This window comes from Sphingomonas sp. AC411 (genome assembly GCF_979253035.1).
Genome location: NZ_CEEDAQ010000002.1, coordinates 1 through 54,372, shown reverse-complemented (window position 1 = coordinate 54,372; position 54,372 = coordinate 1). Strand labels below are relative to the sequence as shown.

The 54,372-nt window shown below is 62.0% G+C and carries 66 protein-coding genes and 7 pseudogenes (1 of these 73 only partly in view); 38 read left to right on the top strand and 35 right to left on the bottom strand.

From position 1 onward, the window contains the following. Window positions 1–759: the 5' portion of a glycosyltransferase family 2 protein gene (locus tag AC0IX7_RS20715; protein ID WP_471814114.1), read on the bottom strand. It extends 204 nt beyond the left edge of the window; the window shows 759 of its 963 coding nt (coding positions 1–759); the start codon lies at window positions 757–759; its stop codon lies beyond the left edge, outside the window. A gap of 99 nt (window positions 760–858) precedes the next feature. After that, window positions 859–1,707, bottom strand: a complete 849-nt coding sequence (locus AC0IX7_RS20710) for a hypothetical protein (RefSeq protein WP_471814112.1) — start codon at window positions 1,705–1,707, stop codon at window positions 859–861. Window positions 1,708–1,886: 179 nt separating this feature from the next. Between AC0IX7_RS20710 and AC0IX7_RS20705 the strand changes: the two genes are divergently transcribed. Then, window positions 1,887–2,375, top strand: a complete 489-nt coding sequence (locus AC0IX7_RS20705) for a hypothetical protein (RefSeq protein ID WP_471814110.1) — start codon at window positions 1,887–1,889, stop codon at window positions 2,373–2,375. Between the two features lie 41 nt (window positions 2,376–2,416). Here the strand turns inward: AC0IX7_RS20705 and AC0IX7_RS20700 are convergent, their stop codons facing one another. Further along, a complete protein-coding gene (locus AC0IX7_RS20700; RefSeq protein WP_471814108.1) occupies window positions 2,417–2,983 on the bottom strand; it encodes a right-handed parallel beta-helix repeat-containing protein in 567 nt (188 codons plus the stop codon). Between the two features lie 58 nt (window positions 2,984–3,041). Between AC0IX7_RS20700 and AC0IX7_RS20695 the strand changes: the two genes are divergently transcribed. Continuing rightward, window positions 3,042–3,458: a hypothetical protein gene (locus AC0IX7_RS20695; protein WP_471814106.1), complete on the top strand. Its 417-nt coding sequence runs from the start codon at window positions 3,042–3,044 to the stop codon at window positions 3,456–3,458. A 54-nt stretch (window positions 3,459–3,512) separates the two neighbouring features. On the opposite strand, the pseudogene AC0IX7_RS20690 reads toward AC0IX7_RS20695, so the two are convergent. Continuing rightward, window positions 3,513–3,653 (bottom strand): annotated as a pseudogene (locus AC0IX7_RS20690) (hypothetical protein); the annotation flags it as partial. A gap of 463 nt (window positions 3,654–4,116) precedes the next feature. Between AC0IX7_RS20690 and AC0IX7_RS20685 the strand changes: the two are divergent. The 7 genes and pseudogenes from AC0IX7_RS20685 (at window position 4,117) to AC0IX7_RS20655 (ending at window position 10,025) form a co-directional block, all read left to right on the top strand. Next, window positions 4,117–4,692, top strand: a complete 576-nt coding sequence (locus tag AC0IX7_RS20685) for a class I SAM-dependent methyltransferase (protein ID WP_471814105.1) — start codon at window positions 4,117–4,119, stop codon at window positions 4,690–4,692. A 148-nt stretch (window positions 4,693–4,840) separates the two neighbouring features. Then, window positions 4,841–5,416: a dTDP-4-dehydrorhamnose 3,5-epimerase gene (rfbC, locus tag AC0IX7_RS20680; RefSeq protein ID WP_471814103.1), complete on the top strand. Its 576-nt coding sequence runs from the start codon at window positions 4,841–4,843 to the stop codon at window positions 5,414–5,416. 11 nt (window positions 5,417–5,427) lie between these two features. Continuing rightward, window positions 5,428–6,480: pseudogene (gene rfbB / locus AC0IX7_RS20675) on the top strand (dTDP-glucose 4,6-dehydratase). Between the two features lie 96 nt (window positions 6,481–6,576). Then, on the top strand, window positions 6,577–7,389 hold the full coding sequence (rfbD, locus tag AC0IX7_RS20670; RefSeq protein ID WP_471814239.1) for a dTDP-4-dehydrorhamnose reductase: 813 nt from the start codon (window positions 6,577–6,579) through the stop codon (window positions 7,387–7,389). Then, window positions 7,386–8,252, top strand: coding sequence for a glucose-1-phosphate thymidylyltransferase RfbA (gene rfbA / locus AC0IX7_RS20665; protein WP_471814101.1), 867 nt, complete (start codon window positions 7,386–7,388; stop codon window positions 8,250–8,252). The genes rfbD and rfbA overlap by 4 nt, the downstream gene beginning before the upstream one ends. A gap of 536 nt (window positions 8,253–8,788) precedes the next feature. Continuing rightward, window positions 8,789–9,166: a hypothetical protein gene (locus tag AC0IX7_RS20660; protein ID WP_471814099.1), complete on the top strand. Its 378-nt coding sequence runs from the start codon at window positions 8,789–8,791 to the stop codon at window positions 9,164–9,166. After that, complete coding sequence (locus tag AC0IX7_RS20655) at window positions 9,153–10,025, top strand: sugar transferase (protein WP_471814098.1); 873 nt, start codon at window positions 9,153–9,155, stop codon at window positions 10,023–10,025. The genes AC0IX7_RS20660 and AC0IX7_RS20655 overlap by 14 nt, the downstream gene beginning before the upstream one ends. Here the strand turns inward: AC0IX7_RS20655 and AC0IX7_RS20650 are convergent, their stop codons facing one another. The 5 genes and pseudogenes from AC0IX7_RS20650 to AC0IX7_RS20630 all read right to left on the bottom strand — a co-directional run bounded on the left by AC0IX7_RS20650 (window position 10,026) and on the right by AC0IX7_RS20630 (window position 13,984). Next, complete coding sequence (locus AC0IX7_RS20650; RefSeq protein WP_471814096.1) at window positions 10,026–10,424, bottom strand: J domain-containing protein; 399 nt, start codon at window positions 10,422–10,424, stop codon at window positions 10,026–10,028. After that, window positions 10,421–10,897 (bottom strand): M48 family metalloprotease, encoded by a 477-nt coding sequence (locus tag AC0IX7_RS20645; protein ID WP_471814095.1) that lies wholly within the window; start codon window positions 10,895–10,897, stop codon window positions 10,421–10,423. The genes AC0IX7_RS20650 and AC0IX7_RS20645 overlap by 4 nt, the downstream gene beginning before the upstream one ends. Next, on the bottom strand, window positions 10,864–11,133 hold the full coding sequence (locus AC0IX7_RS20640; protein ID WP_471814237.1) for a PDZ domain-containing protein: 270 nt from the start codon (window positions 11,131–11,133) through the stop codon (window positions 10,864–10,866). The genes AC0IX7_RS20645 and AC0IX7_RS20640 overlap by 34 nt, the downstream gene beginning before the upstream one ends. An 852-nt stretch (window positions 11,134–11,985) precedes the next feature. Next, a pseudogene (locus AC0IX7_RS20635) lies at window positions 11,986–12,982 on the bottom strand (GDP-mannose 4,6-dehydratase). Window positions 12,983–13,111: 129 nt separating this feature from the next. Next, window positions 13,112–13,984 (bottom strand): EpsG family protein, encoded by an 873-nt coding sequence (locus AC0IX7_RS20630; RefSeq protein WP_471814093.1) that lies wholly within the window; start codon window positions 13,982–13,984, stop codon window positions 13,112–13,114. Between the two features lie 606 nt (window positions 13,985–14,590). On the opposite strand from AC0IX7_RS20630, the gene AC0IX7_RS20625 reads away from it, so the two are divergent. From AC0IX7_RS20625 to AC0IX7_RS20565, 13 genes and pseudogenes are all read left to right on the top strand, one after another. Next, entirely contained in the window at window positions 14,591–15,709 is a 1,119-nt protein-coding gene (locus tag AC0IX7_RS20625; protein WP_471814091.1) for a glycosyltransferase, read from the top strand. Then, entirely contained in the window at window positions 15,709–16,401 is a 693-nt protein-coding gene (locus AC0IX7_RS20620) for a glycosyltransferase (protein WP_471814089.1), read from the top strand. The genes AC0IX7_RS20625 and AC0IX7_RS20620 overlap by 1 nt, the downstream gene beginning before the upstream one ends. Before the next feature lie 8 nt (window positions 16,402–16,409). Continuing rightward, window positions 16,410–16,718, top strand: a complete 309-nt coding sequence (locus AC0IX7_RS20615) for a glycosyltransferase (protein ID WP_471814088.1) — start codon at window positions 16,410–16,412, stop codon at window positions 16,716–16,718. A gap of 78 nt (window positions 16,719–16,796) precedes the next feature. Beyond that, window positions 16,797–17,873: a glycosyltransferase gene (locus AC0IX7_RS20610; protein ID WP_471814086.1), complete on the top strand. Its 1,077-nt coding sequence runs from the start codon at window positions 16,797–16,799 to the stop codon at window positions 17,871–17,873. A gap of 279 nt (window positions 17,874–18,152) precedes the next feature. Continuing rightward, window positions 18,153–18,890 (top strand): FkbM family methyltransferase, encoded by a 738-nt coding sequence (locus AC0IX7_RS20605; RefSeq protein WP_471814085.1) that lies wholly within the window; start codon window positions 18,153–18,155, stop codon window positions 18,888–18,890. 264 nt (window positions 18,891–19,154) lie between these two features. Beyond that, window positions 19,155–19,388 (top strand): hypothetical protein, encoded by a 234-nt coding sequence (locus tag AC0IX7_RS20600; protein ID WP_471814083.1) that lies wholly within the window; start codon window positions 19,155–19,157, stop codon window positions 19,386–19,388. Between the two features lie 36 nt (window positions 19,389–19,424). Continuing rightward, complete coding sequence (locus AC0IX7_RS20595; RefSeq protein WP_471814081.1) at window positions 19,425–19,727, top strand: hypothetical protein; 303 nt, start codon at window positions 19,425–19,427, stop codon at window positions 19,725–19,727. Between the two features lie 41 nt (window positions 19,728–19,768). After that, a complete protein-coding gene (locus tag AC0IX7_RS20590) occupies window positions 19,769–20,380 on the top strand; it encodes an MATE family efflux transporter (RefSeq protein WP_471814080.1) in 612 nt (203 codons plus the stop codon). Window positions 20,381–20,581: 201 nt separating this feature from the next. Next, window positions 20,582–20,764, top strand: coding sequence for a hypothetical protein (locus AC0IX7_RS20585; protein ID WP_471814079.1), 183 nt, complete (start codon window positions 20,582–20,584; stop codon window positions 20,762–20,764). 138 nt (window positions 20,765–20,902) lie between these two features. Then, window positions 20,903–21,300, top strand: a pseudogene (locus AC0IX7_RS20580) (hypothetical protein); the annotation flags it as partial. 95 nt (window positions 21,301–21,395) lie between these two features. Next, entirely contained in the window at window positions 21,396–22,388 is a 993-nt protein-coding gene (locus AC0IX7_RS20575) for an asparagine synthetase B family protein (protein ID WP_471814078.1), read from the top strand. Next, window positions 22,307–23,536: an asparagine synthase-related protein gene (locus AC0IX7_RS20570; RefSeq protein WP_471814076.1), complete on the top strand. Its 1,230-nt coding sequence runs from the start codon at window positions 22,307–22,309 to the stop codon at window positions 23,534–23,536. The genes AC0IX7_RS20575 and AC0IX7_RS20570 overlap by 82 nt, the downstream gene beginning before the upstream one ends. Continuing rightward, on the top strand, window positions 23,430–24,023 hold the full coding sequence (locus AC0IX7_RS20565) for a glycosyltransferase (protein WP_471814235.1): 594 nt from the start codon (window positions 23,430–23,432) through the stop codon (window positions 24,021–24,023). The genes AC0IX7_RS20570 and AC0IX7_RS20565 overlap by 107 nt, the downstream gene beginning before the upstream one ends. A gap of 21 nt (window positions 24,024–24,044) precedes the next feature. Here the strand turns inward: AC0IX7_RS20565 and AC0IX7_RS20560 are convergent, their stop codons facing one another. From AC0IX7_RS20560 to AC0IX7_RS20510, 11 genes are all read right to left on the bottom strand, one after another. After that, window positions 24,045–25,382, bottom strand: a complete 1,338-nt coding sequence (locus tag AC0IX7_RS20560; RefSeq protein ID WP_471814075.1) for an O-antigen ligase family protein — start codon at window positions 25,380–25,382, stop codon at window positions 24,045–24,047. Further along, the gene (locus tag AC0IX7_RS20555; RefSeq protein WP_471814074.1) at window positions 25,379–26,656 is read right to left on the bottom strand and encodes a tetratricopeptide repeat protein; all 1,278 of its coding nucleotides are present in this window, start codon (window positions 26,654–26,656) and stop codon (window positions 25,379–25,381) included. Before AC0IX7_RS20555 ends, AC0IX7_RS20560 begins: the two co-directional genes overlap by 4 nt. 40 nt (window positions 26,657–26,696) lie before the next feature. Beyond that, a complete protein-coding gene (locus tag AC0IX7_RS20550) occupies window positions 26,697–27,032 on the bottom strand; it encodes a P-loop NTPase family protein (RefSeq protein ID WP_471814072.1) in 336 nt (111 codons plus the stop codon). Next, window positions 27,004–27,231, bottom strand: coding sequence for a hypothetical protein (locus tag AC0IX7_RS20545; RefSeq protein WP_471814071.1), 228 nt, complete (start codon window positions 27,229–27,231; stop codon window positions 27,004–27,006). The genes AC0IX7_RS20550 and AC0IX7_RS20545 overlap by 29 nt, the downstream gene beginning before the upstream one ends. Continuing rightward, window positions 27,222–27,557, bottom strand: coding sequence for a hypothetical protein (locus tag AC0IX7_RS20540; RefSeq protein WP_471814069.1), 336 nt, complete (start codon window positions 27,555–27,557; stop codon window positions 27,222–27,224). The genes AC0IX7_RS20545 and AC0IX7_RS20540 overlap by 10 nt, the downstream gene beginning before the upstream one ends. Before the next feature lie 16 nt (window positions 27,558–27,573). After that, complete coding sequence (locus AC0IX7_RS20535; protein WP_471814068.1) at window positions 27,574–28,851, bottom strand: GumC family protein; 1,278 nt, start codon at window positions 28,849–28,851, stop codon at window positions 27,574–27,576. Window positions 28,852–28,950: 99 nt separating this feature from the next. Beyond that, window positions 28,951–29,112, bottom strand: a complete 162-nt coding sequence (locus AC0IX7_RS20530) for a hypothetical protein (RefSeq protein ID WP_471814066.1) — start codon at window positions 29,110–29,112, stop codon at window positions 28,951–28,953. Next, entirely contained in the window at window positions 29,091–29,798 is a 708-nt protein-coding gene (locus AC0IX7_RS20525) for a polysaccharide biosynthesis/export family protein (RefSeq protein ID WP_471814064.1), read from the bottom strand. Before AC0IX7_RS20525 ends, AC0IX7_RS20530 begins: the two co-directional genes overlap by 22 nt. Window positions 29,799–30,592: 794 nt before the next feature. After that, window positions 30,593–31,378 carry a metallophosphoesterase family protein gene (locus tag AC0IX7_RS20520; RefSeq protein ID WP_471814063.1) on the bottom strand — a complete coding sequence of 262 codons (786 nt, stop codon included), beginning with the start codon at window positions 31,376–31,378 and terminating at the stop codon, window positions 30,593–30,595. Between the two features lie 125 nt (window positions 31,379–31,503). Next, window positions 31,504–32,541: a nucleotide sugar dehydrogenase gene (locus AC0IX7_RS20515; RefSeq protein WP_471814233.1), complete on the bottom strand. Its 1,038-nt coding sequence runs from the start codon at window positions 32,539–32,541 to the stop codon at window positions 31,504–31,506. Continuing rightward, window positions 32,538–32,729, bottom strand: coding sequence for a hypothetical protein (locus AC0IX7_RS20510; protein ID WP_471814061.1), 192 nt, complete (start codon window positions 32,727–32,729; stop codon window positions 32,538–32,540). Before AC0IX7_RS20510 ends, AC0IX7_RS20515 begins: the two co-directional genes overlap by 4 nt. Window positions 32,730–33,113: 384 nt before the next feature. On the opposite strand from AC0IX7_RS20510, the gene AC0IX7_RS20505 reads away from it, so the two are divergent. From AC0IX7_RS20505 to AC0IX7_RS20490, 4 genes are all read left to right on the top strand, one after another. After that, window positions 33,114–34,106 (top strand): site-specific integrase, encoded by a 993-nt coding sequence (locus tag AC0IX7_RS20505; RefSeq protein ID WP_471814059.1) that lies wholly within the window; start codon window positions 33,114–33,116, stop codon window positions 34,104–34,106. A 122-nt stretch (window positions 34,107–34,228) separates the two neighbouring features. Beyond that, window positions 34,229–34,531 (top strand): type II toxin-antitoxin system HigB family toxin, encoded by a 303-nt coding sequence (locus AC0IX7_RS20500; RefSeq protein WP_471814058.1) that lies wholly within the window; start codon window positions 34,229–34,231, stop codon window positions 34,529–34,531. Between the two features lie 23 nt (window positions 34,532–34,554). Then, window positions 34,555–34,923, top strand: a complete 369-nt coding sequence (locus AC0IX7_RS20495) for a helix-turn-helix domain-containing protein (protein ID WP_187503095.1) — start codon at window positions 34,555–34,557, stop codon at window positions 34,921–34,923. Between the two features lie 9 nt (window positions 34,924–34,932). Then, entirely contained in the window at window positions 34,933–35,511 is a 579-nt protein-coding gene (locus AC0IX7_RS20490) for a hypothetical protein (protein ID WP_471814057.1), read from the top strand. On the opposite strand, the gene AC0IX7_RS20485 is transcribed toward AC0IX7_RS20490, so the two are convergent. The 8 genes from AC0IX7_RS20485 to AC0IX7_RS20450 form a co-directional block, all read right to left on the bottom strand. Continuing rightward, the gene (locus AC0IX7_RS20485) at window positions 35,471–35,728 is read right to left on the bottom strand and encodes a hypothetical protein (RefSeq protein ID WP_471814055.1); all 258 of its coding nucleotides are present in this window, start codon (window positions 35,726–35,728) and stop codon (window positions 35,471–35,473) included. The genes AC0IX7_RS20490 and AC0IX7_RS20485 overlap by 41 nt on opposite strands. A gap of 149 nt (window positions 35,729–35,877) precedes the next feature. Beyond that, the gene (locus tag AC0IX7_RS20480; RefSeq protein ID WP_471814054.1) at window positions 35,878–36,354 is read right to left on the bottom strand and encodes a hypothetical protein; all 477 of its coding nucleotides are present in this window, start codon (window positions 36,352–36,354) and stop codon (window positions 35,878–35,880) included. Then, a complete protein-coding gene (locus AC0IX7_RS20475; RefSeq protein WP_471814052.1) occupies window positions 36,351–36,896 on the bottom strand; it encodes a hypothetical protein in 546 nt (181 codons plus the stop codon). The genes AC0IX7_RS20480 and AC0IX7_RS20475 overlap by 4 nt, the downstream gene beginning before the upstream one ends. A gap of 330 nt (window positions 36,897–37,226) precedes the next feature. Continuing rightward, window positions 37,227–37,502, bottom strand: coding sequence for a hypothetical protein (locus AC0IX7_RS20470; RefSeq protein WP_471814051.1), 276 nt, complete (start codon window positions 37,500–37,502; stop codon window positions 37,227–37,229). Then, window positions 37,493–37,918 carry an SGNH/GDSL hydrolase family protein gene (locus AC0IX7_RS20465; RefSeq protein ID WP_471814050.1) on the bottom strand — a complete coding sequence of 142 codons (426 nt, stop codon included), beginning with the start codon at window positions 37,916–37,918 and terminating at the stop codon, window positions 37,493–37,495. The genes AC0IX7_RS20470 and AC0IX7_RS20465 overlap by 10 nt, the downstream gene beginning before the upstream one ends. A gap of 186 nt (window positions 37,919–38,104) precedes the next feature. Continuing rightward, complete coding sequence (locus tag AC0IX7_RS20460) at window positions 38,105–38,383, bottom strand: hypothetical protein (protein ID WP_471814048.1); 279 nt, start codon at window positions 38,381–38,383, stop codon at window positions 38,105–38,107. 88 nt (window positions 38,384–38,471) lie between these two features. Beyond that, window positions 38,472–39,380, bottom strand: coding sequence for a nucleotidyltransferase domain-containing protein (locus AC0IX7_RS20455; RefSeq protein WP_471814046.1), 909 nt, complete (start codon window positions 39,378–39,380; stop codon window positions 38,472–38,474). Continuing rightward, a complete protein-coding gene (locus AC0IX7_RS20450) occupies window positions 39,364–40,521 on the bottom strand; it encodes a hypothetical protein (protein ID WP_471814044.1) in 1,158 nt (385 codons plus the stop codon). Before AC0IX7_RS20450 ends, AC0IX7_RS20455 begins: the two co-directional genes overlap by 17 nt. Window positions 40,522–40,678: 157 nt before the next feature. On the opposite strand from AC0IX7_RS20450, the gene AC0IX7_RS20445 reads away from it, so the two are divergent. From AC0IX7_RS20445 to AC0IX7_RS20425, 5 genes and pseudogenes are all read left to right on the top strand, one after another. After that, entirely contained in the window at window positions 40,679–41,176 is a 498-nt protein-coding gene (locus AC0IX7_RS20445) for a hypothetical protein (protein WP_471814042.1), read from the top strand. 150 nt (window positions 41,177–41,326) lie between these two features. Further along, window positions 41,327–41,551 (top strand): annotated as a pseudogene (locus AC0IX7_RS20440) (hypothetical protein); the annotation flags it as partial. 59 nt (window positions 41,552–41,610) lie between these two features. Next, window positions 41,611–41,913, top strand: a complete 303-nt coding sequence (locus tag AC0IX7_RS20435; RefSeq protein ID WP_471814250.1) for a hypothetical protein — start codon at window positions 41,611–41,613, stop codon at window positions 41,911–41,913. Between the two features lie 163 nt (window positions 41,914–42,076). Next, a complete protein-coding gene (locus AC0IX7_RS20430) occupies window positions 42,077–42,847 on the top strand; it encodes a 2OG-Fe(II) oxygenase (protein WP_471814040.1) in 771 nt (256 codons plus the stop codon). Between the two features lie 174 nt (window positions 42,848–43,021). Beyond that, window positions 43,022–43,276, top strand: a complete 255-nt coding sequence (locus AC0IX7_RS20425; protein WP_471814038.1) for a hypothetical protein — start codon at window positions 43,022–43,024, stop codon at window positions 43,274–43,276. 40 nt (window positions 43,277–43,316) lie between these two features. On the opposite strand, the gene AC0IX7_RS20420 is transcribed toward AC0IX7_RS20425, so the two are convergent. The 3 genes and pseudogenes from AC0IX7_RS20420 to AC0IX7_RS20410 form a co-directional block, all read right to left on the bottom strand. Continuing rightward, the gene (locus tag AC0IX7_RS20420) at window positions 43,317–43,958 is read right to left on the bottom strand and encodes an SGNH hydrolase domain-containing protein (RefSeq protein ID WP_471814036.1); all 642 of its coding nucleotides are present in this window, start codon (window positions 43,956–43,958) and stop codon (window positions 43,317–43,319) included. A gap of 203 nt (window positions 43,959–44,161) precedes the next feature. Then, window positions 44,162–44,962 (bottom strand): annotated as a pseudogene (locus AC0IX7_RS20415) (acyltransferase family protein); the annotation flags it as partial. 490 nt (window positions 44,963–45,452) lie between these two features. Then, window positions 45,453–45,788, bottom strand: coding sequence for an acyltransferase (locus tag AC0IX7_RS20410; RefSeq protein ID WP_471814035.1), 336 nt, complete (start codon window positions 45,786–45,788; stop codon window positions 45,453–45,455). Window positions 45,789–46,135: 347 nt separating this feature from the next. On the opposite strand from AC0IX7_RS20410, the gene AC0IX7_RS20405 reads away from it, so the two are divergent. Next, entirely contained in the window at window positions 46,136–46,636 is a 501-nt protein-coding gene (locus tag AC0IX7_RS20405) for a hypothetical protein (RefSeq protein ID WP_471814034.1), read from the top strand. Window positions 46,637–46,680: 44 nt separating this feature from the next. Here AC0IX7_RS20405 and AC0IX7_RS20400 read toward each other — a convergent pair whose 3' ends face one another. Continuing rightward, the gene (locus tag AC0IX7_RS20400) at window positions 46,681–47,358 is read right to left on the bottom strand and encodes an acyltransferase family protein (protein ID WP_471814032.1); all 678 of its coding nucleotides are present in this window, start codon (window positions 47,356–47,358) and stop codon (window positions 46,681–46,683) included. 545 nt (window positions 47,359–47,903) lie between these two features. Between AC0IX7_RS20400 and AC0IX7_RS20395 the strand changes: the two genes are divergently transcribed. From AC0IX7_RS20395 to AC0IX7_RS20370, 6 genes and pseudogenes are all read left to right on the top strand, one after another. Then, window positions 47,904–48,440, top strand: a complete 537-nt coding sequence (locus tag AC0IX7_RS20395) for a hypothetical protein (protein ID WP_471814030.1) — start codon at window positions 47,904–47,906, stop codon at window positions 48,438–48,440. Between the two features lie 78 nt (window positions 48,441–48,518). Further along, a complete protein-coding gene (locus tag AC0IX7_RS20390; RefSeq protein WP_471814028.1) occupies window positions 48,519–48,815 on the top strand; it encodes a hypothetical protein in 297 nt (98 codons plus the stop codon). 66 nt (window positions 48,816–48,881) lie between these two features. Continuing rightward, window positions 48,882–49,091 (top strand): annotated as a pseudogene (locus tag AC0IX7_RS20385) (glycosyl hydrolase 108 family protein); the annotation flags it as partial. Between the two features lie 76 nt (window positions 49,092–49,167). Continuing rightward, window positions 49,168–49,437 carry a putative peptidoglycan-binding domain-containing protein gene (locus tag AC0IX7_RS20380; protein ID WP_471814026.1) on the top strand — a complete coding sequence of 90 codons (270 nt, stop codon included), beginning with the start codon at window positions 49,168–49,170 and terminating at the stop codon, window positions 49,435–49,437. Window positions 49,438–49,489: 52 nt separating this feature from the next. Then, on the top strand, window positions 49,490–49,819 hold the full coding sequence (locus tag AC0IX7_RS20375) for a hypothetical protein (protein WP_471814024.1): 330 nt from the start codon (window positions 49,490–49,492) through the stop codon (window positions 49,817–49,819). A 511-nt stretch (window positions 49,820–50,330) separates the two neighbouring features. Next, window positions 50,331–50,633 carry a hypothetical protein gene (locus AC0IX7_RS20370; RefSeq protein ID WP_471814023.1) on the top strand — a complete coding sequence of 101 codons (303 nt, stop codon included), beginning with the start codon at window positions 50,331–50,333 and terminating at the stop codon, window positions 50,631–50,633. 578 nt (window positions 50,634–51,211) lie between these two features. Here the strand turns inward: AC0IX7_RS20370 and AC0IX7_RS20365 are convergent. The 3 genes from AC0IX7_RS20365 to AC0IX7_RS20355 form a co-directional block, all read right to left on the bottom strand. Next, window positions 51,212–51,742, bottom strand: a complete 531-nt coding sequence (locus AC0IX7_RS20365; protein ID WP_471814022.1) for a hypothetical protein — start codon at window positions 51,740–51,742, stop codon at window positions 51,212–51,214. Window positions 51,743–51,851: 109 nt separating this feature from the next. Continuing rightward, a complete protein-coding gene (locus tag AC0IX7_RS20360; RefSeq protein ID WP_471814020.1) occupies window positions 51,852–53,756 on the bottom strand; it encodes a S9 family peptidase in 1,905 nt (634 codons plus the stop codon). A gap of 189 nt (window positions 53,757–53,945) precedes the next feature. Then, the coding region (locus AC0IX7_RS20355; protein ID WP_471814019.1) for an ATP-binding cassette domain-containing protein at window positions 53,946–54,372 on the bottom strand (427 nt) is incomplete at its 5' end.

Sequence of the window (54,372 nt, the reverse complement as noted above, 5' to 3'; positions counted from 1 at the left end):
CTGCAGCCGGGCCTGGCAGCGCAGGAAGCCCAGTTGGGTCTCCGGGCGCGAGGAGACGTTGGTATCGACGCGCGAGATCGCGAGCGGTGCACGAAGCTGGACGAAGCGATGATAGCGCGCGAGCCTGGTCATGAAGAAATAGTCCGCCGACGGGCAATCCGCGGCGCGGTACCCGCCGAGCGCACGGATTACCTCGGTCCGGACGATGAGCCCCAGGCCACTTCCAGCGAGGCTCCCGAAGAACATCTGCGCAGGACGCAGGCGGCGCGTCTTGCTAAGTCCGAAGCGGAACAGGTTGCGCAGCTTTTCCGCGCGGGACAGCGGCGCAGTGGGGTCGCCCACGCCTGCACGCTGGTCGAGAAACCGCAGCGAGCACGCGACCGCGTCGATTGCCGGATCGGCGGACAGCGTCCGGCGTATGGTCGCAACGAAGACAGGGTCGAGCAGGTCGTCGTCGTTGAGGATCGTGACCCATTCGCCGCGTGCGAGCGACAGGCTCCTGTTCCAGTTGCCGAACAGCCCGGCGTTGATGGCATTGCCGTAATAGCGAAAGGCGATGTCGCGGAGCCCGGGCAGCGCGGCGAGCAGCCGGTCCGCATCGGCCGAGCCGGGATCGTCCTCGACGATGACCAGTTCGACGCCGTCGAGATCGGTCTGGGCCAGCACGCTCGCCACGGTCTCTTCGAGCAAGCCGGGGCGTCGATATGTCGGGATGGCGATCGTGAGCGTCGGTTTCGTGCCCCGAGGATCGATGCGCACCGTGCTTTCGGAACATGCATTCGCTGGTCAGTCCCGCGATCGGCGCATCGGGTTCGGGGCGCCAAACGAAACGGCTTTCGTCGTTCGGAGTGTCCCGGGTCATGTCCGTGCGATCTCCCGCCAGGCCATCAATGGCCAGCGCCAGTTGTTGTAAGCCAGCTGCACGATGCCTTGGCACAGGATGATCCACGCGACTCCTGCACCACCCCAGCTCAGCAGGATCACACCGGTCGCGACGGCGATACCCGACAGGATCGATGACCGCAGAAAGGGAACATTGTTCGCGGTAGTGATGAAGAAGGCGGCGTTCGAGTGGAATCCTTCGAGCAGCAGGATCACCGCAAGCAACGCCAGAACCGGCCGATCGAGCAACGCGATATGGCTGCCGATCAGCGTCAACAGCGGCGGTATGGCAAACAGCACGAACGCGGCGCCGGTGAGATAGATCGCGCCGTAAAGCATCATCGCGCCACCGAATATGCGGCGGAGTTCGACACCGTCTTGTGCGACGCGCGCGGCGACCAGCCGCGGCATGGCCACCTGCATCGGCAGCTGTGCGGCTGCACACAGCGCCATCAACAGCTGCAGCGACAACGCATAGGTGCCACCGACCGCGACGCCTGCGACGCTTGAGATCACGAAGAGGCTGAAGCGCGTGATGAGAAAGCCGCTGATCGCGACGGCACCCATGCGACCGGCGTTGGGCGATACGATCTTGAGCACATCGCGCACTGCATCGCGGTCGGCATTGCGGGCGTCGTGATCGCCCAGCGTTCCCCGCATGAAGCGTTGCGCCACCAGCCTGGCAAAGATCTGCGCCCCGATCAGCGTCATCGCAAGCGCGACCAGTCCACCTCCCGACAGCAGAACGATGATCCCCAGGATCGAAAAGGTCGAGCGGTTGGCGATGATGTAGAGATAGTTCTGCTCGACCCGACCGGACCCCATCAGTAGGGGCTGATCCACAGGAAGGACAGCGTCAGTCCGATGCTGCCGCACAACAGCAACCAGGCGGTCTGGACCGATCCGGTAGGGATGCCGCCTTCGCGCGCCAGCATCGTGATATAGGGCAGGCCGCAGACGACCAGGATCACCACTACGCCGAGTGCCAGCAGGCGATAGAAGCGATGCGCGGCAGCGAGGGCTTCGGCCGCCAGACGATAGTTCGGCTGCTCGTCCTGCGGCACGGCCTCGCCAAGCCCGGTGCGTTCGAGCTTCCTGGCGCCCGACAAGGCGAGGGCGATCGCCCGCGTGAAGCTGGGCTGGAAACCGAAATCGCACACCATGGCAAGCGACTGGACGGTCACGAAAATATACCAGATTCCGATCGTCGGAGCGGACAGCCGCGTTACCATGAACGGGATCAGCAGCAACGCGGATCCGTATTGGACGATCTGGGCGGTGAGCCCCACCGCCAAAGCACGATGGCGAGACGCCTGTCCTATCAACCACTTCATTCGGCCGCCTACCATCGTCAAGGACGGGATCGCAAGGTAAGCGCGCTTCGCCATCCAAGGCAGGTCCATGCCGATCGCCGGCCTGACGAGGCCGCGCGCGCGACGAAGCCTGATGCCAGTTTCGATCACCAGCGTGGCACAGGCGTCTTCGCGTGGTAGCGGGACCTGCGGGACAAAGGCACGGGTCCTGCCTGGATGTGCTACTGGCGGACGAACTGGCCGACCTCGACATCGGCAACACGCCGGTACCGGTTCACGAACAGGCTTTCCTGGTCGTGCCCGCGCGGGACTCGATTGTTCTGGATGTTGACATGCGCGAGCTGCTCTTCGGGCGTCGAACCCAGCGTGGTCGGCTGGCCGAGTACGATCGGTGTCGTCCGGGTGGCGGGTACGAAGCGGTTCGCGGTCGCTGTCACGCGGCTGACGTTGTAGCTGAATTCGATACCGGCCTTGGTGAAACCGCGAATGGCATTGTCCCGGATGACGACGCCGCCCGTATCCCCGCCCATCGCGACGCCGATCGGCGTGCCGCTGATCGTGTTGCGCTCGATCGTCAGGTTGCGCGGTTCGCCGTGAATGCGATTGATGCGTACGCCCGCAATCTTGCAGTCGGCGATCACGTTGCGGGCGGCGACGCAGTCGGCAACGGTTTCCAGGAACACGCCGATGCTGCATCCGCGGATCTGGTTGTCGGTGATCGTCGCGCGATGCGACGTGGCGACCGTGGAATGGCCGGCGGTATCGTCGCCATAGCACGTCGATCGCATTGTCGTAGCAGTCGTTGATCCGGTTGCCGACAATCTCGACGCCGTCGAACTGCGAGCATTGGATGCCGATGAAGCTGGTCCGCTCGACCAGGTTGTTGGCGATGCGCAGGTTGCGCGATACGGACTCGATCGATCCCTGCAGCATGATGCCCTGGCCGACGGCATCGTGAACGGTCAGATCTTCAACCGTCACGTCGACGCAGCGTCCCTTCCAGCCCAGCAGCACAGCGGCACCGCCGAACCCGTCGCGGAACTGTCCCTGGCCTTGGCGGCTGCCATCGATCGTAAAGCCTCGGAGCACGGCGCGGCTGATCTCGCCCTTGCTGGCGATGATCCGCGCGTAGCTGCCCGGGCCCAACTGCGCATTGGCAAGCTTCAGGATGCACCGTGCGCGATCGGTCCCTTCGAGCGTCACGCCCGAGCGCAGCGTCAAGGCGCTGCCGCCATCGCCGTCGTCGGAGGGACGATAGCGTAACAGATAGGTGCCGGGGTCGAGCGTCACCACGCCTCCGCCGGCCTGTGCGGCCGCATCGATGGCACGCTGGATCGCTGGCGCGTCGTCGGTGACGCCGTCACCCCGCGCACCGAACGCACGGACGGTTCCGGCGCCACTCGAACGCGCAGCCTGGCCGCATGCTGTCGACGCGATTGCCAGCAAAGTGCTGCCCATCATCCATCGCCGATCGATACCGGTGCGATTCCGCATAGTCGTTCCCTTCTAAAAGCCGGCATCACGACAGGGTGCTACCGACCGGGTCGGAAAAGCGCCGCTTCGAGCTGGCCAGTTGATCTACGGCAGATCCGTGCTGTCGATCTGCGCAAGGCGTGGCGTCACGCCATCTCTGGCCTGCGGGTGCCTCGGGTGCAAGTCCGATGCTCCGATCGGGTTTCGGAGAGATTGCCCGTTATTTCCTTCCCACGGCGATGGCGAAGGTTCGTTCGGAAATCCCCGTGACAATGAAGGCATGGCGAGCTGTCATAAATTAAATAGGAGAATTATTCGCGGAAAGCAGTGATTTATAAATCAAAAAATCATGGTGAGATAGGTAAGGCATTTAATTATACAATTGAATATGGACAATGGTGAATACCGGCCTGGTTGATGATTATGTATCAAGCTTGGAAAAACAATTATGATCGAAGCTATAGATAAATATCATAATCATGTCCGTAGTGATGTTTTTGATATCATTGCCGATTGTGCGGGACGCGTGCTCGATCTCGGTGGTGGCGTCGGGGCAACAGGTGCTGCACTGAAATCCACGCATGGGGCCACATTTGTGGTCGTGGCGGATCAGGTCGCTGGAGATACCGCAGATGGCATCGACGTCGCGGTCAGCGGAAATCTTGAAGACCCGGTCTTCTTCTTGCGCACGCTTCTCGAAGACCATGGGCCGTTCGACACGATCCTATGCCTCGACGTGCTCGAGCATCTGCGGGATCCGTGGTCGACGGTCGAGGAACTCCACAAGGGCCTGGCGCTCAACGGGATCGTCGTCGCGAGCATTCCGAACGTCAATCATCATAGCCTGGTGCTGCCGTTGGTTCTTTGCGGTCGGTATGAATTGCAGGATGCAGGGCTGCTCGATCGGACGCATCTGCGCTGGTTCACCAAGGCCAGTGCGGTCGAGATGATGACGAAATCGGGGCTGAAGCTCGAAACCGTCGGTGGGTATCTCGGCAGGAAAAAGGCCTGCTCAATGCGCTGAGCTTCGGCATGCTGGGCCGGTTCATGATCATGCAATATCTGGTGCGGGTGCGTCGGGTCGCATAGTCGTCGAGGGCGAACGGCGCGCTGCGAACCCGAGCCGCTCGCCCGATTGCTCCTTGCCGAGTGCAGGGCTATGTCGCCTGCCCATGTCTTGCGTTCAATTGATCCGCCCCAGGCGCCACGGTGACACCCGCGGCTGGTTTACCGAAACCTACAACGTCGAGGCGTTCGCCAAGCTGGGCATCACCTGCACCTTCGTGCAGGACAATCACTCGCTGTCCGTCCCCGCCTTCACCTTGCGCGGGCTGCATTTCCAGACTCCCCGGCGCGGGCAGGACAAGCTGGTGCGCTGCATCCGTGGCCGGATCTTCGATGTCGCGGTCGATATCCGCAACGGCTCGCCGACCTATGGGCAGTGGGTCGGCGCCGAATTGTCCGCCGAGAATGGCCACCAGCTCTTCATTCCGATCGGCTTCGCGCACGGCTTCGTGACGCTCGAGCCCGATTGCGAAGTGACGTATAAATGCTCCGACACCTACGCGCCCGATGCCGATGGTGGCATTCGCTGGGATGACCCCGCGATCGGCACGGGCGGCATCGACTGGCCGATGCCAGCCGGCACCACTCCCGAACTGAGCGCGAAAGACCAGGTTCAGCCGCTGCTCGCCAATTTCGACAGCCCATTCCCCTATGACGGCCGCCCGCTCGGCCCGCTCGTCTGAAGGACAGACCCATGCGTATCTTCGTCACCGGCGGGGCCGGCTTCATCGGTTCGGCCCTTGTCCGCCACCTGATCGAGAACACCGACCATGAGGTCCTCAACTTCGACAAGCTGACCTATGCCGGCATTGTCGACCGTCGAGCGCGTCGCGAGTTCGAACCGCTACCGCTTCGTCCAGGGCGATATCTGCGACGCGGACGCCGTCAAGGCGGCGATCGCCGAGTTCAAGCCCGAGATCGTCACGCATCTCGCGGCCGAAAGCCATGTCGATCGCTCGATCGACGGGCCCGGCGCGTTCGTCCAGACCAACGTCGTCGGCACCTTCACGATGCTGAGCGAAGCGCGCGCCTATTGGCTCGGGCTCGACGACGAGGCGAAGGCAGCGTTCCGTTTCCACCATATCTCGACCGACGAGGTGTACGGGTCGCTCGGCGATACCGGGCTGTTCACCGAGGACACGCCGTACGACCCGCGCTCACCCTATTCGGCGTCGAAGGCGGGCTCGGACCATCTCGTCAGCGCTTGGGGTCACACCTTCGGGCTGCCGGTGCTGATCACCAACTGCTCGAATAATTACGGGCCGTATCACTTCCCCGAAAAGCTCATCCCGTTGATGATCGTCAAGGCGCTCGCGGGTGCCGACCTGCCGGTCTACGGCAAGGGGACCAGGTCCGCGACTGGCTGTTCGTCGAGGATCACGTCCGCGCGCTGCATGCGGTGTTCGAAAAGGGCGAGCCCGGCCGGACCTATAATGTCGGCGGGAACAACGAGAAGCAGAACCTCGAGGTCGTAAAGACCGTCTGCACGATCCTCGACCGGTTGCGCCCGCGCGCCGATGGCCAGTCCTACGCGACGCAGATCACCTACGTCGCCGACCGTCCGGGTCACGATAAGCGCTATGCGATCGACGCGAGCCGAATCAAGGACGAGCTCGGCTGGGAACCGGCCGAGACGTTCGAAACCGGCATCCAGAAGACCGTCGCCTGGTATCTCGACAATCAGGGCTGGTGGGAAGCGATCGTCGCCGAGCACCAGGCCGACCAGCGCCGCGGGCTTTCGGTATGAGCGACGCAAAACAGATCCTCGTCACCGGCGGGAACGGCCAGCTCGGCACCGAGCTGAAGCGCCTATGCCTGGCCGGCAGGCTGGGCGGTCACCGCGATCGACATCGACGAACTCGACCTGCGCGATACCGCAGCGATTGCCGCGATGGTCGCGTCTCAGCCTTGGGCTGCGGTGATCTCGGCCGGCGCCTATACCGCGGTCGACAAGGCCGAGAGCGACATCGTCACCGCCTGGGCGGTCAATGCGATGGCACCCGCAGCGTTTGCGGAGGCGTGCGCGAAGGCCGGTATCCCGATCGTCCAGGTTTCGACCGACTATGTCTTCGACGGCGCGCGCGATGGCGCCTGGGACGTAAACGATCCGGTCGCACCGCTCGGCGTCTATGGCGCGTCCAAGCTCGAGGGCGAGCTCGCCGTCCGCACCTCGGGCGCACGTCACGCGATCGTCCGCACCGCCTGGGTGGTCAGCGCGCACGGCAACAACTTTATCAAGACGATGTTGCGCGTCGGGGCGACCAACCCGAGCTTGCGCGTGGTCGACGACCAGCAGGGCAGCCCGACGTCCGCGACCGATCTCGCAGCTGCATTGGCGAAGATCACGATGCGCCTCGTCGAGGATCCCGCCGCCCCCACCGGCACCTATCATTTCAGCAACGCAGGCGCAGTCACCTGGGCAGGCTTTGCCCGCGAGATCTTCGCGCAGAGCGCTGCACGTGGTGGTGCCAGCGCTGAAGTGCAGGGCATCACCACCGCCGACTATCCAACGCCGGCGACGCGCCCCGCCAATTCGCTGCTCAGCCACGACGCGATCACCCGCGACTACGGCATTCATCCACCAGCGTGGCAGACCGCGCTCGGCAACATCCTCGACGAGCTGCTCGGGGCCTCCAAGAAGGACATTTCCCAATGAAGGGCATCATTCTCGCAGGCGGCTCGGGCACGCGGCTCCATCCGGCGACGCTCGCCGTGAACAAGCAGCTGCTGCCGGTCTACGACAAACCGATGATCTATTACCCGCTGTCGGTGCTGATGCTCGCGGGCATCCGCGACATCCTGATCATCTCGAGCCCCGAATATATCGACAATTACCGTCGGCTGTTCGAGGATGGGTCGGCGTTCGGCCTCGCCATCTCCTATGCCGAACAGCCCAAGCCCGAGGGCCTAGCCCAGGCCTTCACGATCGGCGCGGACTTCATCGGCGACGACGACGTCGCGCTGGTGCTCGGCGACAACATCTTCTTCGGCGCACACCTGACCGACCTGCTCGCGAGCGCGGTCGCACGCAAGGGCGGCGCCACGGTGTTCAGCTACCGCGTCGAGGATCCCGAGCGCTACGGCGTGGTCGAGTTCGGTGAAGGCGGCAAGGCGGTCAGCCTCGAGGAAAAGCCAGCAAAGCCCAAGTCGCACCATGCAGTTACGGGCCTGTATTTTTACGACAATCGCGTCGTGCAATTTGCCCGCGACCTTAAGCCGTCGCCGCGTGGCGAGCTCGAAATCACCGATCTCAACCGTCTCTACATGGACGTTGGCGACCTGTTCGTCGAACAGATGGGCCGTGGTTATGCTTGGCTCGACACCGGCACCCACGACAGCTTGCTGGAGGCCAGCGAATTCGTCCGCACCATCCAGCATCGCCAGGGCATCCAAGTCGCCTGCCTAGAGGAAATCGCCTACCAGCAGGGCTTCATTACGATCGACCAGGCCCGCGCGGCTGGCCAGCGCTTCAGCAAGACCGCCTATGGCCGTGCGATTCTGAACGCCATTGCCGAGTAAAGATAAACCAGGCGATCCTGCAAAATTGGCTGATTGCCTGGTCTTGACGAAAAACGGCTGACCGGATGCGAATATCTAGGCTCTCCTCATGCCGACACCAGGATCGTACGGTCCTAGCGGGCCGTACCAGGGGTTGGCGTTTGGTACGTTTGCGCCGACCGGTTCCTGTCGACGACGATAACCCGCGATCGTCAAAATCGCATCGCGTTGTCATCGGACGTAGGAAAGCAGCACGAGTATGGCGACGGTCCCATAAAAGCATCGTTTTCGACCTAATTTCAGCGACAATGGCCGTATCCGGATCCCACTCGCCGACAGCCCTCATGACAACTGGTAGGCAGTGATTATTGTAAATTTCAATTGCTTGCTCTTGCGCGTTGTCCGGCATAGTGCCCTGCCAGCTCGACTGTACGCTGGCTTTGCCGCAGCTCTAACAAAGAGATGGTTGGTCGTGGGCTGAGTATGGGGTGGCTTTTGTTAGTACAAGGTGATCAGGGGAGATCGACGCGAGCGAGCCCATCACAGAGGTCCGGTTGTTGAAGCCGCTCGTTCTCGTAGCATTAACCGCGTATTGTGTCCCGCTCATTTCCCCGTTGATAGTGGCCGGTACGTTGTCTCTGGACCTGGCGAGCACGGTCAACACGCAGCTGACATCGCTGATTGCCGCAGTAGTGGCATTGCTCGTGTTTCGCAGAGTCACGATCTATCCGGGCGCGCGTGCATTCGGTTTTATCTTGCCAGCCTTCTCGACAACGTTTGGTTTCGCTGCGGCAATGCTGCTGGTTTCGCGAGCAAGTTATAGCGGTTCGATGTTACTTGCCGGCTATATTGCGTCGGTAGGCATGACTTTTCTGCTTGGTTATTTCAATCAACGTGCTGCACCCAACGCGCATGTACTATGTGCCGGTCGGTAAAACCGGCATCGTCGATGATACGCCTGACGTCGATTGGATCAAGCTGATCGAACCTGTCGTTCCGGACGACCTAATGCCTCGATCGTGGTGGATCTGCGGTCGGACCACGCACCCGAATGGGGCGTATGCTAGCCCAGGCGGCGCTGTCCGGTATCCCGGTCTATCACACCAAGCAGTTGCGGAATCGCTGACCGGGCGTGTCCAGATCGAGCATTTGTCGGAAAACAGTTTCGGTTCGCTGCTGCCGGCGCTCGGCTATCGTGGTGTGAAGCGGACGATCGACATCGTCGCAAGCATCGTACTGCTGCCGATTCTGCTACCGTTGCTGATCGTCGTCGCGCTGCTGGTTCGGGCAAGCTCGCCTGGGCCGATCCTGTTTCGCCAGCGCCGGATGGGCTATCGCGGCGTGCCGTTCGGCATGATCAAGTTCCGTACGATGGTGGTGGAGCAGGAGACGACGACCAGCGACGCCGCGGCGCGGCATTTGGCAATCACGCGCGATGCCGATGATCGCATCACCAGGATCGGCCGTTTCCTGCGTCGCTCGCGGATCGACGAGCTGCCGCAGATCGTCAACATTCTGCGCGGCGAGATGAGCTGGATCGGCCCGCGCCCGGAGGCCGTCCCGCTGTCCGCCTGGTACGAGAGTGAGCTGCCGTTCTACGCCTATCGCCATATCGTTCGGCCAGGCATCACCGGTTGGGCACAGGTCAACCAGGGCCATGTCGCAGGTCTCGACGACGTCCACGTCAAGCTTCACTATGATTTCTACTACATCAAGTTCTTCTCGTCGTGGCTCGACCTGCCGATCGCGCTGCGTACCATCGGGATCATGCTCACCGGCTTTGGCGCGAAATAGTCAAACCAGGCGTGCGAGGATGATCACGCCCACGATCGCTACGAGCAGGAAGCGCCAGCGCAGCTTGCGACTGGCGCGACCTTGCGAATCGGCCTGATTAGGCTGCGGATAGGGATGGCGTCCGTCATAGCGTTGAAGGCGATCGCGGACGCTCCGTTGGCGTGCGAAGTGAAGGCGTTCGTTTTCCTCGAGGGCCTTGTCATGCGCCACGCGCGCGCGGCTGTCGGACAGGCAGCGATAGGCTAGTTGTACTTCACGCAAACGCCCCGGTAGCTCGCCAGCATTGCGCGCATGATCAGGGTGATGGTGTTTGACGAGGCGCACGAAGGCCGCACGGATCTCGATGGATGACGCATTGCGTGGCACGCCGAGGACCTGATAAAAGCTACGCGGGCTCATTGGTCGTGCCGTGCGTCGGCCAAAGTGCGCATCGCGGCGATACGTTTGCCGGCGGAATCGTGTGCGGCAAACAAATCGACACCAAGATCGCCTCCACCGAGGCGCTTGAGTATGGCGGCTCCCCTGACGGGATCGAAGCCGGCATCGAGCATCAGTTCGCCACCGAATGCGTCGGCTGCGCGTTCCGTCTCCCGCACGATCCGGCCACTTCGACCCAGCGTGCGTCCGATGCCGTGTTTTACATCGCCGCCACGCATGATTGTCGCATGATGGAGAATGTTATGCGCCATCTCATGGGCAATGATGAACGCGAGTTCGTCATCATTGCCCAGTCGCGACAGAAGACCAGTCGTTAGGAAGACATGGCGTCCGTCGGCATAGGCATTGCGTTGGTTCGAGCGTGCGAGGTGGACATGAGACGGACAAGCGGACTGGGGTGTCACGTCGACGACGAATACGGTGTTGTTACGCAATACCGAAATCGGAAGCTGAGAGTAGCATGGCTCGCGAGAAGGTCTTGGACGGCGTCGGCGCGCGCGCGGGCGCGCGTTACGTCGAATGCCATGGTACGTCCGGCTTCCGGGGGCAGGGAACGTCCGTCGATGGCCACCAGCACGTCGCCGGGATGGATCCCAGCTGCAGCCGACGAGCTGCCGGGAACTACCGCGATCACGCCAGGGCCCTCGTCCAGCGCCTGTCTGGCGATCATGCCGAGACGGTCGGCCAGCTCGAATTGCGAAAGATGTTGAAGAACGAAGCCAAGATATGGCTCGAGTGTTGCGCAGCGCATTCGCCCGGCAACCGCGAGGCGGGCCGCGATCTGCTCGACGCGGGCATCGTCTTCGCGACCGGGTAATGCCGATACGGGTATGGCAGAAAGCGCTGCACGAGGAGCCGACGCAAGATATGGTGGGTGAAGTTGTAAGCCCAGCTGTGCATATGACTGGGTTGCAAGCCAGCCGCAGAACACCACCATCGCGATTTTGAGTTTGATCGAAGGCATGGTCGATCAACGAGCATCCAAGGCTAGCGCACAAGAAAAAGGCCCGGAATGTGTTACCATCCGAGCCATTTTCTTATCCGAAACCGAACGGCTTACGGGCTGTTGGGCGAGTCATCCGAGTCAGCAACGACATAGATGCCGACGCCGACAGCGACGACTGCGAGCGCAGCAATCAGGAAGCCACCACCAGCGAGTGCGTTGTCGCCATCAACCGATTCGGTTGCAGGCTGGGTGAGCGGCGTGGCAACTGGTGCCGCTGCCGCGATGGTCGGCGCTGCGACGAGCGAGCGCCGCCATTGCCGTGGAAAGGACCTTCAATTTCACGACTTCATCCCCTTTTAAGGATTCAGAGAACCTAATATCGTGGCCCGCTTAGCCGGACCGGTTTGCGTTGTCACGTAGGATCTTTGCAGCACAGCGATATTCGATACTAGCATACTGCGATACTCAAACTTCGACTGTCGCGACTAGTTCCCGATTTTTCCAGAACAGGCCAAAATCGATCGACCTATCATATTGAAAAGGGTTGATGGCGATCGCGTGGCATCCGCTCGATCGTCAAAGTCCGTGATAGTCGCGATACCATGCCACGAACCGTGGCACGCCTTCGGCGATCGTGGTGCGCGGCTCGAAGCCCAGGTCGCGCTGGATGGCGCTGATATCGGCAAACGTATCGCGCACGTCGCCTGGCTGCATCGGCAGCAGATTGCGCGTAGCGGGGCGACCGCAGGCCTGCTCGATCAGCGAGATCATCTGGCCGAGATCCTCCGACTGGCTGTTGCCGATATTGTAGATCCGGTGCGGGCTGATGCTGCCACCGGCCTTCACCGTACCGTCGTCGGCAGGCGGATTGTCGACGCAGGCAACGATGCCGGCGACGATATCGTCGATATAGGTGAAGTCGCGCCGCATGTTGCCTTCACCGAACACGTTGATCGGCTGGCCGTCGAAGATGGCCTTGGTGAACAGCCACATCGCCATGTCCGGACGACCCCAGGGACCATAGACGGTGAAGAAACGCAGGCCGGTCTGCGGGATCCGGTAGAGATGCGCATAGGTCTCGCTCATCAGCTCGTCCGCCTTCTTGGTGGCGGCATAGAGCGACAGCGGCTGGTCGACGCGGTCCTCGACGCGGAACGGCAGCGTGTCGTTGCCGCCATAGACCGACGAGGACGAGGCATAGACCATATGCTCGACCTTCTCGATGCCGGGCGATCTCGATCATGTTGAGATGCCCGGCGAGATTGGCCTGCAGATAGGCGCGCGGGTTCTCGATCGAATATCGCACGCCGGCTTGCGCGCCGAGATGGACGATCCGGTCGAAGTGTTCGCCGTCGAGCGCGGCTTCGAGCGCGACGTGATCGGAGAAGTCGACCTGCTTGAACGCGAAGCCGGCACCCAGCTTGGCGAGCTCGGCCAACCGCGCATGCTTCAGCGTAACGTCGTAATAGTCGTTGAGGCAGTCGATGCCGAGCACCGTGTCACCCCGTGCGAGCAGGTGGCGGCTGACGTTGAAGCCGATAAACCCGGCCGCGCCGGTAACGAGAACGCGCATGCAGTCACTCCTCCAAGATTGAGACGCCTCTACGGACAGGAGGTGGGGGGCAAGCAGGGCGACGAGGCTACGCCTTATCGCGGAAAGTCTGGTAAAGCTTCAGTTCCGAGATCATGAACCATGTCTCGACTAAACCTCGCCCGAGGTGTCGGTAAACAATATGTTACGATAGGGAAGCCAAGTATACGAAAAAGATCCATGAGCAAAATATACATACTGTACGGTAATGCTGTACAATATCACTATAATAGTTAAATAAATTCTAGATTTACTTGAAGGTTTGGAAAGGTATGGTACGTTACTATATACAAATAATTGGAGAGGTATTAAAAATAGTGATATTCTATCAACACCGACCGAAGAAGAAGAGAATAGTAAGCCGAATATCGAAATAAATGACAAGCCAGAAATGATTGTCCACGTCACTCTTTCAGTCGAAGAAATGAAAAATCTCTTGCGGAAAGTAAAAAATATTGCAGCAGCTAAAACATTCATGCCGATGCGAATGGCAGCGCCACTGGATTGATAATCACTGTTGACGTAATTTGTAACAAGTTGGTCCGAAGAGCCGCCTAGCGCAATGGCCGCGAGTACGACAAAGGCAATCGCCCCCATAATCCCGAAGAGAAGGTTGCGCTTGGCCACCGGCGCAAGCAGGATGGGCAGGAAGAGGATCGCAGTTTTGTGGAATAGCGCTCCAACCGCGACCTTGGCGACGATTTTCCAGACTCGATCATGGCGTACCGTCGAGATCGCCCAGCATATCGCGCCGATTGCGGCAGCCTGCCGCGTATAACCCATGCCGACAACGATCACGAGGTAGGGAACGGACACTGTCATTGCCAGCCAAGGGTTCGGCTGCTTACGCGCCAAGCTGGATAGGCCAAGAACGAAGACAATGGCGCAGGCAACGTTGCCGACATACACGCCGCCGTCGAACTTCGCGGATATCCAGTTCAGGACTGCGTAGCCAGGCTCGGTGAACCTGATGGCTTCCTGCAAGGATCTGCATCGAAATATCACGATACATATCTTCATAGGTTACCCAGTCGCCCCCGACCTGGTATCGGAAACCTACCATCAAAATCGTGAAAATCAGTGCCGCACCATACAGGATACGCTCGGGACCGGACTCTGCCTTTGACGAGAACTGGACAGTGCCGATGAGCCATATGCCAAGCAACAAGAAATAAGGGATCACTATACGAAGCCTTGCTATGCGTCGGTGCTGGTCGCCCGATCCGATCGACGGAGCTATCGCCCGATCGGATCGGGCCAACTAACTTCTACTCGACATAGCCTGTGCCAAGGCGCTGGCAAGCGCGCCGCCGGCGCAATGCGTTGCTAAGGCTGGTTTCGCATCATATGGCAGTTGATATTCGTTCTTCACCCTTATGGTGTATCGCTGCCAGCATAGTTTTGCGTCCCGTGGCGCGTCTCTTTATCTCACGTCCGATGCATCCCCAGCTTAGAGCGCACTAGTATGGAAATAACGTCGATATGCGCTTGAACACGTCCGGTGACTCCAGGCCGTCGGTCATATACATGTGCTACGACGGTATCCTCGAGCCACTCGGGGAAAGTCAGGTCGTCGCCTATCTCGAGATATTGTCGGTTACATACGACATTCACCTCATCAGCTTCGAAAAGCCTGACGACGTAGTGCGGCAGGACCAGATGGAGCGAATGGCTGCGCGGTTGCAGCATGTCGGCATCACTTGGCATGCGCGGCGCTATCATAAACGGCCGAAAATCTTGTCGACGCTGTGGGACATGGGCGCTGCGATGTTGCTCGCCGCACGTCTGACGCGACGCCATGATGCGCGACTGCTGCACGCACGCAGCATATTGTGTGCGGCCATGTTGTATCCTGCCAAGATGATCGGTCGTGCGCGGTTTATCGTCGATATTCGCGGCTTCTGGGCTGACGAGCGCGTTGATGGCGGGCTGATCCGCGCAGGCGGGCCTGTATATCGCGTGCTTAAAGTCCTTGAGAAGGCAATGCTGCGGCGGGCAGACCATGTCGTGACGCTCACCCGCGCATCGGTGCCGTTCCTGCGCGACGATCCCCGGCTCGGGCAGACCAAAGCGCCGATCACCGTCATTCCGACCTGCGCCGATCTCGACCTATTCGCACCGGGTGCAGGGGAGCCATCAGTGCGGCCACTGACGATCGGCTATGTCGGCCAGATCGGTACCTGGTACATGCTGGACGAGATGCTCGCGCTGTTCGCGGCGATCAACAATTTGCGCCCGGATGCGCGGCTCCTGATCGTCAACAAAAATCAGCAGGACGTGATCCGCGCTGCGCTTGCCCGCACCAGCATACCGGCTCAGTCCGTAGAGATCGTCGCGTCGAGCCGCCAAGCGATGCCCGCGCAGATTCAGCGGATGGACGCAGGTATGGCATTGATCCGGCCGTTCTTCTCTAAAATCGCGAGCGCACCCACCAAGCTCGCCGAATATCTCGGCTGCGGTGTGCCGGTCATCGGCAATGCCGGCTGCGGTGACATGGTGCGGATTATCAAAGAAGACGGTGTCGGTGTCGCGATGGCCGACACCGGACCCAAAAGCGATCGAGGCCGCGGCGCGCGCTGTGCTCGAGCAGTTGCAGGACCCGGCGCTGCCTGGCCGCTGCGTCAACTCCGCCCGGCAGCGCTTGCGCTGGACGAAGGTGCTGCGCGCTACCGTGCGATCTACGATGTGCTGACCGAGGATGCCGCCTGATGCCGCGTATCCTGATCCTGTGCCCTTATCCGCAGGGGGTCGCGGCGGGGCAGCGGCTGAAATACGAGCAGTATCTCGACGACTGGCGTGCCGCTGGGTTTGATGTGACGGTGTCTTCGTTCATGGACCGTGCCTTGTGGGATCGCGCGTACGCGCCCGGCCATCGGATGGCAAAGATGGTCGGCACGTTGCGCGGCCACCTCCGCCGGCTGCGCGATCTGGCACGTATCCGACGCTACGACATCGTCTATATCTCGATGTGGGTGACGCCGTTCGGCACGTCGTGGCTGGAGCGGCTCGCGCGAGTTCTGGCAAGGCGGATCGTCTACGACATCGAGGATAACCTGCTGGCTGACGAGGGGGCACCGCGAGGTCTGCGGCAGCAGCTGAAGGGCCGCGGCAAAGCGCGCTTTCTGTTGGAGCGCGCGGATCATGTGCTGACTGCTTCGCCGTTCATGGTCGAGCGCTACCGTGCGATCAACGAACGCCAGGCGGTCACGCTGATCTATCCCTCGGTGGATACCGATGCAAGTTTCGTCCCCGCGAGACCCCCTCGCGTCACTCAAGCCGGTGATTGGATGGACCGGTACGTTCAGCTCGCGTCCCTATCTCGACCTGCTGCGTCCGGTTCTTCAGGAACTGGCGCGGCGGATCGACTACAAGCTGATCGTGATCGGCAACTTCGCCTATGATCTGCCTGATGTCGACCTTGCAGGTATTGACGTGGTCGCGCGAAGACGAGGTCGCGCATATGCAACGGATCGACATCGGCCTCTATCCGCTGCCCGACGATGATTGGGTGCTGGGCAAAGCCGGGTTGAAGGTGATCCAGTACATGGCGTTCGGTCTGCCGAGCGTGTCGAGCGATATTGGTACAGCAACGCTTCAGGTGACGGACGGCGTCGACGGCTTCCTGGTGACGGGCGACGAGCAGTGGCTGGCAGTGCTGGAGCGCTTATGCCACGATCCGGCTTTGCGTCGGCGCATCGGCGATGCAAGGCAGGCATGAGGCGGTCGCTCGGTATTCCAGGCACGCGACCAGCGGCCAGTACCTTGAGGTCCTCAACAAGGTTTCGAGGCGACAGGCATGACGGCGGATGATCGAACGTCGTCGCGCAACCAACGGTTTACCGTGTTGTTGCCGGATCTAGGCGGGGGCGGGGCCGAGCGCGTGGCGCTTGCCCTGCTGCAAGGCTTCGTCCAGCGTGGGCATCCGGTCGATCTGGTGCTGGTGAACCGCCGCGGCGTACTGCTGCCGCTGGTACCGCAAGGAGTGCACATCGTCGATCTCGGCGCACCCAAGCTGCGGCAGGCGATACGGCCGCTGATCCGGTATTTTCGTCAACGCAGGCCGTCTGCAGTGCATGCGATGATGTGGCCGCTGCCGCTGCTGGCGATTATTGCGCGCTGGCTAGCGCGCGTCGACATGCGGATCGTCGGCAGCGAGCATACCACCCTATCGACGATGCCGCATGGGTTGCGTCACGCCGCAGTACGGGCGATTACCCGCCGGGCGTATCTCAAGGCGGACGCGCTGGTGGCGGTGTCGGCAGGGGTGGCAGACGACCTTGCGGCGTTTATCGAAGTGCCGCGGCAACGCATCACGGTGATCCACAATCCGCTGTTGTTGCCAAAGACGCTGCCCAGTGCGGGCCTCGCAGCGACACGTTGGCCTCCCGGTACAAAGCGTATTCTGGCGGTAGGAGCGCTCAAATCGGAGAAGAATTATCCATTGCTGCTGCGTGCATTTGCGTTGGTACGTCGGCGTATGGCTGCCTCTCTGCTGATTTTGGGCGATGGCCCGCTACGAAACGTGCTCGAACGGCAGGTGGCAGACGAAGGTTTGACGGATTTGGTCGTGTTCGCCGGGTTCGAGACCGATCCGTGGCCCTTCTATGCTGCAGCCGACCTATTCGTACTGTCGTCGGACTATGAAGGTTTTGGGAATGTCCTCGTCGAGGCGATGCATGCTGGTTTGCCTGTGGTGAGTACCGATTGTCCCAATGGTCCGCGCGAAATACTCAAGGACGGCGAGTTCGGTACGCTCATATCCTGTGGCGACGAAAATGCGCTGGCCATAGCAATCGAGCGTGATTTGCTTGAGCCGCCATCATGGGGGATCAGAACCAACGGGCAGCCGTCCTATCGGGCACCGAATCCATAAATGCGCATATAGCGGTTATGCAGGATCCATAAGACATCCTGATATCATCCTGCGGTAAATCTACGATATATGGTTATTTATTAATAAGATAGTAAAGGATGAATGAAAGTGAGAAATTCCCGTATATTTGATAGTATTAAAGGTATCAGGCGCCGCATACCTTTTCAAAATAAGATATATAGTGTGCTTCGTGGTATTGGTATTTCAGAGAATATTTATCAGCACTTACCGATAAACGGATGGATAACTTTAAAATCACAATCCGGGCGGAGCTTCCGGATGTTCAGCTACGGCGATGTCGTGGAAAATTCGCTGTTTTGGAGTCGCGATGGACGAGGGGATGATACGACGTCCTTCCAAGTGTGGGAAAGGCTGGCCACAATTGCTGACGGCATGATTCTAGATATTGGCGCCAATACTGGTCTCTATGCGATGCTCGCCAAGGCCGCGAATCCGAATGCGACCGTAAAGGCGTTCGAGCCGGTCAATCGTATCGCTAAGAAGCTTGCCCGGAATATCATGGGAAATGGCTACGACATCGAAGTCGTCGAAAAAGCAGTTTCCGACAAAAACGGGGTCGCGACCTTCCATGATTCCGCCGATCCGAAATCTTCCACGAACGGATATTCCGCTTCGCTAGAGAACGCGTTCAGCTTCAACGATCGCTCGTATCAGGTCAACGTCGTCACGTTGGACAGCATGCTGGCCGACGCGAAGGTTTCGCTTATCAAGATCGACGTGGAGTTGCACGAAGTGTCTGCCCTGCGCGGCATGATGGCGATAATAGAGCGGGACCGTCCATCGATCCTGATCGAAGTCATCAGTGAGGAAATCGCTGAAGAGGTGACACGCATGCTGAGCCCCTTCGGATATGAATTCTATCCGATCGAAGAAAAGAAGGGTCTTCATGCCGGAAACAAGCTGAGACCGCTGCCGGGACATAATTTCAACAATATCGCGTGTTTACCAAACTTGGTACAGGAAGCTAACTTATCTCAACTGATGGCCAATACATAACAGGCAGCTGTAACGTGATATCATCATGTATCACGGCGGCATATTACGCTAGCTAGTATGGTGTGTTCGATCACGGGATCGAACCTTGAATGGCTTTCGGCGGTCGGATAAGGGCGCCGGAATGACCGATGGTTCAAACCAGTCCCGACCGATCGTGGCGATCGAATTTCTATTCGCTGAAATGAACCTGGTCGACAATGCGAACTCGATTGGATACCTGATAACGCCTGTCATTAGCTTTTCGATCGTCGAGGACGGAGGCTGATGATCACCGAAGCACACATGATGGGCAAGGTGGAACCTTTAGCGAATCTTCCGATGTTTTGCGACCAAGCGCCATCGCGCGCGCAATTCTTCGATTTGAATGATGCGCACGCGCTGTCGGCGATCCCGCGTGATACCGAGACGCATTTCGAGCGAGCGCCCGACGATGAGGCGCAGGATAACGCTGCAAACGACGCGTCGCGACCATCAGGACACTTATGCGCAGCGGTATGATGCCATCGCTCTCGATACACTTGTACGACGGTCGCGATGACTAAAATCGCAGAATTCCGCGATACATTGCGCCTAGGTGCCGGGCGCTTGCGTCGTTCGCAGATCGCCGGGCCGGGGCTGGCTACGCTGGCCGCGATCATCGTCGGGATCGGGGCAACATTTCTGGGTCAAATGTTGATCTCACGCCATCTTGGCGTCAAATCCTATGGCTATTATTCGATCCTAGTGAGCTGGGCAATGCTGGTCGTCCTGCCAGCATCGATCGGTTTAGACGGAGCGATCATGCGGTTCATGCCGATCTATCTGCTCGAGGTGCGGCGCGGCGTTACCGCCGGCTGATCTTCATCACGTTGGCGACACAAATCTTGGGCGTGGCTAGCGTGGTCGGTCTGCTGGTATTGGGGGCCTCGGTGGGGATCGCCACGCTTGCCTGGGCGCGAACGGAAACACTCGTTTGGGTGGCGTTGCTGATTGGCGCGACGGTGATCGGCAATACCGCTGCTGCCGTGCTTCAGGCCGCCAGACGCATCATAATCGCACAGATATTCATGAACGTAATGCGGCCGCTGCTGGTTGTAATACTAGTGGCATCGCTCATCTATCTACGACCGGTTGGCTATGATGCGGTCGACCTGTTCCGCGTGACGGCAGGTGCCGCGCTTCTGGCGGTGATACCACTCACTGTTCACATAATTCGTGCGTTTTTCATCAAACCTTCTACCGATACGGGCGCGATGCCAGTCCGCGAGTGGCTGACGTTTGGTCTGTTCAATCTGACTGCAAGCGTTGGTCAGCAGGCGTTGATTCAGTTGCCGATCCTGATGGTCGGGACGCTGGGTGGTGCTAACCAGGCTGGATATTACGGCGTCGCGAGCCGGCTCGCCTCGACCGTGTCGCTTGGGCTTGCCGCCCTTGCTACGGTCAGTGTGCCGTTGATCGCGACCGCGTTCGCCACGAGGACCAGCACGAGGTGCGACGTATCGCCCGGTTGAACGTCCGCTTGTCCTTTGGTTTTGCGATGTTCGCTACCTTGGCGATCGTCGTCGCAGGGCGGTGGGTGCTGGCGGTTTTCGGTCCGGGCTTCGTCGATGCTTATCCGACATTAATCGTTCTAATGATCAGTTTGACGATGTCGTCGGCGCTGGGTGTGGCGACGGCGGTAGTAATGATGGGGGCATCCATCCGTGATCGCGATGGCCAACGCGATCGGCGTCGCCGTGCTGGCCGCGATGGCTTATGTTTTGGTGCCGATACTGGGCACAGTGGGCGGGGCGGTCGCGTATGGCGCCGCCAACCTGATTACCATAGGCGTGATCGCACTTTTCGCGTACCGCCGTCTCGGCATCAACACCGCGATTTTTGCGGGATGGAAATAGAATGACCGCCTGCTGGGCGGTATAATCAGGTGGCATAATGATCGGGCGCCAGGCTCGGTGTCCATATTGCCGCCCGTACTCGATCCCGATAAGAGGCCGCGATTGTTACGGGGGTAAAGACGATGTGCGGTATCGCAGGTGCGGTCGGCGTTAGGCCGATCGATCCGCCCGTGGCGTTCGCCATGGCGCGATACGCTTACGCATCGTGGCCCCGACGATAGCGGCGCGTGGTTTTCGGACGATCGCCGTATCGCCCTGCTTCATCGCAGGCTGTCGATCGTCGATCTGTCACCGCTCGGCCATCAGCCGATGACGGCGGTGTCGGGCCGCTACGAACTCGTCTATAATGGCGAGATCTACGATCACTTGGCGATCCGCGCGGAGCTCGAGGCGGCGGGCGTTGCTCCCGTCTGGCGTGGGCATTCGGATACTGAAACGCTGCTCGCGGCGATCGATGCGTGGGGGTGCGCCGCACCCTCGAACGCGCGACGGGCATGTTCGCGATCGCGCTGTGGGACCGACACGAAGGCACGCTGACGCTGGCGCGCGACCGGTTCGGCGAGAAGCCGTTATATTATGGCTGGGCGGGGGGCTGTTTGCGTTCGCCTCCGAACTCGGCGCGATCCGCGCGTTGCCCGGTTTCGCCAATCCGGTCGACCGGTCGGCGCTGTCGTCGCTGTTGTCGCGGACGTATATCCCGTGCCCGCAGTCGATCTATCAGGGCATCTTCAAGCTGCCGCCCGCGACGATCCTGACGCTGACGCCCAACGCCGTCGCGCAACCGCGCACGATGCCGTTCGCCGAAGGCCTGCATGGCGGCGCGACACTGACGCGCTACTGGTCGTACCGCGAGGTCGTGCGCGACGGCCTTGCCGACCCCTATGCAAGCGAAGCCGAGGCGATCGAGGCGGTCGAAGCGGCGCTTTCGACCGCAGTCGCCGGCCAGTCGATTGCCGACGTGCCGGTCGGCGCGTTCCTGTCGGGCGGATCTCGATCCTCGACCGTCGTCGCGCTCTACCAGGCCGCGGCGCGTGGCACGATCCGCACCTTTTCGATCGGGTTCGAGGAAGCGGGTTTCGACGAGGCCGTCTATGCCCGCGAGGTCGCAAACCATTTCGGGACGGAGCATCATGAGATGTATGTCGGTGCGGCCGATGCGATCGCAGTGATCCCGACGTTGCCGACCATGTACGGCGAGCCGTTCGCGGATTCATCGGCACTCCCTACACATCTGGTCAGTGCGTTCGCGCGCAAGCATGTCACCGTCGCGCTTTCGGGCGATGGCGGCGACGAGCTGTTCGGGGGTATAACCGCTATCTTCACGCGCCAAGGCTCTGGCGATCACTCGCGCCGCTGCCGTATCCGCTGCGCCGTCTGGCGGCAGGGGCGGGGGCGCAATTGCCCGATGCGGTGTGGAACGCGCTTGGGGGATTGCGGCACGCAAGCGACGCCCACCGTTTTCGGTGGCAAGGTCCGCAAGGCGTTGCGCACGGCTGCCAATGCGCGCGGGCTTGACGATGTCTTCGCTTCGCTGCTCGACGAATGGCATCTTGCGGCCACGCCGGTGCTCGACACCGATGGCTGGCGCCGCCCCCGCTCGATCTCGATATCGGCTCGAATCTAGGTGGCACCTCCGATGCGGTACGGATGATGTACGCCGACGCGACGAGCTACATGCCCGACGACATCTTGGCCAAGGTTGATCGCGCGGCGATGGCGGTGAGCCTGGAGACGCGTGTGCCGTTCTTGGATCATCACGTCGCAGCGGTCGCCGCACGCGTCCCGATCAACCGGAAGATCGTCGGTGGCAGCACCAAACACGTGCTGCGCCAGGTTCTCTATCGCCACGCGCCACGCGCGATGTTCGAGCGCCCCAAGGCCGGGGTTCGCGATGCCGGTCGGGCAATGGTTGCGTGGCCCCTTGCGCGACTGGGCGGAGGACCTGCTCGATCCTGTCCGGATGCGGCAAGAGGGGCATCTCGATCCTGCGCCTATCCAGCTGCGTTGGCATCGTCATCTTGCAAGCACTGCCGAAGACACGCCAGCTTTGTGGGCGGTGCTAATGTTCCAGGCCTGGCTGCGGCAGGGTGGCGCGGCGCCCGAAAGCGAGTGAGCGATGCAGAGACGGGGCAGATGATAAAGACCCCAACAAGAACGATCGTCCTGTCGATCAACACGAGCTGGAACATCGTCAATTTCCGGCGCAACCTGGTCGTCCGGTTGCAGCGCGAGGGCTATGACGTCGTCGCGCTTGCGCCGCGCGATGCGCATAGCGAAACGCTCGTCGCGATGGGGGTGCGTTATTTTCCGGTCGATATCGACAGCAAGGGGTTGTCGCCAGTCCGCGACCTGAAGCTCGCTGCGCAATATTACCGTATTTTGAAACAGCTTCGCCCGGTCGCGTTCTTGGGCTGGACGATCAAGCCCAACGTCTACGGCTCGCTCGCGGCGCATGCACTCGGCATCCCGGTGATCAACAACATCTCAGGCCTGGGAACCGCGTTCATCAAGGTCGGACTGCTCCACGCAGATCGTGCGGAGACTCTATCGTACCGCGCTCGCACGGTCGGCGACGGTGTTCTTCCAGAACCGCCACGACCGCGATCTGTTCGTCGCGCAGCGGCTGGTCCACGCGCCGCGTACCGTGCTGCTGCCGGGTTCGGGGATCGATCTGGCACAGTTTGTCCCCAATCCAGCGGGGGAAGGGCCGTCTCCGGTGTTTTTGATGGTCGCGCGCCTGCTCCGCGACAAGGGCGTGGTCGAGTTCGCTGAGGCCGCGCGGATCGTCCGCCAGACCCGGCCCGATGTCGCGTTCCAGCTGCTCGGGTTTCTCGACGTACAGAACCGTACCGCGATCGACCGCGCGATGGTCGATGGTTGGGAGCGCGAGGGGATCCTGGACTATCTTGGCGAGGCGACGGATGTCCGGCCGTATCTGGCGCGCGCGACCGCTGTGGTGCTGCCGTCCTACCGCGAAGGCATGCCGCGGTCGCTGCTCGAGGCTGCTGCGATGGGGCGCCCGCTGATCGCCACCGACGTGCCGGGCTGTACCGAGATCGCGCGTGCCGACGAGAATGCCTTCTTGTGTGCGCCCCGCAATGCGCGCTCGCTGGCCGATGCGATGCTCGCATTGCTCGGGCTGACCCCCGACGCGCGTGCGGCAATGGGGCGTCGCAGTCGAACAATCGCCGAGCGCGAGTTCGACGTCTCGGTCGTCGAGGTACGCTATCTCGACGCGATCGCACGCGCGATCGCGTAAACCGAAACCTGACCTAAAGGCTCAGATGGCGGGCCGGGGACGGCTGGCGACTGCGCTGCGTATAGGGCGGATGCCGGACATTAGGCCGATACACGCCGCGAACACCGCGGACAGCGCCGCGGTACGCAGCGGATAGTCGACCGTGCTATGCAACATGATCGCCGCGGTCGCGATGACGGCCGCCTGTGCGAACGGATCGGGTTCCTCGGCGCGCCAAATCGCGCGCACGCGGACTACCCACCAGGCCAGGAACAGCACGGCGAACGCGATCCCGACGATGCCCGTCTCCAGCAACAGCTCGAGCCAGTCGCTGTGCGCGTGGTTCATGAAGGTCGTGCCGACCGATTCGAGCGGCTCCTGCATGTGATAGACCGGCTGGAAGCTGCCGGTACCCGAGCCGATCGGGAAATAGTCTCGCGTCGCCCGCAGGGTAAGCGCGAATGAGGTCTGGCGCGACAGCTCGACATTGGCCTTTTGCGCGCCGAACAGGTTGTTGCCGAATGGGCCGACCACGATCGTGACGACCGCGGCAAGCGATACGACGACGGTGGCGACGACGATGCCGCGGCGCAACGCGCGGCGCTGGTGTCCGAAGGCCAGCCATGACCCGAGCGCCACGGGGACGCCCAGGCCGATCCCCGCCAGTGACGAGTTGATCAGCAGGCCGACGAAGAGGACGGCATAGGCTGCACCAACCAGCAGGCGGATCGCTGAGGCGCTACGCTGTGACCCGCTCCGCTTCAGCAGGGTCGCCTGTAGCGCCGCGAGGAACGGGATGCAGACCAGCAGCAGAGTCGCATTGTGGTTGGCGTTGGCGAAAAAGCCGACCGCGACGCCGTAATTGGTGACCCGGTAGAGATAGGCGCTGTTACCGCCGATCACCTGGAGCGCGCCGATCGCGACCGAGGCAAGCGTGACCGCGACGATCGCTGCAGCGATGCCGCGTCCGCGAAACGCACCAAGCACGACGACGCCCAGCAGCACGGCGAACGCCGGCATCAGCCAGAGGATGCTCGACGGGGCGATGTCGGGCGCCAGGGTCAACGGCAGCCAGGGTAGAGGTATGCCGAGCAGGCGATAGCCCTCGACCACCGCGCCGCGCCCAGGCAGCAGCATCCAGAGCGCGGGCGGCAGCGGCACCAACTGGAGCAGCGCGATGACGAGGAAGATGGCAAGCAGGCCTAGCGGCGCGCGGATCTGCGCAGAGGGACGCTCTTGGATCATCTGCCAAATCGCCCAGCCAATCAGCGGCAGGCTGAAGATCTGGAGGATGAAATTGGCGATGAATCCTGCCGCACTCGCGCCTCCGAGCAACAGGCAGGCGAGCAGATAGGTGGGGACGGCTGCATGGCGGATCATGGCGTGGTTTCCGACGCGGCTGCTGATGTAGCTGTCGCCGTACCTACCGCCTTACCTGTCGATGCCGGCCCCGACACGGTGCGAAGGTCGAGGTCGCGCAGCGTTACGCTCAACGGGGACGGGAAATCGCCGGCTTCGCCGCGCAATATCAGCGTCTGCGCCGGGCAGCCGGTTGGAATGACGATTTCGGCCGTGATGCGGTGCGGCTTGGCGGTCGCGGTCACGCTGACATTCATCAGTTGGTTGCGGTCGATGGGTGCAGTCGGTCCGCAGGCGAGCGACCAGTAGAGCTTGGCGGCTCCATCGGTCTTGCCGGGATCGACGGTGAACGCGAACCGATAGCGTCCCGGTTGCAGAACCAGCAACTGGCGCGCCAGATCGCCGCTGTCGCGACCGTAATAGTCCACCACCAAGCTATTGTTGCGGATATCGGCTGCGCCGAGACCGCTGGCGGTCAGTGTCCAGTCGAACGGAGGCGACGCAGCGGTTTTGTGGAAACCGGCGTTGATGATCGGCGCTGCGGCCTGCGCTGGTGCGACCCCGTAGATACGCTGCCATACCGACCGCGCCATCGGATATTGGCCGCGTTCTACCAGCCGGGTGACCAGGATCGGCCCCCAGCTTTCCTTGTCGCGGGCATCGGCACGGCCTGTGGGGCTTGCGAGCGCGAAAATCGTGTCCGGCGCGGTGTCGGACTTGGCGAGCGCGATCAGCACGCTGCGTTCTAGAATCGGATCGATGCGCAGCGTATGGCGGACCGCGTCGTGCGTTTCGGGCGCCATCGTCATCTTCGCCATTGCGGTCGCGATCGGCGCCTGGGTCGCGCCAAGAATCCGCGCCAGAACCGAGAATTGCGTTGCAGCATCGGCGTAGCGTGCAGTGCGCAGATAGCGATCAAGGAGCAGCAGGTGGATCAGGCGCTGGCGAGGATCGAGCCGCTGCCCGGCCTCCAGCGTCGCGACAGCACGTGCAGGCATGCCGTCGAGCAGCTGCTGATGGCCCAGGATCAGATAGGCACGGGCATCGAGTGGTGCGTGTGCGGCCGCGCGCCGCACGGTGTCGAGCGTGGCGGTGTCGAGCATGCCGTGTCGCTTGACGAGTATGGCCGCAGTCCGCGTGAGCACGGCATCGGGGTAGCCGGGAGCAAACCGGGCAATCGCGGGTGACGTCGCTGGCAACGTCCTCACCATTGTCGACTGGAAGGACAGCCAGCCGACCCATACGCCCGCAACCGTCAGGACCGCAGCGGACGCAAAGCCCCGTGCAGTGGCCAAGCCTCCAAGGTCTGCGCCCTTGCGGCGCGATCCGCGGTCTTTACGGCTCATCATGCATGGTCAGCATGATGCGGCGCTTCTTGTCGCTACTGTCCGCGACATAGCGATACTGGTCCTTGTTCTGCCCATAGCCATAGCCATAGCCGTACGACGCCTGAGGCTGGTAGCGCGTCAGGATGGCACCGACCATGTGCGCTCCGGCCGTTCGCATGCGATTCTGTGCCTCGACTGCGGCCCGCGTCCGGGTGCGACCGGACTCGATCACCATCAACGTTGCCTGCGCAATCGACGACAATAGCGGGGAATCCGCAAGGCCCAGGATCGGCGGACCGTCGATGACGACGACGTCAAACGTCGCCGAGGCGTCGGCAAGCAACGTAGCAAACCGAGCCGAGGCAATTAGTTCGGGGGCTTGGTGGAATGGTGCCCGATGGCATGACCCACAACGCGTCGACATCGGTCTGCAACACATGGTCGCTGAGCGACCCGGTATTGGTCAGGATATGCGACAGCCCTACATTCTCTCGGCCCGTAACGAACGCGGGCCGGCGCATGTCGGCATCGATCAGCAGCACCGACTTGCCGAGACGCGTGAAGCTGTACGCCAGTGCCCAAGCCGAGGTCGACTTGCCTTCGGCAGGACGCGTGCTGGTGACGAGCAGCGTCTTGGGGCACCACCCTCGGTGACGAACTGCATCGCCGAGGCGGTCGACAGATAGGCTTCGGCAACCGGCGACAACGTATCGCGCAATTCCTCGATCGGCTTGGCGGTCTTGGCGTTGGGAATGCCGCCCAGGAACGGCAAATGCAGTTTGTCGCGGACGTCGTCGGGCGACTTAATCGTGTCGTTGATGAACTCAAGTACGATCGCGGCTAGCATGCCGAGGATGAAGCCCAGCACCGCCCCGATCAGAAGGTTAAAGTAGAGATTGGGCGAAAACGCCCCCCGGTACCAGCCCGCGATCGACCACCGAAGCGACCGCTGTGCCGATCCCGCCGGCGACGCCGATCTCCTTGTAGCGCTGCAGGAGCGCGTCGTAGAGCGTGCGGTTGGTGTCGACATCGCGTTTGAGGATATTATACTGGATCAGGCGGCCGCGTTGATCGAGTACCGTGCCGCTAAGCCCGGAAACCTGCGATCGCAGCCGGTCTTCTTCGGCGCGTGCCGCCTGGAAGTCCTGGCGAAGTGTACCGATGCGATCCGAATTGGCCGTTCGCGTCTCGGTGACGACGGACGCACGCAGAGCGTCAATCCTTGCCTTCAGCGCGACCATCTCGGGATAATCGGGACGGAAGGTCTGAAGCTTCTGCTGGTATTCGGCATTGAGTGCTGCGATCTGCGCGCGCAACGGTGCCGCATTGGTGCTGCCTTCAGTCGTCGCGCCGCCTAGAGCAGCTTCACGATACTTCTGCTCGGCTGCGATGCGGCGTGCCTGCGTGGCGGCAAGCGCGGTGTTGAGCGAGACCAGCGAACTGCCGGTCAGTGAGTTGATGTCGCCGCCGTCCTCGCTGCTGCCCGTGCTGATCAAGCGTTGCTGTTGCGCATAGCTGGTCAGCTGGCGTTCCGACCGTTCCAGATCGCGCCGTGTGGTAGCAATCTGACGCTGAAGAAAGTCGCGCGCGTAGGACGAGGATTGGTAACGGCGTTCGAGATTGGTCGCGATATAAGCGTCGGTGATACCGTTGACGACCTTCGCGGCGATCTGCGGGTCGCGCGCGATGAACGATACGGTCACGATCATGCTCTGTGGTCGCAAGACTACCTTCGTCCCACCCTGCACGAACCCCGCCGCGATGGCGGTGTTGGCCGTGCGATCGGTCCCCTCGCCGACGATGGTCGGATCTGCCGCAAGGTTAAGATTCTGCGCGACGCGTTCGGCCAATGCCCGGCTGCTAAGCAAGGCAAGCTGCGTTCCCACGAAATTGACATCGCTGCGTGCGCTATTCTGTCGTCCACCCTTCGTCCCTTCGTCAGCTATGACTTCGACCTGGGGCGGGTTGAGCTCGAGCGAGGCGGTGGAGCGATATTTCAGCGGCGTCAGCAAGGTGATCAACACCGCGGCAGCGATGCCGGTGCCGATAGCAGCGAGGATCAGCCATCGCCACTCGACCGCAATGCGCCACAACAGCGACAGAGACAGTTCGCGCCCACCAGCCGCACTCCCATAGCTGCCATAACCGCTCTCGTTGGTCATGGGGGCGAGATCGCGGCGCTGATCCGGTTGTACGGTCAGATTCGTGGGACCCGCGGCCCCTGGGCTTGCCATTTACAATAATCCTAGAGACGAAAGACGTCAGAGAGCCAAGAAGATGGAAGCGAGCGGGAGGCTCTGCATCAGGTCGCGCTGGGTCTTCTTATTGCCCGAACCGTCCACCACAACCGTGTCACCCGGAAAGACCTCAGGATCCTTCATCTCGCCGCGGCGGATGCTAGTTAGGTCAAACGCTGCAGCCATGCGCTTCCCGCCGATCGTACGGAAGATGGCCACGCGGCGCGGATTGGCCAGATCGTCAGTGCCGCGCGCGAGCGCAATCGCTTGACGAGCGAAAGCGACCCGGTCGCGGGATAGATGCCAGGCTGGCGGACCGACCCATCGACGGTGACGACGCGGCTCGCCGATGCCTTCAGCGACACAGTAACGCTGGGATTTCGCAGGTATTTCTCGTCGAGCCGTTTGGCGATCACGGTGCCCAGCTGGCTGGTGCTCAGACCTACCGCGTCGACACGGCCGACCAGCGGCATGGTGATGCGCCCGCTCTGATCGATATCGTAATCGCGCGTCAGATCGCCGACCTGAAAGACCATGACGCTGACCGTATCGAGGGGCGCAAGCTTGTAGGTGTCATCGACCGCGACGACCTTTGGTGCATCCGGCGCGCCAAAGTTGCTGGAATCGTAGGGAATGTTGCCGCCCCGCGTCGAAGCACAGGCCGCCAGCAAAAGTGCCAGGCCAAGAGCGATTATCCGGGTCATCGATCCGTTTCTCGTCATGTCGTCGCCTTGCAAGCCGAACTGCATCCCCATGATGCAAGCTGTCACGTCTACAATTAACCCCGCTTTGTCGCAACCCGCGTGGTGAGCAGCGTGGAGCAGACCTCTGTGGTGGTAATGCATGCCCATTGACAGGATCGGGCTTGCCATGTCGCATGTCGCATGTCGCATGTCGCATGTCGCATGTCGCATGTCGCATGTCGCATGTCGCATGTCGCATGTCGCATGTCGCATGTCGCATGTCGCATGTCGCATGTCGCATGTCGCATGTCGCTGTCTCTCGCGCTCACGCTACTGCTTCAGGTCAATGGCGCTGTCAGCCGAGCTATAGCCGACGAGATCCTTGTCGTGGCAAAGCCCCGCAAATGCGACCTTTCGGTTGCGGGTCCCCACCATGCGCGACCCCGAGTTCAAGGTGCGCGCGGCGGAATGGGCGGCGGGACGGCCGGTGCGCGTCGTCGTGCCTTACCGATGCCCGTACCAAATGCCTCGTCAAGATCATGTTCCGCCTGCACGATAAAGGGGTGACGCGTGCCAAGTTCGTCGATGCGCCCACCACGATGGACGGGGGCGACAAGCGATGATCGCACTCGTACTCGAATGGGAGGCGTTCAAGGTTTGGTTGACCGCAACGACGGGCCTCTCGCATCATGACTGGCATCTATTGCTCGGAGTGTTGCTTATGCTCGGCTTCACACGACTGCTGCGTCTGCCGCTGAGCGCGTGGGTACCGTTGCTGATCGTCCTTGCTCTGGAACTGGTCAACGAGGCGCTCGATTTCGCCCGCTATCATAACGATGGCTACCCGTGGGGGCCCGGTCCGGATGTTGGTCGATATCGCGCTCACCATGCTGTCTCCGCTCGCGATCGTGCTGGCGGCGCGGTGGGACCCGCTCGACTTCTATCGTTTCAAGCGACGCCCGCAGGGCATGATCAAGGTCGCGCTACGCTAGCGCCGGTTGCAATCCGGTGGCTAGGAAGCGGAGATCGTCCTCCTCGATCACGGCCGCGGTGAGAACGCCGGTCCGATAGGCGCCGGTATCGATGCCGATCCGGTTGGTGCGATGATCGATGCCGTCGCTGATCGTGTGACCGTGGATTACCATGCAGCCATGATCGTGCGCGTCGGACAGGAAGGGTTGTCGGATCCAGCGCAGATCGCGGGGCTGCTGCTGGTCGATCGAAATGCCCGGTCTAATACCGGCATGGACGAGCAGATAGTCGCCGAACGCGAACGTATCGCCGAAGGTCTTCAGGAACGCGACGTGCGTTTCGGGAATAGCGGTCTGTAAAATCTCGGCGATCCGTTGCTCATCCATCGCCTGCAGGGCCGAGACCGCAATCCCATAGCTTTCCGCGCAGGCGTCACCGCCAAAACCCAGCCAGTCGTGCGCGACGCCGGCTTCCCCGGCCAGAGCGCGCAGCAGAAACTCCTCGTGATTGCCGAGCAGAAACAGCATCCTGGCGGGGAAATGATTCAGGCTCTGCAGGCGCTCGATCACGCCGGCGGAATCCGGTCCGCGATCGATCAGGTCGCCGAGGAAGACAACCACTGCGGTTTCCACCGGACGGTCGGCAATGTCGTCCTCGATGCGGCCGAGGAGATCGTCGACCAGATCGAGCCGGCCATGGACGTCGCCGATCGCATAGAGGCGCTTGCCCTTGGGACCGGCGAAGCTTCGCGCCGACGATACGCTGGCCGACATGCGGCGAAACAATTTAGAGAACACGCAAACCTCGAACGCAAACACTCGCGATCTCACTGTGACCGCTCCGTCTGCCTGTAAGGCCGTGTTCTACATCGTCCATAGTTTTGACCCGGTGGGCACCTGTTGCGACCCCGCAAGCGCGTTCTTCAGATCGACGATCGCGCCCCCGGCGCAAGCAACGGGGTGAATCGGTTAAAATTTTCGACCAGTTCGCGGTGCGGTACCGCCAGGACGATCAGGTCGTATTCGGCCGTATCGGGGACCGCAACGATCTCCAGGCCATATTCGTGCAACGCTTCGGGTGCGGAGACGAGCGGGTCGTGGACGTCGACCCGGTGACCGAGCGCCTGGAACGCCGCGACCAGATCGGCGACCTTCGAGTTACGCAGATCGGGCACGTCCTGCTTGAACGCCAGCCCGAGCATCAGCACCTTGCCGGCGCCGCTGCCTCCCGAACGCCCGTGCCAGTCATGCACGTCCTTGGCCACCCACGCCGCCATGCCGTCGTTCATGTCACGGCCCGCCAGGATGATCCGCGGATCGCAGCCGAGTTCGGTCGCGCGGTGCGCGAGATAATAGGGGTCGACGCCGATGCAGTGCCCGCCGACCAGGCCGGGCTCGAACTTCAGGAAGTTCCACTTGGTGCCGGCTGCCGCCAGCACGTCCCACACCGACAGATCCATCTTCGCGAAGATCTGCGTGATCTCGTTGACGAACGCGATGTTGATGTCGCGCTGCGCGTTCTCGATCACCTTGGCCGCTTCGGCTGCCTTGATCGATGCCGCACGGAACACGCCGCCGCTCGTCACCTGGTTATAGAGTGCGGCGATGTCCTCGAGGACGTCGGAGGTCTGGCCGGAGATCACCTTGGTGATCCGGTCGACGGTGTGCTCGCGGTCGCCCGGATTGATCCGCTCGGGCGAATAGCCGAGGAAGAAGTCCTCGCCGCATTTGAGGCCGCTGATCCGTTCGAGTTCCGGGCCGCACATGTCCTCGGTGACGCCGGGATAGACGGTGCTCTCATAGATGACGATCGAACGCCGGCCCGGCTTCAGCATGCCGCCGACGGTACGCGTCGCGGCCATCACGATACCAAGATCCGGCGTGTTGTTCGCATCGACCGGCGTGGGTACGGTAACGATGTAGAAATCGGCGTCGGGGCAGGCGGCAGGATCGGTCGTCAGGCGCAGGCTGGACGCGGCGAGGCGATCGGTATCGATTTCCCCGTGCGATCGTGCTGGCGCTCGAGCTCGGCGATGCGACCGGTATCGACGTCGAGGCCCCAGGTCTCGAACGACTTGGCCAGCGCCACAGCGAGCGGCAACCCGACATAGCCGAGCCCGACCACTATTACGCGCTTGTCTCCGATCATGTTCGACACCCTATATTCTGTTTTGCGAAAATCGGTTCCTTACCGACAACCTGCGTAACGACAAGTCGCGTTAATTACAGGTTTGGGCCCATATTGGGGGGAACAGTCGGAACGGATGCGGTCGGACCGGTCTAATCATATTCTCGTTAAAACGTCGGCAGCTGTCGAGCGACGGGTGTTCGGTCGCGCGATCACCGGGACAAACCTGAGAGATCCAATTTATTCCGATAAATGGTATTCTCGGAATAAAGAATCATCGGTTCGGCGTGGTGGAATTGCCATGCGGTGTTCGGTGCATCACAGGCCGTTCGGTCGAATTTGGTCCAATCGAATTTTGGTCATCAAGAAAATTTCGGCTCGTCCGAACTGTTGGAGCACTGACGCATGACCGACGACCTCGACGACACCGCGCTCACGCGGATTGCGTCGACACCGTTGATCCCGTTGCTGTTGGACGACGAGATCGAGGCGGCACGCGCCTATGTCGCTGCGGCGCGGGCGCCGGCGACGCGACGTGCGTATGAATCGGACTGGCGGATATTCCTCGCCTGGTGCGCGGCGCGGGCGATCGAGCCTTTGCCCGCCGCGCCCGGCGCGGTGGCGATCTTCCTGTCGGCCGAAGCGGACGCCGGCGCACGACCATCGACGATCGGGCGGCGCCTGGCGGCGATCGGCTATATGCATGCGCAGGCCGGATATGATCCGCCGCAGCAGCAGCCGGGCGCGGTCGCGATCCGCAATGTCGTGGCCGGGATCCGGCGCACCCACGGTATCAAGAAGGTCCAGAAGCGGGCCGCGGACGGCGACATGCTGCGCGATATGCTGCGTGGCTGCGAAGGCGACAGCGTGCGTGCGGTGCGCGATCGCGCGCTGCTCGCGATCGGCATGGCGGCCGCCCTGCGACGATCCGAGCTGGTCGCGCTGGATATCGACGACGTCGCGATCACGCCCGACGGGCTGTTGATCACGATCCGCAAATCGAAGACCGACCAGGAAGGCGAAGGTGCGACGATCGCGGTGCCGGAAGGGCGCCGGATCCGCCCCAAGGCGTTGTTGCTGGCGTGGATCGCCTGCGCCGGGTTCGGTGACGGCCCGGTGTTCCGCAAGCTGACGCCGCAGGGGCGGATCACGGCCAAGCCGATGAGCGACCGCGGCGTGGCGCTGGTGGTCAAGGCGCGCGCTGCGGCCGCGGGCTATGACCCGGCACAGGTGGCTGGGCACTCGCTGCGCGCCGGCTTCCTGACCGAGGCGGCGCGGCAGGGTGCGACGGTGTTCAAGATGAAGGAAGTCAGCCGGCACAAGTCGCTCGAGATCCTGTCCGACTATGTCCGCAACCACGAGCTGTTCCGCGATCATGCCGGCGAACGCTTTCTGTAGCGGCGAGGCGATGGCGATCCGGCCTTATATATATGCTGTATATACGAGGCACGAAGCCCCATGCTTCCCATGGCGGGAAAATGGCTTGCTTCCCATCATGGGAAATGCTATTTCGTTGCGGCATGAGGATCATCGCCAGGAACAGGTTGATCGCGTTCTGGGCGAGGCATCCGACGACCGAAGCCTCGTTGCGGCATTGGCATGAGGTCGCCAGCGCGGCTTCGTGGAAGAGTCCGCTGGAGGTGGTCGCGGACTTTTCGAAAGCCAAGTCGCTCGACGGCGAGCGGGTGCGGTTCGAGGTTGCCGGCGGAGACTATCGGATGGTGGTCGCGTTCGACTGGAAGCGGTCGATCGCCTTCATCAAGTTCGTGGGCACGCATGCGGACTATGACAAGATCGATGCGCTGACGGTGAGCCTGTTTTGAGTATGCCAATTGGAGGTGGCGCGATGCACATTCGTCCTATCCGGACCGACCAGGATCACGAAACGGCGCTGCGCGAGATCGAGGCGCTGTGGGGCGCGGAAGATGGCACCGAGGCGGGCGATCGGCTCGACGTGCTGGCGACCTTGGTCGAGACGTATGAAAGCCGGCGCTGGCCGATTGAGCCGCTGGATCCGGTGCGCGCGATCGAGGCGGCGATGGAGATGAACGGCTACACCCGCGCCGAACTCGCCGCACTGATCGGGCAGTCGCGTGCGACCGAGATACTGGCGCGTCACCGTGCGCTCACCCTGCCGATGATCCGCAAGATCGCCGGAGCGTGGCACGTTCCCGAAAAGGTGTTGGTGCAGGATTACGCGCTGGCAAAGGCGTAGGCGGACAGCATGACAAATTTCAGTAAAACCATCATGTCGCTGGCATGCCTGATCCTTGTGGCAGGTTGCGATCAGGCATCGACGCCCACGCCCAAAGCGGCGAAGGCGGCGGAGGATCCGATAACGGCCGACGTCGACCGGATGGAAGCCGGGATACGTATCGCCGCTGCCAACAAGCGGATCGATGAACTGGAGCGAGAGGTCGGTGCGTTGCAGGCGACACCGGAAAAGCTCGATCTCGAACTTTTGACCAATCGTGTGGAGGCATTGGAGGCGAAGGTGGGCGGCGATGCATCTTCCCCGGAAAGCCGTTGGGAAAAACAACGTCCGAGCCCAGCCAGACCCCTCGATCGGGTTCGAAGCCCGACGGGTCAAGGCCAGATAAACAGCAAACCTCTAAATCGGGTTTGCTATAACCCGGCAACCGGATGCGGTTGGCGGTTGATCGCTTCAACTCAGCGGGTTCATATCGTCGCGATACGCCGCAAGGCCTTTTGTGAAAACTGTGCTCTTGTAAAAATGGGCCGGAATTACCGGCCCATTTCAATCAGTTGCTGTCCGAGTCGTCATCGTTCTCATGATCGATGATCAGGTACGTCACACCCGCGAGGATGCCGATACCGATGACGATCGGAGCGATGCTCAGATCCTGGAGACCAGCGAGATTGCTGGACTTCGACGTAGGCGTGCCTGCACGAACCGACGAGAGCGACCCAGCCGAGCTTGCAACAGGGGCGGCGCTTGCTGCGACTGGCAATGCAGTCAGGGCAATGGCCGATGCGGCCAGGGTCAGTTTCTTAATCATAGGTCACTCCCAGGTATCAGCCAGTTCGGCTGCCCCGCCCAAACGATTACAACCGTTAAGGGTTCCTGGAACGAGACCAATCAGGTGAGCGCGGTATTGCAACCGCTGCCTGATCGGCCACCCATGCTCTACCAGATCCGATCGCGTTTTCAGGGTATGGGCGGGCCTATAAGCCGTTCGAAGCCGCCGCTCAGCCCATTCGTATCGAGCACGCCTGCCAGCCACGTCATCATTTCTCCGTAGATGACGCTTTGGGCGGCCAACTGCGGGTGATTATAGGTCTCGAACACCACGCCTTGATGGGTGGAGGTATAAACGCTGGGCCAACCGCCGCGTCGCTCCACCCATTTGAACCCGCGATATTCGAAGTCGATCAGTTTGACGTCCTCCTCGCGGGCAAGGTCCGCAAGTATCCCGTTCCAGGTCGCATAGGTTGCCAAGCCGTCGACGATCACGCCGCCCCCGGTCCAATCGCGCTTCTGAACCTGCTGCGTGGAAGGCGGGACCAGGAATTCGTCGATCGGCGGATCGAAGTGGCGAACGACACTATTGAAGACACCGCTTTCCTGGATCGATCCAGGTTCGACCTGCACCGTATTGCCGCCAACCCTGCGGGTCACCGTCATGACGATCCCAGCATTTGGTCCAGCGTTTTGCCCAGCGTTCTGCTCGGTGCGGTCGTCGATACGTAATTTGCTACCGGCGCGTATTGCCTGCCCCCGGCGCGCTCGAATAGCCCTTGCCCATCCACACCCAGAAGGGGTGAGCCGAACGTATTGGCCTCTCGGTCAAACGCCAATCGTCCCCCGTAACGCAGGGTTTCCTGCTCGGCTGGCCATGCGATTCCTTCGTTCAGCGCGTTACGAATTGACGCTGGCGTAGTCCTTTCGGGCCAGGGATGCATCGTGTTGCAGACGATCGGCACGGCACCCGTCGTCTTGATCTCGCGCAGAAGCGGTCGAAGCCGCTCCTTGGTATAAGCAGCATTTGGTCCGCGCCCGTGCACGCCATACGCCGACCCGCTGTTCATCCCGAGACCGAGGACAACGACGTCGTACGGCTTTCCTGCCACGCCGGCATATTGGTTGGGGGTCTGATCGTCGAATGAACCGCCGACGGCTGCATTGACTTCGCGGATCGTCCGGCCGGCCGGCCGAGCGGCCATCAACGCTTTCGCGAAGTAGCGGGTCGGCGTGTTGTCGGCGATGATGGCCGATCGATCGGGATTGCTGAAGCCTACCAGATCATCGCCCAGAAAACCGACATGCCCAACGTCAAGATACCGAGCGTGCTGCGCGATTGGAGCAGGGGCGCCGAGGGCGTGGGTGTCGGAGAAGGCGTCGGTGCAGGTGCAGGCGTTACGGGCACGACGGCGATAGGGGCGTCGCTGGTGCCACCCTCGCCGCCACATCCGCTAGCGCTACAGTGCTGACGATGCCGCTTACGGCTGCGCGCCGGGTCGGTGTCATGTCGTCGTGATCCACTTGGCGCGAGGGCTTCAATGCTTCTCGAGAGCCTTGTCGACGAACGCGACATCGAGCTTGCTCATGCCCGCATAGCCGGCATCGGTGGGATGCACACCATCTGCCAGGGGAACGCGTCCCGCACGGTGCTCCGCGTCGAAGTCGAGCACCGCAATGCCCTGGCTTTTCAACGGGCCGTGAACGATCATCCGGTTGAACGCCTGCCGTTCGCGTTCCTGCTCGGGCGGTAGGCCGTTGCGCGCCATCACCGTGCCGACCCCGACGATCCAGCCATCGTCTTTCAGCCGCATGGCATAGTCTTGCAGCGTCTTGAACAACGGAATGGCCTTGGCGTTCTGGGCGAAGTCGTTCGAACCGCCCCCAGGACCACAACATTGCGGCGTCCCGACTGGTAGTAATCCTTCAGCGATACCAGACCGGCCAACGAGCCCAGTGTGATGCCGTTCACGCCCTCGTTCGCGACGATCACATCGTTGCCGGCATGAACCTGGTACCGGCCCGGACGAGAGGTCGTCAGCGGATCGCTCGCGGCAACGCCCTCGGTGATGCTGTCTCCGACGAAGACCACGATGTCGTGCTTGGGATGGGCTGCGGCATACCAGCGTTGCAAACCAAAGGCCAAAAGCAGCAGCAACGCAGCCACAGCGAGATATTGCCACAATGGACTGCGGCCGACCGGTCGCCAACGTCCCTGTACTTTGACCATCGCAACGCGACAGCCGACGCACCGACTGAACGCCATGTCGTCTCGGAACCGAACCCCGTGAGCATCGCGTAAGTGGCGACCGAACAGGCATTCAAGCAATTGTTTTATCTTCATATGTTCGACATCCCCTGGCGTGCCCCCGCCTTTCGTCGCGTGGTAACCGGAAACAGATCAATTTTGAAAGGCCTAGCTTTTATTTAGCCAGGCGACATGCACGGACGGCATTGATTGGCGTAGTCCTGCCATCAAAAGCGATCGGATACTGCGGTACGGCCGCTCATGCTCGCTTCCGGTGACGGCGTAGTCTGCGTCGCCGGAGCAGCTTCGGGATCCGCTGCAGGGGTGGAGCACGAGCCAGAAGCGCGAGCGATCGGGGCCGTCCTCATCAGGGGCGGAGAACAGCAGGCGGCTGGCCCAGCCGGCAAGATCGCCCGCGCTCGAGGCGATGAGCAGCTTGCCGGTCATCTCCGCCCAGCCGCGCCAGCGGGAACGGGCGAGTTCGGTGGTCCCGCCTCCGCTTCGATCGTGCGCCGCGACAGCGCGACGAGCAGTGTCAGGCGGAGCGATCGGGGGCGGAGAAGGAGGGTGGCGGGGGCGTGCCGAAGAAGCGCCCGGCGAGCAGGATGGCGGACGCGGCCGCGCGGGTCTGGCGTCGGGCGATGGCAGCGTGCCAGAGCCGGTCGCCGCCATCGGACTCGCGTGCCAGCAGGGCGGCGACATCGGCCAGCCAGCGCAGCCGCGCCCATAGATGCGCCGCGCCGTGGCTGCAGACATAGGCGAAGAGCGCGTCGGTCGCGAGCGTGGGCACCGCGGCGCCGGGGGCGAGTTCGACCCATTGGATGGCTTCGCGATCGCGCACCGGGCGCTCGTGCGCAGCGTCGGTCATGCGCCAGTGCAGCTCGACGATCTGGCGGTTGCCGGGGTGACGGATGGCCATGTCCTTGGCGAGCGGCATCGCGCGCGTAACCCGTTCCGACAAATCCCCTGCTCCGCCCGGCGTCCGGTAGCCGGCACCCTCCAGCAGCCTAGCGGCGCGGCGGGCATCGGTCGGCCGGACGAGCAGGTCGATATCGCCGAACTGCCGGCTCTGAATCGCGCCGTACGCCAGCATCGCCAGCGTGCTGCCCTTGAGGAAGAGCGGTTCGATCCCGTCCGCGATCAGCAGCGTATGCAATCGGATCGCCTCGCGGGCGGAGCGCAGTGGCGCGAGCGGATCATGCCGTGCGGCGAGAGCCGGCGGGATCGGCCGGTTGCACCGCCTGAGCGCCTCGACGACCAGCGGCACGATTTGATGCCGGTGTGCGATCGCGGCGAGCCTGTCGCCGTCGAGATCGTCGTGTCGGTCGTCCGTCCGGGGCGGGTGGAGCGGATCTGCGCAGGCACAGACGAAGGCGAACTCGGCGGAGATATCCGGATGATATGCGGCTTGGGAGAGGCTGGCTCCGTCAAACGCCGGGCGCATTGAAGGTGACGGCATAGGTCCCGGCGGGAAGGGCAGCACCGCCGGTGGAAGGCTGGCTGACGGTGAAGCCGGTCGCGGTCGCGGTCAGATAGCCGTTCCGGACGAGCGCGACCGCCGCTGCGTTGGCGGCGGAGATGATCGGATAGCTGGCGGACGGATAGGCATGCGCATAGGTGACCGTGAACAGGTCCCCTGCCCCCGCCCCCGATTTAGGCCCTAGTCCCGCACCGATGACCAGCGTGACGACCCCCGTATTGCCGTTCGCATCGATCGTGGCGGTTGCGCCGGTGCCCGCGCCCGGCAGCACCTTGACGCTCGGGTCGCTGGTCTCGGCGAGCATGATGCTGCGCCGGACGCCGTCAGCCGCGGTAAAATAGGGCCGGGCGTTCGCATCGACCTCGAACGCGCCCGCTTCCGGCGTGGCGAGCAGCGTGGCCCCCGTCCGCAGGAACTTCAAGGCGCCGAAGCCGGGCGATGCCGCGCCCGCGCCGATCACCACCCATCCGCCGAAATTGCTCCCCGCAGACGGCAGCGCCGGATTCACGCCGCCGGGGAAGAAAACCTGCTGATAGCTGTTGGCGACGATCGCGTTCATCGTGCCGTAGCGGACCGGATATTGCCTGCTCACCTGCGACGACGCGACCCCGGTGCCGGTGAACAGCGCCCAGCGGCCAGCCACCTCGCCTGCCGAAAAGACCGCATTGTCGACGGTGACGCGGGTCCCGCCGACATGCCCGGTCTGTCCGCCGGTGCCTGCCTGCCACAGGTCGACGACGATGCGGTCGCCGTTCTGGACCGCCGCATAGCCGTTCATGGCCGGGCTGCGCGTCTTGACCCAGTAGTTGGTGACGCCCTTGCCGTCCGCGCCGTATTTGAACGCGAGATAGCCGGTGTCGTTGGCGGCGCTGCCGTTGACCTGAATCGGCGAGTTGCCGATCGTCCCCGAGGAGCCCGAGACGGCGGGTGTGTCGGGTTGCTCGCTACCGACGATCATGGTCTTCATCGTCGTCGGTGCGGTCGCGATCGTCAGCGCCTGGGTCGCCAGTGCGCGCGCGACCGGATCGACCTGCGCGGCTGCGGGATTGGCGGCGGGACTGGCAAGCGAGAGCGCCGATATCGCGAAAAGCACGATCCTGGTCATGCGCGGTTCCTGGATAGGAGGACGTCGACCCGCACAGCGACGCGTGCGGATAGAGGGTCGGCCATCGGCGGGCGTTTAACAAGCCGGGTGTTTGCTGCCCCGCTGTCTGCTCCCGCCGAGCTTGTCTGTATGGCCGTAGACGAGTAGACGTGTCGACATGAAGACTGGGCATTCCTTTCCGCTAGGCGATGCTCCGGAACTGGCGGGCATTCTCGCCTTCATGAAGCGTATCGGGCTGACGGTCGTAGCCGGGACGGTGGCTGGCGACGCGGTGCTGCCGGCGATGACGGTGCGGGGTGGCGCGGTGGTGTACGACTCCGCGCAACCGGGCCGGGTCGGCGACCTGCTCCACGAGGCGGGGCATCTTGCGGTCAGCGATCCGGCGCTTCGCAATACGCTGGCGGAGGTCGGCGACGATCCGGCCGAGGAGATGGCGGCGATCGCCTGGTCCTATGCCGCGGCGCTGGCGATCGGCGTTCCCCCGGTCACGCTGTTCCACGCAGGCTATAAGGGCGACCCCGACTATCTGATCGGGGCGTTTGCCGGGGGCAGCTTTATCGGGCTGCAGATGCTGCAATATTGGCGGATGGCGGCGTGCGACGATGAGGATGGCTCGCACTTTCCGGCAATGTGGACCTGGCTGCGGCCGCAATGACCGGTCGGTCGCGAGCGGCGTGCGCAACCGCCTCAAGCGGTATCCGAGATTGGTCGAATTCGTTCGTTTCGTCCGGGCGCTGGCGACACCGCTCGGACGCGGTGGCTACGCGCCGGCCATCGCGGTGCGCGGCTGTTCCAGCCTGCGACCATGACGCGGCTCGATCGGCATCCGGCGCTGTTCGCCTTCGTGACGGCGTGGCTGGAGGCCAATGCGGCACCGCGGCTATTGTCGTTCGGATGTTCGACGGGCGATGAGGCGGTCACGCTGGCACGCTATCTACCGCACGCGCGGATCGATGCGATCGACGCGAACCCCGCCTGTATTGGGCAGGCCCGACGGATCGCCGACCGCCTGGGGCTCGGGCAGATCGACTTCGCGTGCGCCGATACGCCGGACGCGCTGGCGGCAGAAGGCTATGACGCTATGATGCGGTGTTCTGCCTGTCGGTGCTGCGCCACGGCGATCTCGATGCATGGCGTCCCGACCGCTGCACCCTGTTGTTGCCGTTCGCGCGGTTCGCCGCGGCGGTCGACGCGCTCGACGCCTGTTTCCGTCCGGGCGGCCTGCTCATCCTGTGGGGCTGCAATTTCCGGTTCACCGATACCGTCACGTCGATGCGCTACCGGACGATCGCGACGCCGGGCGCCAAGCCACAGCCGGGCCCGTTTTATGGTCCCGACGATCGGCTGTTATCCGACGACAACTATGCGGCGTTCGTCTTCATGAAGCGCTAGCGGCTAGACGCCATCCCGGTGCGCGCGTTGGTTGGCTGTTCGCGCGCTTTCCAGGGGAACGGGATATGTCCGCATCGATGCTACCGTCGGCGCTCGATCCAGCCTCGCTGTCGGATCGCGGGGACGACCGATCGCGATCGGTGCGCAGCGTACCGAAATACTCGTGCCGCCCGACGGCCCTGCCCGCGTCTTCGAGCGGCATCGTGCGATCGAATGTCGCGATCTCATCGAGCCGGATCTGCTAGCAAGCCTGCTCGACCACTGCCGTCGCGGGAGCTTCGTCGCCGACCATGTCGACCGGCTCGGGTCGCGCGAGGTCGAGGCGCCGCAACGGGTCGGCGTCGCGCTCAACATCGTGCTCAGTCGTCCGCCGTTCCTGCACTGGGTAGAGGTGGTTACCGGCTGCCAGGATCTGCACCGCGTCGAAGGGCGGCTCGTGCAGACCCGCGCCAACGGCTTGGACGCGCTCGACTGGCATAACGACACGCACGACGATGCGGCGGGCGCGCGCCGGCTGGGGATCACCGTCAACCTGTCCGATGCCGCCTATGAGGGCGGCGGTTTCGAGCTGCGCAAGACCGCGACGCAGGAGATGCTGACCCGCTATTGTCACGATCGTGCCGGGAGCGCGCTGATCTTCGACATTGCCGGCGACCTCGAGCACCGCGTCCTGCCGCTGATGAGCGGTGGACCACGGCGGGTATTCACCGGCTGGTTCGTGCAGGCCCTGCTCCGATTCCGCTCCGATCATCGTCCTGATCTGCAGGAGGGCGCGGCGTGCGCGGTTCTCCTGATCATGCGGGTCGAACGTCGTGATCGCAGGAAGACTCTCCACCGCGACCGTCGCGGCGAGCGTCAACAGGTCCTGTCTTCGCGCGGCGTGGCTGGGCAGTGCGGCCAGCCAGCGCGGTCGGAAGAGATGCGCCGACAGTAGCGCAAGTTTACTGCCTGCACCGAGGATACGCGGCTGATCGGTCAGCGCCAATAGCCCGGCGAGCGGCAAGGCGATGTCAGACGACCGCGCGCGCGGCCGCACCAGCCATTTGTCGCGCAGGTCGCCAGGGATCGGCAGGCGCAGGTCAGCGTCGATCCGCGCGGCGGTATCGCGGTGCTGGCGCATCGTTGGGCGACCACGGGACGCCTCGATGCGGCCGTTTTCGACCCGACCCTCCTTGATGCGCGTGACCGCCAGATCGTCCGCCACCAGCCGTGCGCCGATGCCGAGCAGGCCCGCGGACAGGCTCGATTTGCCCGCCCCGACGGCCCCGCGATCAGCACGGCGTACCCATCGACCTCGACCATGCAGGCATGGAACGGGATCGCGCCGCGCCATGCCAGCGTCACCGCGGCGATGGTGCTGTAGAAGGTGAAGGGGTGTTCCCGCCAGTGTGGCCGTGATCGGTCTACTGTTTCACCAGATCTCGAAGCCTGGTTCTGGCGATTGCGCGGGTAACATGGTTGCCGTCACTGAGCACGACCCGACCGTCAAGGACCGCCGGGCAGTTGGTTCCGCTGCATAGGACGGAACCACCGTCCAGCATCGTTGCTCCTGATAGCTGAAGAATAGATGGGCGGGACAACGAAGGAGGTGTGCTGTCCCACCAAGCGGCTTTGGCAAGCCCAGCCGGGAGGTTCCCCTTAAAGTAGGGAAGACCATAGAAAACCGTCGCCCGTTTGTCTGCGCGGTGTATCCGGGCGATCACTGCGCCAGCGTGCTTGGCAATGTCACGCGGTTCGTAACTCGGCCAGTTCGCCACGAGAATGACGTCTCGTATGTCGGCATCGGCCAGCACACGGTCGATCGCTTCGGTGTTTCGGAGATCGCAAGCTTGGGCGTCTAGAGGAGGCATATTACCGAACTTCCAACCCGGTGGACATGCGTTGCTCGAGAGCAGCCTGACCGGAAGTCCCGCCGCGTCATATGCTTCAGCAAGTAGAGCTGCATGAGAGTCTCCGATGATAGCGATGGCCGGGCGCGCGCCTGTGTCGCACCATTCAGTTCGACCTGCACAGATCGTTGCACGATCTTCAGATGCTGCAGACAATTCGACGGCGTGCGCGGGTAGCCGGGAGGGCGCACCCCAGAGCGCAGGACAAAGAAGGCGCCAATGGCCAAGGCCAATGAAGCCGCTGCAATGCAGAACAGCAGCGGTCTAATTCCCCAGTCCTTACGAGTGGGTTTCTCGACGAGAAACAACGTCGCTACGGCAAGTCCGAATGACAAGCTGACTGTCGCCCAAGCCGATGCCTCCTGCCCGAAATAGTTCCGCGAGAATACCATCACCGGCCAATGCCAGAGATACAGGGAGTAGGAGATCAGTCCGATGCCAACCACTGGCGACCAAGACAGAAAGCGACGTACCGCGATGTCGTGATCATCGGTCGAGTAGATTATCATGGCAGCGCCAAGGCATGCGGGCAGCGCAGCTGTACCGGGAAAGGGTGTTGTTTCGCTCAACAGAAACAGCGAGCCCACGATGAGTAAGAGTCCGGCGACCGATAGGATCTGGGCGGCGGATTGGCGGATGACCGGTCTCACCAATCGCATAGCCAGCAAGCTGCCCAAGAGTAGCTCCCAGGCTCGCGTTGGTAGCCAGTAGAAGGTGACCGAGGGGCTACGCCATAGGCCCACGACGGAGAGGGCAAACGACAGCGCGGTCGCCGCGATCAACAAGCGGATAAGCCATCGCCGGGACTTTGCGAGCAGGCCGATAATGATCGGAACGAACAGGTAGAACTGCTCTTCGACCGCGAGCGACCACGTGTGCAACAAAGGTTCGACACCGGCCTGCGCGGCAAAGTACCCGGTCTGCGACCAAAACCAGATATTCGATGTGAAGCCGAGCGTCGCAATCATCGACCGTGCAAATGCAAGATACTGTCCAGGCAGAAGGGTCAGATGGGCGGCACCGAAACTTGCTAGAAGTACCACCAAGAGCGCCGGCGCGATGCGCCTGAGACGACGGGCGTAGAAGCCGCTGATCGAAACGCGCCCGGTTCTTTCAGCCTCGCCGACCAGTATCTTGGTTATTAGGAACCCGGAAATCACAAAAAGATATCTACGCCAACGAACCCGCCCGGAATAAGGGCCGTTCCGGCATGAAATAATACGACGGGGAGCACGGCAAGTGCCCGGAGGCCGTCAACCTCTGCGCGGTAACTATTAGACATTCGGAACGCGAAGAGGATAACCAGATCTCAAGTCAATGAGATTTAAAACCAATTTTGACCTGTATCAGATGCGTACGCCAGATAACTGCTTATAAATCAGGGTTTTAGCAGTTTTAGATGCTGCGACCCTGCGGCCATTGTTCGTCGTCGCACTGTGTCGACCCCGCCCAATCTGCTCACAAACCCACGAGCGCGACCCGATCCGGTCGTAGGAAGGCGATGATGCATGACTGCGAAAGCCACTAGCAACTACATCGGAGACGCATTGCGGACGACAGCAGCGCTTGCCCCGCCGTCCCTTGCAGACGTTCGAGATGCTGGCGATGACATAATGGACCCATGGAGTCGTGCCCGCCAGTTTATCGCGGTCAGATAGATTTGATGAGCCGGGCAGGAACTCCGCCGACCACGGAGTTTGCCGCCACGTCCTTGGTTACAACCGCACCGGCGGCAACGATCGCTCCCTCACCGATCGTCACGCCTTTTAGGATCGCAGAGCTCACGCCGATCCACACGTTTCTGCCAATTTTGATCGGCCCTGTTGCTAGCGGCTGAGTCCGGTAGGGGGCGCCCGCTGCTGTACCGTGGTTCTGGTCCCTGATCGTAACATTCGCTGCGATCAGGGCGTCAGCGCCAATCTCGATAAATTGGGCAGCTACGATAACACTACCCGCTCCGACAAAACTGTCTGCCCCGATGATCAATCGGCCTTCCGAGGTCAATGTACATCGGCGCTCAATAACCGATCGGTCCCCAATCGATATAGTGGCGGCCGTAAGCATTCGGATCCTGGTGCCGGGCTGAATTATAACATCCGCCCCTACAGTGAGACCGGGATAGGACGCTTTGAGCCACGCGATTAGCATCCGCGAACGCACCATGTCGATCGCGATGGGGATCGCGCGAAGCATTCGAGCCAAAGACAATTCGATACCCCTCCTAAAATCACCCGTTCGTATGGGCGCATGATTGCCCGTCAATTTGCGCTGGCACAATCAGGAAAGGATGACGCATCACTGCAACAGCCACTAGCAACTATATCGGGCAGGCGATGCGGGCGCCGTCCGCGCTGGCGCCGCCCTCACTCGCTGACAATCCCTGCCTGCTCGCCTGGAACCTGTTCGTCATGACCGCGGCCATGTGCCTCGGGCTGATGATGGCGGGCAAGCAAGCGCGCAGGCTTTGGGTGACACGGCGCATCGATCACCCGACTGACCCGGTGTCGATCTATCGGATCATGATCTTCCTGGCAGGCTGCGCAGTCGCGAGCCGGGGCGGCGCGGAAGCTGTCAGTCTGTGGTCGTGGAGCTCAGGTGACGCCGGGACGATCGAGCGCGAGGCTGAAATGAAGCGGTGGCTCGATCCGCTGTCGGTCGGGTGCGGCTTCATGTGGATGGCGCTGCACATTCTCGCCGAACCGATGCTCGAGTTCCAGCTACGGAAGGCTCCCCTGCCGGTCGACATGTGGTCAAGGTGGCCGCAGTTGCGGCGCCCGATCGCAATCCTCGTCGTGAGCCTGCTGATGGCGACCGCTGCCGTCGGGCTGCGGTAATGCAAGAGGGGCTATCGCCGCGGTGCCGAGCGTAACGGTACCGGTCAAGCTGGTTTCAGCGAATATCTTAGCGGCCGATCAAAATGACGATCAACGTAAGGTGCGAAAATTGCACAGGCCACGATGATCAAGCCTGTAGCTAATTCTGAAGCTAGGTTCATTCGAGATATTACACCCGATGCAATTCCAAGGATGGGCACATGTAGCGCGTAAATTGCAAAGGATGATGATGCACCATAGCGGGATGCAACATTGGAAGCGCTGCTAGCTACGCCGGCGGCCAATATTAAAGGCGATCCAAACAATACAAACGCGAAAGAATACATGGGGTTTGGGGGCAGCTGAACTACGGCTATCACTATAATTGGTAGTACAATAGGGTGTATACCTGCCGTAGGAATATGTCTCCGCAAACGGTACAAGCTCACACCCATAGAGATAGAAAAGAACGTCCTAACAAAGCCCAGGCCGAAATCACTGAGGTTATAGCCTACTAGGCCAATCCCATTCAGGGCAGCAGTGAGCAAGATCGTTCCGGTGACGAAAATGATTAAAGCCAAGAGCCTATTAGTCAGCCATGGAAGGATGATGGCAAGGACTAGGTTGGCGTACAGTTCGTACAAAAGTGACCAGGCCGGTGCATTTAACGGTGCCATCGCCCCTCCAGAAAATGGACTGACAGGAGCCGGGAGAAAAGCGAAGTAGGCGACAGCCGCCGCCACCCACCCACGAGTGTCACTGCCCACGGCTAGTAGCCCGGCTACGCGGACCAGGCCGAAAACCCTCCCAGAACGTAGAGAGGTAAGAAGCGTTTAATCCTCACTTTCATGAACCAAACCCAGCCACGTTCAAGAATAAGTTTTTGATAAGAGTGGGCAATTACGAAGCCGCTCATTGCAAAAAGAGATCAACCGATAGGTACCCAGAGGGGAATAGCCAGGTCATTCCTAACAGTCCTGAACTGTGAAAGACGAGTACCGCTATCGCTGCGTAGCCGCGCAATGCGTCAAGGCCGTTGAAGACCTGCTTACCGGCCATAAAACCCCTCCCGCCCAGCTACCGCATCAGATCAAAGTAATTTCATGAATTCCGTCAGCAGAAAGCCTCAATCACTTATTTTAGTCAAATGAAACTACAACAGCTTTGGTTTGGGTATGGTCCAAAATCTAATAAGTACTAATGATTACAGTATTATCGCCGCCGACTTGGTCGCAGGAAAGGATGACGCATGACTGCGACAGCCACTAGCAACTACATCGGGCAAGCGATGAGTGCGACGACCGCGCTCGCGCCGCCATCCCTTTCCGACAACCCGGGGCTGCTCGCCTGGAACCTGTTCGTCATGACCGCGGCGATGTGCCTCGGGCTAATGATGGCGGGCAAACAGGCGCGTCGTCTCTGGGTGGCGCGGGCGATCGATCACCCAACCGACCCGGTATCAATCTACCGTATCATGATCTTCCTCGCCGGGTGCGCGGTCGCGAGCCGAGGCGGGGCGGAAGCGGTCAGCCTGTGGTCGTGGAGCTCAGGCGACGCCGGCACGATCGAGCGGGTCGCCGCATTGAAGCGCTGGCTCGATCCGCTGTCGGTTAGCTGCGGCTTCATGTGGATGGCGCTGCACATCCTCGCCGAACCGATGCTCGAGTTCCAGCTGCGGAACGGCGCCGTTGCCCGTCGATATGTGGTCGAGGTGGCCTCAGCTGCGCCGGCCAATCCTCGTCCTCGTAGTGAGCCTGCTGATGGCGACCGCTGCCGTCGGGCTTCGATAATGCGAGAGGGGCTATCGCTGCGGTACCGAGCGTAACGGTACCGGTAATCTGGTCTGTCCTGGGCTACTCCTTCCCCGCTGGGTCGATGTTCGTCGGGCTACTCGCCATGCTTCATGGTCCGGCTGTTCATCACCCTAGATTCCGCGGGGCCCAAGCGCTGGGTGCTTGACGGCATCGTCGCCGGGCTCGCCATGCTGATCACCGCGGTGTGGATCGTGGAGCACCAGGTCGACCTGTTCGCCGCTCTCGGCACCGGGGGCATGATCGGCGCGGTCGGCGCGGGCATCATCACCTTCTTCAAGAAGCGCGGTCAGAGCGCGATCGACGTCCTCGACGCAGCGCTGCACGGCAAGCCCGTGGTGCCCCCGGAGATGGCGGCAACCCTGCGGACGCTCGACAAGATCGACTGACCCAACCTGGCCAACTGACCCAACCTGCAAGCGATCCTTGCAGGTTCATCACATCGGAGAGTCGTCATGAAGACAATCGATCAGATGATCGATGACCTGGTCGTGCGCGAAGGCGACTACGTCAATCACCCCGCCGACCGGGGCGGGCCGACCCGCTGGGGTATCACCCAGTCGAAGGCGCGGCAGCACGGCTACACCGGCGACATGCGGAGTCTGTCTAAGGTGACCGCGCGCGCGATCTACTGGTCGGACTTCGTCAAGGTCCCGGGCATCGACATGCTCGCCAAGCGATCCTCGCGGCTGGCTGCCGAGGCGCTCGACACCGGCGTGAACATGGCGCCCCGTGGGGGTGATGATGCTCCAGCGCGCGCTGAACGCGCTCAACGGGGGCGGCAACGACTGGCCCGACCTCGCGAAGATCGATGGCGGGTTTGGCTCGAAGTCCGATGCCGCGCTCGCTGGCTGCCAGAAACGCCGCGCGTCCGAGCAGTGGGAAGACGTTCTGCTCGCCGCAATGAACGTCCAGCAGGGCGGTCGATATCTCGACATCATGGAGCGCAGCCCGACGCAGAAAGCCTTCGGATGGGGCTGGTTCCGCAATCGCGTGCTCACCCCCGCCTGAGGATCAGGCTCCACCTGAAAGGATCACTCAGGCTCCACCTGAAAGGATCACCATGAAGAAACTGCTGACCGCTGCGCTATGTGCGGCGTCGATGATGCTCGCCAGTTGCGCGACCATGCCGGCCCCGTCGGCCGGGCAGGCCGCGCAGATCGGAACTGCGATCAATCGCGCGCAGGCTGCATACTACCGGATCGCGGGCGCTGCCGAGGTGGTGCTGCCTTTCCTGTCGCCGGAGCGCGCCGCGCACGTGCGCTTGGCGATGTCGCTGGCGGAACGCGGGCTGCTTGCGGCGCGCTATGCCGCGACAGCCGTCGAACAGTTGGCCGCGCTGAAGCAGGCCGAGGCCGCGACCGCGGCGATCGAAAAAACTGCGGGTACGTGAACCGTGGGTCATCGCGGCAGGGAGGCGTCTTGGGAATGCTCAACCTGCCGCGATGACGTATGCGTAACTTAGATTGGATCATATGCAATACCCTGGTTCACCGAGCGCTCTGCCCACCTGTCCTAACGCGGGCCATCGCTGCATTGAGATCGATGTCCTGCGTTACTCCGATATCCTGGCATATCCTCGCCAACTGTGTGCCAGCCCAAGTGACACGGAAGTCGGGCGGCTGACGATCGCGTCCGAGCAGCGTCAGCCAAAGGGTCTCGAACGGGGCGCGGATAGCTAAACCGTTCCTCGTATGTTCTCAACGGAAAGATGCCCCCGCACCTCTAACCCGTTGATATCCATTGGGGCGACTTGATGGGCCAATCAGGCAACCGGCATTGATATCAAAAGATTTTACGGCTCCACGGCTAAAGCGCAGGGGCCTTCCTGATGCCCCAAGGTGGAGCAACAGTTGTGTGTGTGTCGCACTGGATCCCATATTCGGTCGAAAGGAGATCAGAATATGATCATTGCCCCGCAATCTTACACCCTCAAAGACGACCATATTGACGCGACCGCGCAGATCGAGTCGTGGAAAGTTGCGGACGACGCGCAAATGACCAGTTCAAACGTCGTGCAGTCGGCCGAGCGTTTAACGCATCATATGGAGTTCGCTGGTGGCGGCACCGTCGATCTTCACGCCGGCCTCATGCTCGCGCAGCACGCCAATGATCTGGTCCTCGGTAAATCGGCCTCGCCGCATCACTCGTCTCCATCTGACGAGCTAACTTACCAATGGCATGAATTCTGGGGAGCAGGTCACTAGATGGCAAACATTTTGGCGTCGCCAAGCCAGAGGGAAAACGAGATTAACGAGTTGTACTCGCTGACGAGCCGTGCTGGCTTGTCCGGTACGTGTGCGACCGAGGCGGATGCCGAGGCGTATTTCTGGGAGCAGAGCAAGCAGTAGCCCGGTGACGATTTCGTCATTGTCCGACCAGACGGCACAACCTACGTTCCATCACCAAAGGCCGCGCCAGATCCACTGCAAGTCACGGAGACCAAGCTGGCGTCTGTGTTTCGCGAGTATACTGCCGCTCGAACGAACAACACTGCGCTCGACGATATGGCCGACGATGCCATGGGCGCCGTAAACCAAAGGCTAAAAGACGGCTGGAACGTCGTTACATGACCGGCAAATTGTAGAACCTAGGCATAATCGTTTGGTTAGCCATCACCCTCGGAACTCGGCGGAACACCGCCGCCGTTTGTATTCCGGTTAGCCAACCTAAAACCCTAATTTCGCTTGATTATCCAAGACCCGGCCGAACCCTCACAAACGCTCCGATAACGAACAATTCTGTTCCCAGCACAGACCCCATCGCGGCGTGGTATCTGTGCTATTCAACGTACGGGAATTTCCCCGTCTAGGAGTTCACGGGTTACCCCGCTCGACCCCAGTGTGCCGTTCGACCCCTCTTGAATGACCTGCGCCAAGGCTCGGCAATCGTACCAAACTGTTTCAGGCTTGATCGAATTCGCATCGAAGTACCGTTTTAGAAAGCTTTGCGACCATGACGCCTCCATCGGTCCCATGAGACTCGAAACGATGTGGTCTGTCAGCTGGCCGTTCTTGCCGCTGATGTGTTCTTGGTAACCCGAGGCCCTGTGCCCGATGCTACAATCATAGCCGATCGGAACGGGCGCGCCCCATATCTTGGTTGGCAGCGCGGCCGGTTGGGTTCGGCGGACATCTTTCCATTCGCCGCCCTGGATCGCCACGCAATCGAAAGCCGTTCCCGTCTTCCAGCAACGGATCAGTGAGGCCGCTTCGGTAGCGTTTTCGTCAGTAGGTCCGACTGCCATCCGGCTGCCGTTCTTCAGCGTTTCCCACGTTAAGCCCGGCTCGATGGGGTTGGTGTTTGCCCCGAGCATGCGGCCGCAGCAAAGCACAGAAACAAAATCACTTGGTTGCGTATACTTTCCCCCACTTTTCCCCCTTATGGCGGAGTTGTGTTTACGCGCAACGCGGCTCAGGGAATGCTCAGCGCGCGGTCTTCACGTACCGATCATACCAGGCGATCGCGCGTTGGCGCACGTCGGCGGACTGTTCCGCTCCCGTCACGCAGTGGCCGGCGTCGGGGTAGATCACGAGGCTGACCGGCACGTTGCGGTCCTTCAGCGCATGCCACCATTCGATCGACTGGGTCGGTGGCACCTCGATGTCGCGTTCGCCGACATAGATGAAGGTCGGCGTCTTCGCCCGCTTGGCCTGGTAGATCGCCGACACGTCCTCATAGGCCTTCATGTCGTCGTACATCGACTTGCCGAAGAACGGCAGCATCCACTGATCGATGCCGTTGGTGCCGTAATAGCTCACCCAGTTCGACAGACCGGCGCCCGCGACGATGCCCTTGAAGCGATCGGTCTGCGTATTCGCCCACATCGCCATGAAGCCGCCATAGCTGCACCCACCAAGGCCGAGGCGGGTGTCGTCGATCGGTGCGAGCCGCTCGACCGCGTCAATGCCGGCAAGGATATCGCGCAGGTCGCCGCCCCCGAAATCGCGCTTGTTGGCAGCCGTGAACGCCTCGCCCTGGCCGTAGCTGCCGCGCGGATTGGGAAGAAAGACGTAATAGCCCGCCTTCAGGAGTGCGGCATTCAGCGAGGTCTCGGACAGATAGCCCGGCATCGATGCCGAGGACGGCCCGCCATGGACGAGCGTGATCATCGGCGCCTTGCCCGCGGGTGGGGTCCGAGGCGCGAGCAACCAGCCCTGCACGTCGTACCCCTCGTTCTTCCAGGTGATGCTGCGCGCCGTCACCAGCGCGGGCGCCGCATCGTTGTCGTGGGTGACCTGCCGCAGCGCGCCGATCGGTCCGGCATAGAGAGCGGGGGCATGCTCGTAATCCTGCACCACGGCTGCGGCGATGCGACCATCGGCGGAGAATACCGCGCGACCGTCGCCTGCGCTGACACTTGCCGGCTTGGCGAAACCGGGCACGACGGGCTGACCGGGCGTCAGCGTGCCGAGCTGGACCTGATCGCCCGCCAGCGTCACCGTCCGCAGGCCGCCTTTGGTCCAGTCGATCGTGGTCACGGTCGACTTCGCGCCGGCGGTGATGTTGCGGGGACTGCCGCCTGCCAGCGGCACGGTGAAGACGTCGCCGCCAATCGAGCCGAAATCGCTCATCAGCCCGCCGACATAGGCCACCGTCCGTCCATCGGGCGACACGCGCGGCTGATTGAGCTGCGTCGCGGGCTTCGCGATCGCGCGCACCGCGCCGGTCCGCGCATCGATCGCGTCGAGCGTCGCCACCCACCAGTTATTGTCGCCATTGCCGAGCGCCGTCGTCGCGACGAAGCCGCGACCGTCCGGCGTCCAGTCATATTCGTAGATATAGCGACCCGCGGGCGACAGCGGCGTCACTGGCGCAGCAGGCTTTGCGGCTGCAATGTCGAACACCGCGAGGCGCTGCTCGTCGCTCTTCTCGCCGATTTCCCCGATCATCCGCACGCCCGCCTGCGTCGCGCCCGATTCCTTGGCGGCGCCCAGCGTCACCAGCAGCGCGATCCGCTTGCCGTCGGGGGATACGCGAGGCGTTTGTGCGATGCCGGCGATCGTCGCGACGGTGCGCGTCGTCCTGGCATCGGCATAGGTCAGTCGGACGGTGCCCGCGGTGCCGTCGCGTACCAGAAAGACCAGGTCGCCATCCGGCGCGAAGGTCAGCCTCGAATAGCTGCACGTCGCGCAGGGATCGATCGTCCGCAGCACCCGCCCGTCCGCGACGGCGCGGATCGTCACCACGCCGCGCGTACCGCTATTCTCGACCGTCGCGATCCGATCCCCTGCGGGCGAGAGGGCAAGCGCGCCATATTGGTGAAGCGACTGAGCTGATGTCGGGGCCGCAGTTGCAACAAGGAGAGCGGCAGCAAAGGTGAGGCGCATCGAAAGCTCCGATAAAACGGCAATATCCATGACGCTTAACGGGTTGCCCTGTCCTCGCAAGCCGAACCGGAGAATTGCTGTCGGGAAGACGGCTGCAGGCTGTACCGATGTGTCCCGATCCAGGGGCGACCTCAGTTCCGACATGGAAACATTCAGACACGTCGACATGTCGACGCAATGGGCCTGCGGCTACGAAATGGCGGTCTGAGTGGTCTCCAGTAGGATCACACGGTCACAGGAACGAAGCGTTTCCTCGCGGTGGGCGATGACTAGGATCGTCGCTTCGGGCAGTGCCCGGCGTACATTGGCGATCACCGCCTGTTCGGTCACGATGTCGATCGCATTGGTCGCTTCGTCGAGGATCAAGAGCTGTGGATCACGCAGCAGCGCGCGGGCGAGCGCGATCCGCTGGCGTTCGCCGCCCGACAGCCGCGTGCCGCGATCGTCCATTTGCGTATCGAGCCCTTGCGGCATCGCGCCGACCATATCCGCCGCACCCGCCTGCGCCAGTGCATGCCAGAGGTCCGGATCGGGGCGGACCTCGCTGCCCCAAGTCAAATTGTGGCGGATGCTGTCGTTGATGAGATAGGAATCCTGCGCGACATAGGCGAGGTGA

What these genes read in the sequence shown, in the direction of transcription:
- AC0IX7_RS20365 (WP_471814022.1), bottom strand. Translation starts at nt 51,742, where the DNA reads ATGCTCGGGGCAAACACCAACCCCATCGAGCCGGGCTTAACGTGGGAA.
- AC0IX7_RS20585 (WP_471814079.1), top strand. Translation starts at nt 20,582, where the DNA reads ATGGCCAACGCGATCGGCGTCGCCGTGCTGGCCGCGATGGCTTATGTT.
- AC0IX7_RS20485 (WP_471814055.1), bottom strand. Translation starts at nt 35,728, where the DNA reads ATGATTAAGAAACTGACCCTGGCCGCATCGGCCATTGCCCTGACTGCA.
- AC0IX7_RS20710 (WP_471814112.1), bottom strand. Translation starts at nt 1,707, where the DNA reads ATGGGGTCCGGTCGGGTCGAGCAGAACTATCTCTACATCATCGCCAAC.
- AC0IX7_RS20490 (WP_471814057.1), top strand. Translation starts at nt 34,933, where the DNA reads ATGACAAATTTCAGTAAAACCATCATGTCGCTGGCATGCCTGATCCTT.
- AC0IX7_RS20375 (WP_471814024.1), top strand. Translation starts at nt 49,490, where the DNA reads ATGAAGAAACTGCTGACCGCTGCGCTATGTGCGGCGTCGATGATGCTC.
- AC0IX7_RS20480 (WP_471814054.1), bottom strand. Translation starts at nt 36,354, where the DNA reads ATGACGGTGACCCGCAGGGTTGGCGGCAATACGGTGCAGGTCGAACCT.
- AC0IX7_RS20470 (WP_471814051.1), bottom strand. Translation starts at nt 37,502, where the DNA reads ATGCGGCTGAAAGACGATGGCTGGATCGTCGGGGTCGGCACGGTGATG.
- AC0IX7_RS20450 (WP_471814044.1), bottom strand. Translation starts at nt 40,521, where the DNA reads ATGACCAGGATCGTGCTTTTCGCGATATCGGCGCTCTCGCTTGCCAGT.
- AC0IX7_RS20595 (WP_471814081.1), top strand. Translation starts at nt 19,425, where the DNA reads ATGACTAAAATCGCAGAATTCCGCGATACATTGCGCCTAGGTGCCGGG.
- AC0IX7_RS20510 (WP_471814061.1), bottom strand. Translation starts at nt 32,729, where the DNA reads ATGATCGGAGACAAGCGCGTAATAGTGGTCGGGCTCGGCTATGTCGGG.
- AC0IX7_RS20370 (WP_471814023.1), top strand. Translation starts at nt 50,331, where the DNA reads ATGATCATTGCCCCGCAATCTTACACCCTCAAAGACGACCATATTGAC.
- AC0IX7_RS20505 (WP_471814059.1), top strand. Translation starts at nt 33,114, where the DNA reads ATGACCGACGACCTCGACGACACCGCGCTCACGCGGATTGCGTCGACA.
- AC0IX7_RS20535 (WP_471814068.1), bottom strand. Translation starts at nt 28,851, where the DNA reads ATGACCAACGAGAGCGGTTATGGCAGCTATGGGAGTGCGGCTGGTGGG.
- AC0IX7_RS20455 (WP_471814046.1), bottom strand. Translation starts at nt 39,380, where the DNA reads ATGCGCCCGGCGTTTGACGGAGCCAGCCTCTCCCAAGCCGCATATCAT.
- AC0IX7_RS20610 (WP_471814086.1), top strand. Translation starts at nt 16,797, where the DNA reads ATGACGGCGGATGATCGAACGTCGTCGCGCAACCAACGGTTTACCGTG.
- AC0IX7_RS20460 (WP_471814048.1), bottom strand. Translation starts at nt 38,383, where the DNA reads ATGACCGGCAAGCTGCTCATCGCCTCGAGCGCGGGCGATCTTGCCGGC.
- AC0IX7_RS20620 (WP_471814089.1), top strand. Translation starts at nt 15,709, where the DNA reads ATGCCGCGTATCCTGATCCTGTGCCCTTATCCGCAGGGGGTCGCGGCG.
- AC0IX7_RS20380 (WP_471814026.1), top strand. Translation starts at nt 49,168, where the DNA reads ATGATGCTCCAGCGCGCGCTGAACGCGCTCAACGGGGGCGGCAACGAC.
- AC0IX7_RS20395 (WP_471814030.1), top strand. Translation starts at nt 47,904, where the DNA reads ATGAGTGCGACGACCGCGCTCGCGCCGCCATCCCTTTCCGACAACCCG.
- AC0IX7_RS20360 (WP_471814020.1), bottom strand. Translation starts at nt 53,756, where the DNA reads ATGCGCCTCACCTTTGCTGCCGCTCTCCTTGTTGCAACTGCGGCCCCG.
- AC0IX7_RS20560 (WP_471814075.1), bottom strand. Translation starts at nt 25,382, where the DNA reads ATGATCCGCCATGCAGCCGTCCCCACCTATCTGCTCGCCTGCCTGTTG.
- AC0IX7_RS20405 (WP_471814034.1), top strand. Translation starts at nt 46,136, where the DNA reads ATGCGGGCGCCGTCCGCGCTGGCGCCGCCCTCACTCGCTGACAATCCC.
- AC0IX7_RS20570 (WP_471814076.1), top strand. Translation starts at nt 22,307, where the DNA reads ATGGCATCTTGCGGCCACGCCGGTGCTCGACACCGATGGCTGGCGCCG.
- AC0IX7_RS20705 (WP_471814110.1), top strand. Translation starts at nt 1,887, where the DNA reads ATGCGCGGCAGCGAGGGCTTCGGCCGCCAGACGATAGTTCGGCTGCTC.
- AC0IX7_RS20500 (WP_471814058.1), top strand. Translation starts at nt 34,229, where the DNA reads ATGAGGATCATCGCCAGGAACAGGTTGATCGCGTTCTGGGCGAGGCAT.
- AC0IX7_RS20640 (WP_471814237.1), bottom strand. Translation starts at nt 11,133, where the DNA reads ATGATCGCCAGACAGGCGCTGGACGAGGGCCCTGGCGTGATCGCGGTA.
- AC0IX7_RS20465 (WP_471814050.1), bottom strand. Translation starts at nt 37,918, where the DNA reads ATGGTCAAAGTACAGGGACGTTGGCGACCGGTCGGCCGCAGTCCATTG.
- AC0IX7_RS20650 (WP_471814096.1), bottom strand. Translation starts at nt 10,424, where the DNA reads ATGAGCCCGCGTAGCTTTTATCAGGTCCTCGGCGTGCCACGCAATGCG.
- AC0IX7_RS20600 (WP_471814083.1), top strand. Translation starts at nt 19,155, where the DNA reads ATGATCACCGAAGCACACATGATGGGCAAGGTGGAACCTTTAGCGAAT.
- AC0IX7_RS20525 (WP_471814064.1), bottom strand. Translation starts at nt 29,798, where the DNA reads ATGGCAAGCCCGATCCTGTCAATGGGCATGCATTACCACCACAGAGGT.
- AC0IX7_RS20530 (WP_471814066.1), bottom strand. Translation starts at nt 29,112, where the DNA reads ATGGCTGCAGCGTTTGACCTAACTAGCATCCGCCGCGGCGAGATGAAG.
- rfbA (WP_471814101.1), top strand. Translation starts at nt 7,386, where the DNA reads ATGAAGGGCATCATTCTCGCAGGCGGCTCGGGCACGCGGCTCCATCCG.
- AC0IX7_RS20615 (WP_471814088.1), top strand. Translation starts at nt 16,410, where the DNA reads ATGTCGACCTTGCAGGTATTGACGTGGTCGCGCGAAGACGAGGTCGCG.
- AC0IX7_RS20445 (WP_471814042.1), top strand. Translation starts at nt 40,679, where the DNA reads ATGAAGACTGGGCATTCCTTTCCGCTAGGCGATGCTCCGGAACTGGCG.
- AC0IX7_RS20700 (WP_471814108.1), bottom strand. Translation starts at nt 2,983, where the DNA reads ATGCGATCGACGTGCTATGGCGACGATACCGCCGGCCATTCCACGGTC.
- AC0IX7_RS20685 (WP_471814105.1), top strand. Translation starts at nt 4,117, where the DNA reads ATGATCGAAGCTATAGATAAATATCATAATCATGTCCGTAGTGATGTT.
- AC0IX7_RS20605 (WP_471814085.1), top strand. Translation starts at nt 18,153, where the DNA reads ATGTTCAGCTACGGCGATGTCGTGGAAAATTCGCTGTTTTGGAGTCGC.
- AC0IX7_RS20390 (WP_471814028.1), top strand. Translation starts at nt 48,519, where the DNA reads ATGGTCCGGCTGTTCATCACCCTAGATTCCGCGGGGCCCAAGCGCTGG.
- AC0IX7_RS20495 (WP_187503095.1), top strand. Translation starts at nt 34,555, where the DNA reads ATGCACATTCGTCCTATCCGGACCGACCAGGATCACGAAACGGCGCTG.
- rfbC (WP_471814103.1), top strand. Translation starts at nt 4,841, where the DNA reads ATGTCTTGCGTTCAATTGATCCGCCCCAGGCGCCACGGTGACACCCGC.